46 protein-coding genes (1 of these 46 running past the window's edge) are annotated in these 57,671 nt (G+C 63.4%); 28 read left to right on the top strand and 18 right to left on the bottom strand.

Features of this window, described 5'->3' with window-relative positions:
* The 5 genes from KO490_RS14755 to KO490_RS14775 all read left to right on the top strand — a co-directional run.
* Positions 1-184: ATP-binding protein (locus KO490_RS14755; protein ID WP_216020193.1), on the top strand; the 184-nt coding region annotated here is incomplete at its 5' end.
* Positions 185-1,518: 1,334 nt separating this feature from the next.
* Positions 1,519-2,619 carry a polysaccharide pyruvyl transferase family protein gene (locus tag KO490_RS14760; RefSeq protein WP_216020194.1) on the top strand — a complete coding sequence of 367 codons (1,101 nt, stop codon included), beginning with the start codon at positions 1,519-1,521 and terminating at the stop codon, positions 2,617-2,619.
* Positions 2,620-2,858: 239 nt separating this feature from the next.
* Positions 2,859-3,848 (top strand): hypothetical protein, encoded by a 990-nt coding sequence (locus KO490_RS14765; RefSeq protein ID WP_216020195.1) that lies wholly within the window; start codon positions 2,859-2,861, stop codon positions 3,846-3,848.
* An 85-nt stretch (positions 3,849-3,933) separates the two neighbouring features.
* Complete coding sequence (locus KO490_RS14770) at positions 3,934-4,929, top strand: hypothetical protein (RefSeq protein ID WP_216020196.1); 996 nt, start codon at positions 3,934-3,936, stop codon at positions 4,927-4,929.
* Between the two features lie 1,383 nt (positions 4,930-6,312).
* The gene (locus tag KO490_RS14775; protein ID WP_216020197.1) at positions 6,313-6,498 is read left to right on the top strand and encodes a hypothetical protein; all 186 of its coding nucleotides are present in this window, start codon (positions 6,313-6,315) and stop codon (positions 6,496-6,498) included.
* Positions 6,499-6,698: 200 nt separating this feature from the next.
* Here the strand turns inward: KO490_RS14775 and KO490_RS14780 are convergent, their stop codons facing one another.
* Positions 6,699-7,766 (bottom strand): VPLPA-CTERM sorting domain-containing protein, encoded by a 1,068-nt coding sequence (locus KO490_RS14780; RefSeq protein ID WP_216020198.1) that lies wholly within the window; start codon positions 7,764-7,766, stop codon positions 6,699-6,701.
* Between the two features lie 368 nt (positions 7,767-8,134).
* On the opposite strand from KO490_RS14780, the gene KO490_RS14785 reads away from it, so the two are divergent.
* Together KO490_RS14785 and KO490_RS14790 are read left to right on the top strand one after the other, a co-directional pair.
* A complete protein-coding gene (locus KO490_RS14785) occupies positions 8,135-9,664 on the top strand; it encodes a tetratricopeptide repeat protein (RefSeq protein WP_216020199.1) in 1,530 nt (509 codons plus the stop codon).
* A 161-nt stretch (positions 9,665-9,825) separates the two neighbouring features.
* Positions 9,826-10,866, top strand: a complete 1,041-nt coding sequence (locus tag KO490_RS14790; protein ID WP_216020200.1) for an acyltransferase family protein — start codon at positions 9,826-9,828, stop codon at positions 10,864-10,866.
* 9 nt (positions 10,867-10,875) lie between these two features.
* Here KO490_RS14790 and KO490_RS14795 read toward each other — a convergent pair whose 3' ends face one another.
* From KO490_RS14795 to KO490_RS14815, 5 genes are all read right to left on the bottom strand, one after another.
* Entirely contained in the window at positions 10,876-11,703 is an 828-nt protein-coding gene (locus KO490_RS14795) for a sulfotransferase family 2 domain-containing protein (RefSeq protein ID WP_216020201.1), read from the bottom strand.
* Between the two features lie 146 nt (positions 11,704-11,849).
* Positions 11,850-12,497 carry a sulfotransferase family 2 domain-containing protein gene (locus KO490_RS14800; protein ID WP_216020202.1) on the bottom strand — a complete coding sequence of 216 codons (648 nt, stop codon included), beginning with the start codon at positions 12,495-12,497 and terminating at the stop codon, positions 11,850-11,852.
* Positions 12,497-13,621 carry a glycosyltransferase 61 family protein gene (locus KO490_RS14805; RefSeq protein WP_252727222.1) on the bottom strand — a complete coding sequence of 375 codons (1,125 nt, stop codon included), beginning with the start codon at positions 13,619-13,621 and terminating at the stop codon, positions 12,497-12,499. The genes KO490_RS14800 and KO490_RS14805 overlap by 1 nt, the downstream gene beginning before the upstream one ends.
* 120 nt (positions 13,622-13,741) lie before the next feature.
* Complete coding sequence (locus KO490_RS14810; RefSeq protein WP_216020204.1) at positions 13,742-14,722, bottom strand: ParB N-terminal domain-containing protein; 981 nt, start codon at positions 14,720-14,722, stop codon at positions 13,742-13,744.
* Positions 14,723-14,758: 36 nt separating this feature from the next.
* On the bottom strand, positions 14,759-16,135 hold the full coding sequence (locus KO490_RS14815) for an AAA family ATPase (protein ID WP_216020205.1): 1,377 nt from the start codon (positions 16,133-16,135) through the stop codon (positions 14,759-14,761).
* Between the two features lie 483 nt (positions 16,136-16,618).
* On the opposite strand from KO490_RS14815, the gene KO490_RS14820 reads away from it, so the two are divergent.
* From KO490_RS14820 to KO490_RS14835, 4 genes are all read left to right on the top strand, one after another.
* Entirely contained in the window at positions 16,619-17,617 is a 999-nt protein-coding gene (locus tag KO490_RS14820; RefSeq protein ID WP_216020237.1) for a replication initiator protein A, read from the top strand.
* A gap of 74 nt (positions 17,618-17,691) precedes the next feature.
* On the top strand, positions 17,692-18,687 hold the full coding sequence (locus tag KO490_RS14825) for a glycosyltransferase (RefSeq protein ID WP_216020206.1): 996 nt from the start codon (positions 17,692-17,694) through the stop codon (positions 18,685-18,687).
* Positions 18,684-19,268, top strand: coding sequence for a serine O-acetyltransferase (locus KO490_RS16605; RefSeq protein ID WP_303463253.1), 585 nt, complete (start codon positions 18,684-18,686; stop codon positions 19,266-19,268). Before KO490_RS14825 ends, KO490_RS16605 begins: the two co-directional genes overlap by 4 nt.
* Positions 19,269-19,291: 23 nt before the next feature.
* Complete coding sequence (locus KO490_RS14835) at positions 19,292-20,359, top strand: glycosyltransferase family 4 protein (RefSeq protein WP_216020207.1); 1,068 nt, start codon at positions 19,292-19,294, stop codon at positions 20,357-20,359.
* A 10-nt stretch (positions 20,360-20,369) separates the two neighbouring features.
* Here the strand turns inward: KO490_RS14835 and KO490_RS14840 are convergent, their stop codons facing one another.
* Positions 20,370-21,443, bottom strand: a complete 1,074-nt coding sequence (locus KO490_RS14840) for a glycosyltransferase family 2 protein (protein ID WP_216020208.1) — start codon at positions 21,441-21,443, stop codon at positions 20,370-20,372.
* Positions 21,444-21,638: 195 nt separating this feature from the next.
* On the opposite strand from KO490_RS14840, the gene KO490_RS14845 reads away from it, so the two are divergent.
* The 3 genes from KO490_RS14845 to KO490_RS14855 are packed head-to-tail and all read left to right on the top strand — an operon-like array spanning position 21,639 to position 25,335.
* Positions 21,639-22,844, top strand: coding sequence for a glycosyltransferase (locus KO490_RS14845; RefSeq protein ID WP_216020209.1), 1,206 nt, complete (start codon positions 21,639-21,641; stop codon positions 22,842-22,844).
* On the top strand, positions 22,844-24,028 hold the full coding sequence (locus tag KO490_RS14850; protein ID WP_216020210.1) for a glycosyltransferase: 1,185 nt from the start codon (positions 22,844-22,846) through the stop codon (positions 24,026-24,028). The genes KO490_RS14845 and KO490_RS14850 overlap by 1 nt, the downstream gene beginning before the upstream one ends.
* A gap of 23 nt (positions 24,029-24,051) precedes the next feature.
* Positions 24,052-25,335, top strand: a complete 1,284-nt coding sequence (locus KO490_RS14855; RefSeq protein WP_216020211.1) for a glycosyltransferase — start codon at positions 24,052-24,054, stop codon at positions 25,333-25,335.
* A gap of 12 nt (positions 25,336-25,347) precedes the next feature.
* Here the strand turns inward: KO490_RS14855 and xrtD are convergent, their stop codons facing one another.
* Both xrtD and KO490_RS14865 read right to left on the bottom strand, forming a co-directional pair.
* Positions 25,348-26,949: a VPLPA-CTERM-specific exosortase XrtD gene (xrtD, locus tag KO490_RS14860; protein WP_216020212.1), complete on the bottom strand. Its 1,602-nt coding sequence runs from the start codon at positions 26,947-26,949 to the stop codon at positions 25,348-25,350.
* Positions 26,950-27,128: 179 nt separating this feature from the next.
* Positions 27,129-27,719 (bottom strand): VPLPA-CTERM sorting domain-containing protein, encoded by a 591-nt coding sequence (locus KO490_RS14865; RefSeq protein ID WP_216020213.1) that lies wholly within the window; start codon positions 27,717-27,719, stop codon positions 27,129-27,131.
* Positions 27,720-28,045: 326 nt separating this feature from the next.
* Between KO490_RS14865 and KO490_RS14870 the strand changes: the two genes are divergently transcribed.
* The 4 genes from KO490_RS14870 (at position 28,046) to KO490_RS14885 (ending at position 36,286) form a co-directional block, all read left to right on the top strand.
* Complete coding sequence (locus tag KO490_RS14870; RefSeq protein WP_216020214.1) at positions 28,046-28,993, top strand: glycosyltransferase family 2 protein; 948 nt, start codon at positions 28,046-28,048, stop codon at positions 28,991-28,993.
* Between the two features lie 329 nt (positions 28,994-29,322).
* Positions 29,323-31,944, top strand: a complete 2,622-nt coding sequence (locus KO490_RS14875; RefSeq protein ID WP_216020215.1) for an AMP-binding protein — start codon at positions 29,323-29,325, stop codon at positions 31,942-31,944.
* A gap of 383 nt (positions 31,945-32,327) precedes the next feature.
* Positions 32,328-33,500 carry a hypothetical protein gene (locus tag KO490_RS14880; protein ID WP_216020216.1) on the top strand — a complete coding sequence of 391 codons (1,173 nt, stop codon included), beginning with the start codon at positions 32,328-32,330 and terminating at the stop codon, positions 33,498-33,500.
* A complete protein-coding gene (locus KO490_RS14885) occupies positions 33,500-36,286 on the top strand; it encodes a hypothetical protein (protein WP_216020217.1) in 2,787 nt (928 codons plus the stop codon). The genes KO490_RS14880 and KO490_RS14885 overlap by 1 nt, the downstream gene beginning before the upstream one ends.
* Here KO490_RS14885 and KO490_RS14890 read toward each other — a convergent pair.
* Positions 36,279-36,944, bottom strand: a complete 666-nt coding sequence (locus tag KO490_RS14890; RefSeq protein ID WP_216020218.1) for a hypothetical protein — start codon at positions 36,942-36,944, stop codon at positions 36,279-36,281. The genes KO490_RS14885 and KO490_RS14890 overlap by 8 nt on opposite strands.
* Before the next feature lie 238 nt (positions 36,945-37,182).
* Between KO490_RS14890 and KO490_RS14895 the strand changes: the two genes are divergently transcribed.
* The 5 genes from KO490_RS14895 (at position 37,183) to KO490_RS14915 (ending at position 42,531) form a co-directional block, all read left to right on the top strand.
* Positions 37,183-38,664 (top strand): hypothetical protein, encoded by a 1,482-nt coding sequence (locus KO490_RS14895; RefSeq protein WP_216020219.1) that lies wholly within the window; start codon positions 37,183-37,185, stop codon positions 38,662-38,664.
* On the top strand, positions 38,661-39,620 hold the full coding sequence (locus tag KO490_RS14900; protein ID WP_216020220.1) for a glycosyltransferase family 2 protein: 960 nt from the start codon (positions 38,661-38,663) through the stop codon (positions 39,618-39,620). The genes KO490_RS14895 and KO490_RS14900 overlap by 4 nt, the downstream gene beginning before the upstream one ends.
* A 137-nt stretch (positions 39,621-39,757) precedes the next feature.
* Entirely contained in the window at positions 39,758-40,387 is a 630-nt protein-coding gene (locus KO490_RS14905; RefSeq protein WP_216020221.1) for a VPLPA-CTERM sorting domain-containing protein, read from the top strand.
* Positions 40,388-40,465: 78 nt separating this feature from the next.
* A complete protein-coding gene (locus KO490_RS14910; RefSeq protein WP_216020222.1) occupies positions 40,466-41,626 on the top strand; it encodes a glycosyltransferase family 1 protein in 1,161 nt (386 codons plus the stop codon).
* Positions 41,623-42,531, top strand: a complete 909-nt coding sequence (locus KO490_RS14915; RefSeq protein ID WP_216020223.1) for a glycosyltransferase family 8 protein — start codon at positions 41,623-41,625, stop codon at positions 42,529-42,531. Before KO490_RS14910 ends, KO490_RS14915 begins: the two co-directional genes overlap by 4 nt.
* Before the next feature lie 6 nt (positions 42,532-42,537).
* Here KO490_RS14915 and KO490_RS14920 read toward each other — a convergent pair whose 3' ends face one another.
* From KO490_RS14920 to KO490_RS14930, 3 genes are read right to left on the bottom strand one after another with little or no spacing between them, the layout of a single operon-like run.
* Positions 42,538-43,548 (bottom strand): DUF563 domain-containing protein, encoded by a 1,011-nt coding sequence (locus KO490_RS14920; protein WP_216020224.1) that lies wholly within the window; start codon positions 43,546-43,548, stop codon positions 42,538-42,540.
* On the bottom strand, positions 43,545-44,387 hold the full coding sequence (locus tag KO490_RS14925) for a CpsD/CapB family tyrosine-protein kinase (protein WP_216020225.1): 843 nt from the start codon (positions 44,385-44,387) through the stop codon (positions 43,545-43,547). Before KO490_RS14925 ends, KO490_RS14920 begins: the two co-directional genes overlap by 4 nt.
* A gap of 20 nt (positions 44,388-44,407) precedes the next feature.
* A complete protein-coding gene (locus KO490_RS14930; RefSeq protein ID WP_216020226.1) occupies positions 44,408-45,925 on the bottom strand; it encodes a lipopolysaccharide biosynthesis in 1,518 nt (505 codons plus the stop codon).
* Between the two features lie 379 nt (positions 45,926-46,304).
* Here KO490_RS14930 and KO490_RS14935 point away from each other — a divergent pair, with 379 nt between their 5' ends.
* Complete coding sequence (locus KO490_RS14935) at positions 46,305-47,102, top strand: WecB/TagA/CpsF family glycosyltransferase (RefSeq protein WP_216020227.1); 798 nt, start codon at positions 46,305-46,307, stop codon at positions 47,100-47,102.
* 12 nt (positions 47,103-47,114) lie between these two features.
* Here the strand turns inward: KO490_RS14935 and KO490_RS14940 are convergent, their stop codons facing one another.
* A complete protein-coding gene (locus KO490_RS14940; RefSeq protein ID WP_303463238.1) occupies positions 47,115-48,014 on the bottom strand; it encodes an ExeA family protein in 900 nt (299 codons plus the stop codon).
* Between the two features lie 429 nt (positions 48,015-48,443).
* Here KO490_RS14940 and KO490_RS14945 point away from each other — a divergent pair, with 429 nt between their 5' ends.
* The 4 genes from KO490_RS14945 to KO490_RS14960 all read left to right on the top strand — a co-directional run bounded on the left by KO490_RS14945 (position 48,444) and on the right by KO490_RS14960 (position 53,859).
* Positions 48,444-49,148 (top strand): sugar transferase, encoded by a 705-nt coding sequence (locus KO490_RS14945; protein WP_252727221.1) that lies wholly within the window; start codon positions 48,444-48,446, stop codon positions 49,146-49,148.
* A gap of 72 nt (positions 49,149-49,220) precedes the next feature.
* On the top strand, positions 49,221-51,731 hold the full coding sequence (locus KO490_RS14950; RefSeq protein WP_216020228.1) for a tetratricopeptide repeat protein: 2,511 nt from the start codon (positions 49,221-49,223) through the stop codon (positions 51,729-51,731).
* A 161-nt stretch (positions 51,732-51,892) separates the two neighbouring features.
* A complete protein-coding gene (locus KO490_RS14955; RefSeq protein WP_216020229.1) occupies positions 51,893-52,501 on the top strand; it encodes a polysaccharide biosynthesis/export family protein in 609 nt (202 codons plus the stop codon).
* Positions 52,498-53,859 carry a hypothetical protein gene (locus KO490_RS14960; protein WP_216020230.1) on the top strand — a complete coding sequence of 454 codons (1,362 nt, stop codon included), beginning with the start codon at positions 52,498-52,500 and terminating at the stop codon, positions 53,857-53,859. The genes KO490_RS14955 and KO490_RS14960 overlap by 4 nt, the downstream gene beginning before the upstream one ends.
* Positions 53,860-53,864: 5 nt before the next feature.
* On the opposite strand, the gene KO490_RS14965 is transcribed toward KO490_RS14960, so the two are convergent.
* From KO490_RS14965 to KO490_RS14980, 4 genes are all read right to left on the bottom strand, one after another.
* Positions 53,865-54,506 (bottom strand): hypothetical protein, encoded by a 642-nt coding sequence (locus KO490_RS14965; RefSeq protein ID WP_216020231.1) that lies wholly within the window; start codon positions 54,504-54,506, stop codon positions 53,865-53,867.
* A 159-nt stretch (positions 54,507-54,665) separates the two neighbouring features.
* Positions 54,666-56,303, bottom strand: a complete 1,638-nt coding sequence (xrtE, locus tag KO490_RS14970) for an exosortase E/protease, VPEID-CTERM system (protein WP_216020232.1) — start codon at positions 56,301-56,303, stop codon at positions 54,666-54,668.
* A gap of 67 nt (positions 56,304-56,370) precedes the next feature.
* Positions 56,371-56,577 carry a hypothetical protein gene (locus KO490_RS14975; protein WP_216020233.1) on the bottom strand — a complete coding sequence of 69 codons (207 nt, stop codon included), beginning with the start codon at positions 56,575-56,577 and terminating at the stop codon, positions 56,371-56,373.
* 145 nt (positions 56,578-56,722) lie between these two features.
* Positions 56,723-57,671, bottom strand: partial view of an SdrD B-like domain-containing protein gene (locus KO490_RS14980; RefSeq protein ID WP_216020234.1) — the final stretch only. The gene runs 2,207 nt beyond the window's last position; 949 of the gene's 3,156 nt are visible here — the last part of the coding sequence; its start codon lies off the right edge, out of view; its stop codon occupies positions 56,723-56,725.

Genomic DNA, 57,671 nt, shown 5'->3' on the forward strand with positions numbered 1-57,671 from the left:
CAAACCCGGAGCGGTTCACTACGAGCGCACCACGATCATCGTGACGACCAATCTCGACTTCGGCGAATGGCCTTCCGTCTTCGGAGACGCGAAGATAACCACAGCGCTGCTCGACCGCCTCACACATCACTGCGATATCGTCGAAACCGACAACGAGAGCTGGCGCTTCAAGACCCGAGAATGACCGACACCCACGCTGGCCCGATACGGCTGCGCTGTATGGGGGCTACACCGCATCGGGCCAGCTACCCGTGCGCTTCAAGGGTGTCATTTTTGGACGCCGATAGAGGGTCAAGATTGCGTGCTGATCGACACTCTTCGGCGCTCGACAGAACCTGGCACACGCGCAACGACGGCCACCTGCTGAACGAGAGGCGCATCCGGTGACTGATACGCCTCGTGGGATTGATGCCGATTCACTAAAAGCCCAGCACCACCAGGCCAGCGAAGGACCACAATACCTATCGCTACCTGCCAAGAGGTCTGTAAGTGGAACGCCCGGTACCCATGTCTGTTGTTCGGACATCACCTATCTTCCCATGCGGCGCGGACTTCTCTGCCTCGTGGCGATCATGGACTAGCATACCCGCAAGGTTCTGTCCTGGCGGCTCTCGAACACGCTGGAATGAGACCGTGTTTGCCACCGGTTCAAGAACAGGGTCGAATGACTTCTGCGTCGCGGCGCTGAACGAGCGCCATCCACAGGTTCGGACGCCCTGAAATAGTAAATACCGATAAGGATCCCGGTTCACGTCCTTTGTCTTGGCCCGGTCGGCTCCGCCGATCGCGCGTGCGGATATCAATGGATAGGAAAGGCCGGCTCCTCGACAACATCTTCCTCACGAGGCTGTGGCGCACCCTGAAATACGAGCGTGTCGACATCAACGCCGAGTAAAACAGATCAGAGACGCAGTCGGGCATCCGGAAATGGGTAACCTTCCCCCCTTCAGTGCCCGCACTCAGCCCTCGACGGCAAGCCACCGGCGCGGGGCTGTTGGCAGAGGAATGATATCAGGTGGCAACCCAATCAGCAGGTGCAACGAGTAGCTCGAATTCCGCAAGATCCCGCCCAAGAGATGTGGAGTAGCTCAGAAGGAGCTGGCATAGGCTCTACACGGAGGGCAAGCCTAATAGCATGGCTTGTACCTAACAATATGACCGTGCTGCATTATTCTGGAGATACGGCCAGCCTGACGCCATGACCAAGCCGGAAAACTCTAGTATCCGTCGATCCATGATTGGTGAACAGCGCCAGCTGGTACAAACACTGCATTGCGGTGAAGGATTTCGTAAGCGGTCGACCTTGCCCTGACATGCCTCGGCCAAAGCATGGCTTCAGCCTCTGCTTGCATTCAATGCACACCGCCATGGAGTAGGAGAAGGCTCGACTGGTCGCAAACTTTGGCCTGAAAACAGCTAGTCCGTATGTTGACGGCTTCGACGTAAAGTTGTCCAACGAGACTCGACTACCTCCTAGGAGGTGCGCGCAGCTTGCCGAGAAGACGAAAGACCTGACTTATGACAAATGTTGTACCCCCTAGCGATGCAAGAAGACCGAAAATCGGTATTGCGGGATCATTCGGCCGCGGAAACTATGGCGACGAGCTGTATGTAAAGAACTATGAGTACTGGTTCTCGCCTTGGGCCAAGCTTTTCTTGATGTCCGGCTTGCCTAAGCAAACCTATCTATCCAAGTTGAAGAATGAATACGTGGATATGATGGATACCATTGTTCTCGGGGGGGGCGATCTTCTCTGTCCATACCGAGAGAAGATCGATCATGATTTCATCAACAAATCCTATCTAAGACGACCTGTTCATGTTGCAGGTATTGGCGTCGAGCGCAATCGCCAAGACATTTTGCCAAGTGTATTGGAGCGTTGGGCTCGGTTTCTGACAGATGAAAACATTCGCTCGATTTCGAACCGCGACCCTGGTTCCGCCTCGTGGATACGAGAACATATCCAGCCTAAAGTAGAAGTTTCTCATCACCCTGATATGGTTCTTGCACTACCTCTGCCAAAAGCGGTTAAGCCAGAAGGAGCACCTATTGTCGGCTTAACCACGCGCCACATTAAGCATGAGAAAGAGTACCGTATTATGGAGCGTGCTGCAGCTTACCTAGCTAAAAAAGGCTGGAAAGTTCGGCATATTATCGGAGGTGTTGGCGGACATGGAGCTAAAGATTTTGAAAACTCGAAACTATTGCGCCATGAAGGAAAGGAAGTCATCTATACAGAAAATCTAAATGAGATCAGCAGAGCATTGGGAGAATGCTCACTCGTTCTAAGTATGAAACTTCATACTACTATCGTCTCAGCGATGTACGGTGTTCCCACGATTAGTGTCAACCCGGTGGTCAAAGCCAAGGAATTCATGAAATCGATTGGGTGCGAAGATCTTACCGTTTCCCCAATGAACGATGATCTAATGAATATTCTAGAAAGAGGAATTCCGGAGTCCCCTTGGAATAACGTTAAGCCCATCAAAGAAAATGCTGCAAACTACATGAAGAAGCTTAGCCAAAACATCTGGAATGAATACCTGACAAAAAACCCGGGTATAGCAGGCAATTTACCCAAAGAGGTTCCGTCACCTAAACGGCGAGATTTTTTCTAGTCTGACGTGGAGGAGGTAACGCATAGCTTATCCACGTTACCTCCAAAATAAGCACCACGAAAACAAATATTTTTTAAGAAAATCTCAAAAACGCAACGGTTCAAGAGCTAAATTCTGGAGCCACCTGATAAACGCATTGCACCCAGAATCACTTTTTCTTCCAAAATAAATAAAATTTATGTTTGGGAAAGTGAACAAGCGAAGAAAACTACCCCTCATTAGAATGTCATAGGGCGCAGATGAAAATACTTATATTAGGAACCTCCAATTCTAGAATTCGAGGAGGATGGGTGGATGGCCTCAAGAACGCAATGCCACAGGCGACATTCGAAAATTGGTCAGTTGGCGCATCACCAGGAATTCAGTTTTCTGCATATTTGTATAAGGATTTTTCTTTCTTCGATTATGTTTTCTTTGATAGCGTGCCTAATGACGAAGTATTTGCTCGGAAAACTCTTAAATCTGGGGAGCGTTTTTTCTCGGAGGACTACTTCAACGGGATTATTGGTGATATAATGTCGCTAATTGCTACCCAAACAAACCTTGTGGTTGTAGCAATTCCCAGGAGAGATGAATATGGCCCATATTCCAACACACTCCTGGAAAGAAAAAAAGCGTCAGGTCAAGTTGGAGCTCATTTCGTAAACTTCGGGGATAAAATAGAAGAAATATGTAGAATAAAAAATTTGGATATAGAATCATGCTATGAGGACCACCCAGCTCACCCCCTAAGGATGATCAGCTTCGATATTGGCCATGAATTAGGTCAGGCAATTACGAAAGGAGAAATAGAAAAAACATCCTGCAATATCATTAATAAAAATGAGTATCTAGTTTATGAATCTAAAGATTGGGAACTCTTTCCTAAGGATTGCAGAAAAAACAGCGTGATGGAAGAAGTATTTTCACTTGTGAAGGACGGTCAACACATCGAATTTCCAGAAGGAAGATGTATAGGCTATTTCGTTAACGTTAAAAATACATATTGCTCCGTATCACTGGAAGATGTCAGAGGTAATAGCGTATTCAAAACAGGACTTTACTATTCTAAATCAGTCGATGGTTTGCAAAAAATGTTCATTGCAATTCCGAATGGCCTTCGTGGCAGTAGGCTAGTTTGCGGACACGATGTGAATACTGACAGCATTGGAACAAAATCGGGACGTTATAATAGCATGGAAGATGATATCATTTTATCAATCTCAAGCGTGTGCGTTATGAAGGAATAAAATTAAATTTAGCCTCTTTTATAGCTTGTGATGACAAGCTGACATAAAAAATATGCAGCCGCGGCGATCATGGATTGTAGGATTTATGCGAAAGATAAAAATACATATTGGCCAAGCCAAAACGGGGACTACCACTTTACAAAAGTTCCTACTTAAGAATAGAGAGAACCTTAAAAGTCAGGGGGTTTTTTATCCGAAACCTAATTTTGGCAACAACCACGGTGAGCTTACTATACCATTTTCAAAAACCGTGCAGCGCTCCATGGTGAGATTTATTGGAAGCGATTATGAAGTAGCCAGAAGGAATTCCGTCGAGCTTTGGAAAAAAACTCTTAATGATCCGGCTTTGAATGACTGCAAAACATTGCTATTGTCAAGTGAGTTCTTTTTCTCCGCACCCGGACTTAAACGTATCCCAGAATTCATAGAAAATATCTCTAATTTCAAATTTGAAATAGAACTAATTGCATATATAAGAACGCCGTCAGAACATTTTGTTTCGATGGCTCAACAACATTTGAAAGCTAGTGATAAAATCTGCCGCCCCCCAAAGCTGAAACTAGAACGCCTTCAATCTCTGTCGTCCACAGCAACCCTTAAGATAAGAAAATTCTCCAAAGAATCCCTTGTTGATGGGGACATACTATCAGATTTTTGCTTGTATAATGGAATTGATAAATCCAAGTTTAAAAAATTGCCTCACGAATCAAATAGAAGCATTTGTGCAGAGGGAATGATTTTGCTTCAAGAATACCGGAGGAAGTATCACCCCGGAAAGAATAACATATTTACAAACGACACGAAGGATTTTGTCGAAAAAATCGTTTCTGAGCAGTTAAAGAATCCCGATTCTTACACAAAGCCAATGTTGCGTCCGGAGTTTTCTGAGAGCATCGATGGTCCGACGCCTGCTAACGAATGGCTTAAGGAATTTTATGGAATTGATCTTACGAGAAAGAATTCATTCGTTCAACCTTACATCGGGGATATCGAGGATGTTCAGGATGTTCGTGATTTAATTTTTTACGATGAAAATTTACTTAACAAACTGAGAGGAGTCTTGTATGCTAAGATGTCATGATTAGTTAGAGCCCGGAGATTTTTTATAAAACTCACCTGCGCAGATGTGTTCATCAAAGCCAGATGAATGTATATAGGAAAAATAGCTACTTAAGGCGCAGGCCCGAAGATATGAGAAAAGCAGGACGCTTTAGTCTGCAAAGCACATGGCTAAACTAGTCTGGCTCACATCGCATCTGCGAGCTGGTTGGTGTCAGTGCAATCTCGTTGCCCTGGACACCACACCCACTCTGAAAACCGGATCGGAATTACTTAATCCGTGTTCCTTCACGCCGGATCTGTTTTTCGCTTTTTTCAGAGCCCCTAATCCATTCACTGCGCTCCCCCCTCTCGACCTACCGTGGATCGTTTACCGAGACCCAATGCTGAAACCCTTAAGCGATGCCTGATTGGCAGGGTAGAAGGAAATATCTCCTGCTCATCGAGACGGGCCGCCCCTCGGACCGGAAAAGCCGCCATGATGATTTTTGCTTATGCCGCCGGTGTTGTCGATTTTGCCCGGGCTAGCAGCAAGGCGCCGATCGGTACCAAGGCCCGCAGCGCTTAGCCGGTTGCCACGATCGAGACTACTGCGAGCAGGGTGCTGACCAGCCACGAGCTGGGGCAGGCCGGCCTCATGTTACCGACCTATTTATCATCACGAAAATCAGCGCCTCCGGCAGGCGAGGTGGACAATTCGAGCTACGGCTATTTCTCAACCAGTCTCTCCTAAGAGAGCCGGCAAGACCTAGTCCGCCGTTCTGTCTTGGTGCGACCGGACAGGCTGGAGTGCCTCTCTCATGCGGCATGGACCGGAGCCTGTGCTCCGTCGACAAGGCCCCGGTGCAGTCGTTCCTGTAGCGTAGCGACATCCTGCAGAAGAAGGACCTCGAGCGCGCCGATCTGTCGGCCCGGGGCATAACTCCGCCAACGAAGTTCCCGCGAACAGCGATCCGGTCGATTTCTCGAGCGCCAATAAGGGCTGAGACGCCTAGCGCCTTCCGCTTCATGCCCCGCAGACCCCCGCCATTCTGGCGGGGGTTTCGCGTTTCAGGCCGGAGGAAACGCAATTTCAGCCCCGGCGCGCGGCAAACTGCAGCAGGAAATGCCCCTCGTCTTCTGGAAGCGAGAAATCGCGGAATAAGTACACGCGATGGGAGATCAAAAGCCTCTAAACCAAGGTGCGGACGAAATACGGTCCTCGACTACACCGCTAATAGGGCCGGACGCATGTGTTGCAAAACGCCACTAAGGACGGACGAGTGTGTTGTAGCTCCGCCCCTCCGTAGGGGTCGTTCGCATTGCTGGTGCAGCCGAAACCAAGCCCTTTTCGGTCCACGCAGGCCTGCGGCATTCTGTGCCAGCTTCGTCGCTGGCCCTGCCCGAAGGGATGCTATAGCTCGCCATGGAGGTACAGCTGCAAGGACAGGCGGAACGAATGGAGCACTGGTCGGATTTCTTCCCGCTGATTTTCCTGCCCTTCAAGCTGATCGTGCTGGGCATCGGGATGTTTTTCGCCATCAAGTGGCATGTCGACAGGGACAACCAGGAACGAGAGAAGAGGCGGCAGCGCGAGCGCCCAAAGCTCTAAGTTTCTGAACTTCTCCCAAGCGACACCTGGACGGGAGTTGCGGTCTTGGCGCTTCCCGGCACACAACGCCCTGCAGGCCATCCAGAAACACCGCCAAGGGCCTTGCTCGACCCATTCCCGCGTCGGAACCATATCGCATGGTGCCCGGGCAACTTCGGCCCGGACATCTCACAATTTTCAAAACGCGCCGTCATGCGAACTCAACTGTTCCGGCGGCGGCGGCGACCGATCGCCCCCATTCCTCCGAGACCCGCGATCAGCATCCAGCCTGCGGCCGGCAGCGGCACAGGAGCCACATCGACGCCGGGGAAGTAGTCGGCCTCGGTGCCGATGACGCCGCCATCCACCAGGGCGAAGGTGTCGAAAGCGGCATCTCCGTCGGCAAGGCGTGTGAAGGTCACGTCGAAGGTGAATTCGCGATCGACCGACCGGTCGTAATCCCCCATCGCCGAGCTGCCCGAACACGCGCCTGTATTGGCACCGGTGCAGACCGTGGACACGTCGATCAGGGGATCGCCGCCGCCAAGGTCACCGACCGTCACGCTGCTGTATTCGGCAAAGCCCGCGATGATGCCCGCGGTGACGTCATCCACGATCGCCCCCGGGGTGGCGCTGCTTGCGAAGGCGATCGCGCCAAGTTCCTCCATGTCGGTGGTGAAGGACTCACCCCCGAAATCGAGCGAGATCAGGTCGATATTGTTGGCCGCCAATGCCGCGATTACATCGGCATCGGGAGACCCCTTCGAAGATGCGTCCGAGAAGGCGAAGATGAAGCGGTTCGAACCCTCGCGCCAGGATGCATTCTCGGCCACGAGCTCGATGGCGGTATTCGCGGATTCGGGGAAATCCCCTCCTCCATCCGGCGAGCCGAGGGTCACGTCGTCGATGGCATCGACCACGGTGGCCGTATTGGTCGTGATGTCCTGGTTGAGAACGCTGCCCGGCGGCGCGATGATCGTCGGAAGCTCTGCCGCTTCGGCAAAGACCCCCACCCCGCCTGCCACACCGGTGCCGAACTCGCTTGCGATGGTCGAGAAGATATCCTCGGCTGCGGATTTGGCCGCGTTGATTGCGCCCCCCATCGACCCGGACGTGTCGATCAGGAAATACGCGTCGATCAGCGCATCCGATGGTTTCCCGGCGGATACCGTCACGGTCTTGGAAATCGTGACGCTTTCCCCCACGGCCAGATCGGCCGAGTAGCTGTCGGGCGAGATGCTGTCGGCCAGCGCCCCCCCCGCAAAGAATCCGAGCGTCAAGACGCTCAAGATGCCAATTCTGAAAGACATTCTTACTCTCCTGAAATGCAGTTTCCATTTCGATGACAGGCACCGCCTGATCGCTGCTCGCACTTCCAAGAATTGCGCATCATTTAGATCGTACATTTAGGCCGCCAAGCGTCATATCCTCGTAGAAAAAAATGCACATAAGATACGCGAGGAATCACGATAAGGAATATTAACACATAAACAGAAAAATTTGCGATAATTAAGTCGGTAATTAATATCGCGATTTTAGCGCGATATATTCAACCTGCGGTAATGTGTCTTGGTATTTGGAAAATCATTCAGGATTAATATATTGACGCAAAATTGGATCGGATATAAATTTATCGAACCAGATAGGAGTGGCCCGTATGAAACGTCGCTTCCCCGGATATGGAACCATCCTGATGGTTCTGGTCGTGACAGGTGGCCATCCATCCTTGGCCCGCACCTTCGAACTCGAAGATCTTGTGGCGCCCCGGATGATCACGGGCCCCGCCGACATGACCCCACCAGATGCGGGACCCGGTTTGCAGGGCGCGGACAGGCAAGCCTTTCTGGGGGCGATGCAATCCTTTCTGGCGGATGATTTCACGGCATCCGAACGGCAGGCCCGTGCCCTGACGCAGACCGCCGGGGATGCCCCCGAAGGCTGGTACCTGCTGGGCATGTCCCTGGCCAATCTCGACCGGCGGGAGGAAGCGGTCGAGGCCATGGACCGCGCGGCCGCGCTCTATCGCAGGAATGCCGCCCCCCTCGTGGTCAAGGGCGATCTGCTGTTGTCGCTTGACCGCCACGATGAGGCCGGCAAAGCTTGGGAACAGGCGATCAGGGTCGATCCGACGAACCACGATGCCCATGAAAGGCTGGCAGCCCTTCTGGAAAGCCGCGGCGATCGTGCTGGCGCCCTGGAACATTACGAACGGGCCATCGCGGAAACGGATGTCGATCACCTTGCCCCCCGGCTTCAGGCTGCGCGGCTGCATCTTCTGATGAAGGAACCCGCCCGGGTCGAAACCCTTCTGGAAGATATCGCCAACCCCGAGGATGCCCCCTCGCGTGTGCTGGACTATCTTGCCCGGGCCAAGGTCGGGCTGGGCAAGACGGATGAGGGGGCGGCGCTGTTCGACAGGCTGATCGCACGCGCGGAAAGCACCCGCCCGTTCCTGGCGCGGGCCAGGCTTGCCGTGGCCGATCAGGACCCGGCCAAGGCCGATGCCACGCTGTCCGAGGCCCGGCAGCATTTCCCCGACGATCCCGCGCTGCTTCTGGAACATGGCCGCCTGCTCGGGGCCATGGGTCGATATGACCGCGCCCTTGCGGCCTTCGACGAAGGTCTGGCATTGGCCCCCGGGAACCCTGCCCTTCTGCGCGCGGCAAGCCTTGCGGCATCGCGTCTGGGGCATCTTGCCCCCGCATTGGAACATGCCCGCATCATTGCCGAACTGCCCGACGCCACGACCGAGGACCGGATCCGCCTTGCCTCTCTGCTTGAACGAACGGGTGATCCCGCCAAGGCCGTGTCGATCTATCGCAAAATCTTGGAAGAGGATGCGCGGAACTGGCTGGTGCTGAACAACCTGGCCAGCCTTCTGGCCGAGGACGCCCCGGAAGAGGCATTGGCCCTGTCCGAGCGCGCCGTCGCCCTCGCGCCGGACGTGCCGACCTTGCAGGATACCCTGGGCCTTGCGCAGTTGCATGCGGGACAGACGGACCGCGCCGCCCGCACCTTCGAGACGTTGCGCGACAGGGAACCGTCAGCCGCCCTGCCCGCCTATCGCCTGGGCGTCGTCAGGCTGGCACAGGGCATGCCCGAAGAAGGCCGGTCCCTGCTGCAAGAGGCCCTGATGCTGGAACCCGACTTCACCTATGCCGGGGACGCGCGCGCCCGTCTGCAGTAGGGGCGTCTGCAGTAAGGGGGCCCGTAGGTCATATCCCGCCGCCCCGATGATCTGACGGAATTTCACGATACGCATTCATCGCCTTGTCATGCTAGGCTATGACGGACGGTCATGTGGATCTCGTTTTCAGTCGGTTTCAGTTTCAGCGGTGGATTTCGACCATGCTTCCAGATCGCGGCAGAAGCGACCGGATAGACACGCTTCGTGCAATTGCCTGCATCGGGCTTGTCGCGTTCCACGTCGTGGGCAGCAGCCCCGGCACGGGACTGGAACTGCCGGGCACGCATTGGCTCTCTCGGATCAACCTGGGGCTTGTCGATCTGCGGATGCCTCTTTTCAGCTTCCTGTCGGGCCTGGTCTTTCACCTGCAGGCCGGGGCCGCGCTGCCGCGCATCATGTCGAAGGCGCGCAGGCTGCTTCTGCCCATGGCAAGCGTCGGAACGCTGTTCTGGCTGGCACGGGATGCCATGGGTTATGCTCAACCGTCCCTGCCCCAGATCCTGATCCTGCCATTCGCCCATTTCTGGTTCCTGCAGTCCACCTTCCTGATCATGTCGCTGTTCATACTGGGATCGGTGATCACGGGGGGGCGGAACAGACTGGTGGCGACGATCATCGGGCTGGCGGGGGCGGGGCTCTATGTCTCGACCTTCCGGTTTGAACACAACATCATGTCGGCGAACAACGCCTTCAGGCTTGCACCCTTCTTCGCGACGGGATTCCTGGTCTCCTTCATGCCCGCATGGAAACCCTCGCCCCGGCAGCGGGGCATGATATGTGCCGTGCTTCTGGCGACCATCGCGACCGGGCTCATGATCGGATGGGAACAGATATCCTTCGCACCCCAGGCCCGGCGGATGGTCTCGATCATCCTGGGGCTGGTGTTCTGCGTCATGATCTTTCTAGCCGCACCCCGACATGCCGGAATGGCGTGGCTGGGACGCCAGTCATACGCGATCTATCTCCTCCACGTCTTCTTCACTGCGGGAACGATCACGGCCATGCATCTCGTCCTGCCGGGAATGCCGATCGTCATCCTGTTCTGCCTGGCCCTGGCCGCGGGCCTTCTGGGCCCCGCAGCCTTGGGACGCATGCTGAAGAAGCACCCCCTGACTGCATTCCTGTTCCTGGGGCTGCGCCACAAGAAGCGCGTGACCGCCGCGTCCCCGCAGGGGATGACACGTGGATACGGCACCCCCTGAACCCCCGGGCTATGCGGTCAGGCTGTCCGCCTGCAGCGCGGCGCGCAATCTGTCCGTGTCGGCCTTCACCTCGTGATGGATGCGCGCATCCTCGGCGTAATGGGTGCGGACGAAGTCGCGGACCTCGTCCATCTCCAGAATGCCGCTGGCTTCGGCGGCGCTCTTCTTGGCCGAAAGCAGGCGCAGGGCGCCGTCCTTGATCTTCGCATGCATGTCCAGGGGCAAGGACCGTCGAAGCACGTCGTTCACACGGTAAGCCATTCCCCCGAACCGCTTGAAGCGCAGTTCGACATTCTGGTTGCTGCGGGTGGCGGCCTCCATCGGCGTATCCGTGATGCGGCTGACATGCGCGATGAAATCGGGGACCAATTCCATTGGGATCAGGTGGTCCACCATGCGGCGATCGCCGTCATAGATGAAGTCCCGCTGCCTTGCGAAGAAGATGAACTGGTTCGAGGGATCGTCCAGCTCGGCCGCGATGTCGTCCAGCATCTTCAGCGTCAGTTCGCGCAGCTCCTCGGGCGGGATCAGCGTCATCGGCCGGTTGCTGTAGCGCCAGAGCATCTGACGCAGCGACGAACCGAAACGCGCAAGCGGATCGCGCACCACCGCATAAGAGGTGAATCTTTCGAGCGCATCGTAATTTTCGGGGAAATGCGCGCGCAGCTTCGACAGCGGGACATGCCCGAAATCGATCTTGCCAAGTACGGGATGCTCGCCCACCTCGGCCATCGCGACATGGTCGGGATCGCATTTGACAAGCTGTGTCCGAACCGAGGTGCCTGCGCATTTCGGGATATGGACGAAGACGAATTCGTGCCGCTGGCTGATGATCATCGAAAGGTCCTGCCTTGTTCGTTGAAATGCACGAGCCGCGATCCGGCGATCTCCATGCCTACATATCCGTTTCAGGGATTGCGGCATCCGGCACAAGTGTCCTGCAGGGCGGCCCTGCTTCACATGTGCCGCAGACCGGCGTCCGCTCAGCCCCATGATGCCTTGTCATAGGCCAGCATCCCGTAATCGCTGGCATAGAAATCGTGGATGCGCGACAATGTGGCCGTCGATGGCAAGACCGCGCGCTTCGTGGACACCTGCTTGCGGATTGCAGGGGCAATCACGGTCTGCCCCAGAACCGCGCTCAGCCGCGCGAAGACCTTCTCCATGCCGTCTTCGAGCCGAAAGATCTCCGTGTCTTCCGTCACGAATTCGGACTGCGGGCGCACATGGTTGTCGAATATGTAGCGAGATCGCGCATAACCCTCGAAGGCGAATGTCACCCAATCGTCGAAATCCTCGGGCTCCTCGCCTTCGATCCCGGCCATCGTCCGGGCACGTGATCGCGGCCGGATATCCATGCGGTGACGAAATTCGCTGATCATCCGTGCCACGGGGTCGCGAACGACAGCGAAACGGTACGAGAAGAAGGCCCGATCGCACAGCCGGTCCACCAATGCGGCATGGAAATGCTGCGCGGAACAGGATGTCGGGTGATGGTCTTCGGCCAGGAACCTCCGGTCGTTGAGGATCTCGGGGCCTGCGGCCCGCAATGCCGTTTCCACGCTGGTCCCCCCGCATTTGGGGATATGGCTGAAATAGACCACCTGCCCCTCTATCAGATAAGCCGGCATTACCCGTTCCTCGACTGTTTCCGGGCCCGCCTTGCACGGATCCGGGACAACATGGCCTTGTATTCGTCGCGGGTCAGAAGCCGTTCCCCTTCGGCAAGCCCGCTTTGTCTGGACGCGGTCAATCGCGCATCGTCGGGTCCTTCCCACGATGCCGTGGAACCTATGAAACCCTCGTCCAGCAATCTGCGTCCAAGACGCTCGAAATCCAGAACGGACAGGGCAAGATGCGCCCCCCGACGCGGCGGATAGAGGATGTCGTCTATGACATCGATCGCCACCAGCGCCCCTCCTCGGCGATCCGCAAGTTGGCGAAGCATCAGGTCCGGCAGCGCAGCGCGCCTCTGGATGGTCGCGAACATCTGGCCCGGGCGCTTCACCAGGCCGAAAAGATGCAATGCGGAACCTTCGGAGAAGATCAGCCTGCCCGCGCGCTGATAACGTGCGACCTGTTCGGAAATGGAATACTTCTCGGGGGCGAAGATCTCGTAGCCCTGTTCGCTCAGCAGTTCCTCCAGGTGATCCTCGCAGGCGAAACGCCCGTAGATCCCCTCCATCCCGGACCGGGTCACATAGAGCCTGTCATCCGGATCGACGGCCCCGCTCGGCTGCCAGCGTTCATCGAGCCAATCGTAGAACTCGGGCCGCCCCGTGCCGCCCCAACGCTCTCCGAAGATCTCGGACGCGGTATGAAGCATGTCGAACCGCAAGGGGCGATCCGAAAGAACAACCTCGTTCCGGATGCCCAGGGATGAAAGAACCTGCGGGATGAAGCCGTATCCGGGCTGCTGCTTCTGCGGGCGCGTGGCGTAGAACAGCTTCGTTTCGGCCGGCAGATGATCAAGTGCCCATAACCGCCCCAGGCCCGATGTCAGAAAGAACCCGAACTGCTTGTCCGCACCGCCGGCAAACAGCACGGGCCCTTCGATCCTTTCTGCCGAAGGTGCCGGCTGCAGCGGTCCTTCGTGAATACGAGAGACGAAGGTATCGCCGACGACATCCCCATGGGGGATGGGAACACCGTTTCCGTCATAGAGCCCGAACCGGCACAGGCGACGATCCACACGATCCACCGCAAGCGAGAATGCATCCGGCGTGCTTACCACCTGTTTCGGATCTATGGGCATGGACACGCGCCAACTCGCTCATTTCTGGTTCGTAGGGCCTAGGATATCACGCTGCGATGACGCGGGATCTTCGGGCAAGGGAACCGGCGGCAGCCCCCGGCCTTGAGGTCGCCCCCGGGCCTACTGCCTTTCCAGCCATTCGCGAAGCGCATCGACAAGTTCCTCGGTCACACGATCGCCGGACAGCGTGATCGCGCCGACCTTGCCGCTGAGGCGCAGCCCCTGCCCCAGCTGATGGTCGATCCTGGCCGTTGCAGGCTTGGCCTTGCCCTTGGGCCGGTCGAGATCCCGCAAGGCGCCGTCCAGCAGCTCTCGTTCGCGGGCGGCGGTTTCGGGGGCGGCGTCCTGCAGGATTGCCACCACCCGCCCGGCGAAATCCGGCGAGGCGTTCAGCGCCTTGACCAAGGGCAGGCCCAGCTTCTCGGGGATCGCTTCGGGGAAACGCAGCACATGCCCGAGCGCCTCGTGGAGCATGACGAAGTTCAGGATCTTGGACCGCTTCGAAGCCGAGACATGAACGAAGAGCGATCTGACCGCGGCCTGCGGGTTTTCGAACACCCCCAGTCGGGCCGCCTCATGTGCCAGGCGCGCGCGTTCATAGAAGGACAGATCCGAACGGATCTCGTTTTCCTCGACCATGGCCAGATAGGTGTCGGCCGCGGTCGCCGCCGGCCGCAGCAGCGCCTTGATCGACGCGAAGCGGTCATCCCCCGTTTCCTCATGGATGCGCCGCATGGCCGTCAGGCGGCGGGCACCCGAGATCAGGCCATGGCGCCCGCCCTCCAGGGCCACGACCTCGATGGGGGTCTGCTGTCCGCGATCGCGGATGCTGGCCATCAGGGCGGCCATGTCCTCGGGGTCGAAATCCATCCGGTCGCGGGTCAGGTGCTGGGCATCGACACGGTCCAGCGGAAGCTCGACCACCATGCGCCCCCCTTCCCGCGCCTGCCGCAATTCCTGCGCCAGATCCTCGAGCGCGGATTGCGTGGCGGCATCCGCCGCGATCCGCGCCACCGGCGGCACGCCCGTCGCGGCATTGGGAAGCGTCGCGCCCGGTTCATCCGCCAGGCCGAAGGTCGTCAGCCGTTTGCGCTTGGCCATCTCAGCGCCCTCCCCTCATTTTCGCATGCGAAACATTCATGGCTTCTTCGCCTCCAGCTCGTCGCGCCGCCATATGCCCAGAAGCAGCGACTTGAATGCGGCATAGGTCCGGTCGAAGGTCTCGCGACCCCGGACATAGGTCTCTCGGTTGAAGTCGCGGTAATCCGCCTCGTAGATGCCATGGACCTGTTCACCCGCCTGCCCGATCAGCGCGGTGAAATCCTGCCGGTGCGGCGACAGGGTATTGCCCAGATAGGACTGGATCAGTGCGGCCATCTCGGCCTGCTGGCTGGCATCGTATCTGGTGACGACGGCGCGGATCGCGTCCCATTCGAAATGCAGCTCTTCTCGGCCCAGGGCGCGCGCGGCGATGTTCTCGCTTTCCTCGATCGATGAGAAGGTGGAGTGAAGCATGTCGAAGAAGCGCCCGGTCGAGTCGAATTCGAGGAAGCTTGCCCCGAACGGCACCAGCACGATATCGGCAGCCGCCAGCCCGTTGATGGTCAGATAGCCGAGCGCGGGGGGCGTATCGAGGAAGATCAGGTCGTACTGGTCCAGGATGCCGTCATCGGCCAGGGTCTCGGTCAGGGCATCCCACAACTTCCATCCGCGCGATGCCATGCGCCAGACCGGGATCTGGAACTCGGCCCAGTAGAGGTTCAGCTGCGCCCCGATGATGTCGATATTGGGCCAATGGGTCTTCTTGATCAGTTCGGGCGCCTTGATCTTCAACGCCTCGGACAGGCTGTCGTCCAGCGCGACCGGCGCCTCGCCCCGGTCGATCCGGCGCTGATTGTCCTGGCGCAGGGTCTCGGCATAGTGGCGGGCCAGCAGCGGGAAGACCGTCTCCCATTCATCCTCGACCTGGGCCCCGAAGATCGAGGTCAGCGACCCCTGGCTGTCGAGGTCGATCATCAGGACCCGGTATCCGTCCAGGGCGGCCGACATGGCCAGATGGGCGCAGGTGCTCGTCTTGCCGACACCGCCCTTGAAGTTCGCGACGGCCACGATCTTGGCCGGCACGTCCTTGGGGCGATAGGGAAGATATTCCTTCGTCTTGGATCCTTCGGCCGCGAAGAAGGCACGCAGGCGAAGCACCTCGTCCAGCGAGAACCATTTCGCACCGCTTTCGGTCTCGGACCGCCCCTGGGGAAGGTCCGGGTTCTGACGCAGGACCCGGCGGAAATGCTGGGGCGCGACGGGGATCAGGTATTTCGTGATCTCCCAGGTCGAGAAGGGGCGCAGCTGTCTCTGGCCGCCTTCCTCGAGGCCCCGCCCCACCAGATCCTGCCTGCCGCGGCGATAGTTTTCCGAGATTTGCGCCAGCCCCTGCGTGCCCGTCGGGTCGCCCAGCTGCCCCAGGGCACGGTCGGGGGATATGTTGAAATAGGGGGGAAGTTCCGCGCTGCTCATGCTCTCGCCATGCCCATGTACTCTGTTTTCTGCATCATATCGCTAATTTGCGAACATGCGAGATATTTCGATGCTTGGCACTGGTTTTCTTAGCAAAAGCAAGGGCTGGTTCATGCGCATTGTGGCAATCCTGCCGCAGCAATCCAGTTATATCTTGTTATTAGTCAGTTAGGCACAGCCCCTTCACGGTTTCATGCCCTTCAAGCGATTGGAATGAATGAGTTTTCGCGGTTTGGCCGCATGGCCTGCTGAATCCGATCCCACGATAATCCGAATCCGATCCCACGCCAAAGCGATTCCGAACCCCCGAACTTGTCCTTGCCCCCTGTCCTCCTTTCTGGACTTCCCCTGCCCTGCCTTCTTAGGATGGCGTCAATGAAACGACGAATCCGGCCGCCCCCGCGGAAAAGAGCCGGACGCGATCTTCGAGCAGGCCGCCATGGCGGAGACAGGACGGAACAGATGGCCGCATCTCGTACCGGGATGGGTGGCGGAACGGATGATGAGACGCCGACGCTTGTCATGCAGGATTTCTTCGTCTGCGATTTCTTCGCGGCGGTTCCCAAGCATGACCTGGCCTCGATGGAGCATCCGATCTTCTCGCTTTCGACGCGGCCGGACCGGCGCGTCATCACCTACGAACATAACGGCACGACCCTGACCGTGACCCCGAGCGTGAAGGGTCGCGCGACGATCTTCGACGCCGACATCCTGATCTTCTGCATCAGCCAGCTGATGGCGGCGCTGAATGTCGGCCGCCCCGTGTCGCGGCGCCTGACACTGACGGCGCATGATCTTCTGCAGGCCACCAACCGCGAAACATCGGGCGATGGCTACAAGCGCCTGCGCGAGGCGTTCGAACGCCTCGCCGGAACGCGCATCACCACCAATATCGTGACGGGCGACGACGAGATCACCTCCGGCTTCGGTCTGATCGAAAGCTGGGAGATCGTCCGCAAGGTCCGTGGCGGGCGGATGGCATCGGTCACCGTCACCCTGTCCGAGTGGCTGTTCCAGGCCGTGCTGTCGCGATCGGTCCTGACCCTCAGCCGCGATTATTTTCGCATGCGAAAACCGCTCGAGCGGCGGATCTACGAATTGGCGCGCAAGCATTGCGGACGCCAGGCGGAATGGAACGTCTCGGTCGCGACCCTGGCCAAGAAGACCGGGTCCTGCAGTCCGATCCGCGTCTTCAGATCCATGCTGCGCGAGATGATCCGCGAGAACCGCTTGCCGGATTATCTCATGTCCGAGGAACCGGGCGACATCCTGCGCATCACCTCGCGCGCGGCGATCGTCGAGCCGGGCGACGGGCCGCATCTGCGCCCCGAGACCCTGGACGAGGCACGCGTCCTGCGCCCCGGCGACGATGTCCACGTGCTCGAGGCGGAATGGCGCAGCTGGTGGGCGCTTAGCGGACGCAAGCAGCTGCGCAGTCCCGACCGGGCCTTTCTTGGATGGGTGCGGACGCGTCGCGATTAAAACTTATGTATTTCATCCGTGCCAGCCTGCCCCATTCGCGATAAGAAGCGGCGAAACCGGAATTTGAATCGCACATGACCCAGCCAAGCACATCCCCGGACACGCGCATCGCGGTCGTCATCGTCAATTACGGCACTGCCGAGCTGACCATGAACGGTGTCGAAAGCGTCCTGTCGCACGATCATGCGGGCCGGGGGATCGAGGTCCATGTCGTGGACAATGCCTCGCCCGGGGATGATGCGGCCCGCCTGGCCGCGCGGCACGCCGAGGCGGGCTGGGGCGACCGGGTGCGTCTGTGGCCCGAGACCGTCAATCACGGCTTCGGTCGCGGCAACAACGTCGTCATCGACGCGCTGCTGGCACGGGTCGACGCGCCGGACTATGTCTTTCTGCTGAACCCGGACGCGGCCCTCCAGAACGAGGCGATCGCCATCCTGGCGGATCGGCTGGACGCCCTGCCCCATGTGGCAGCGGCAGGTGCGGGCATCGCCCTGCCCTCGGGTCAGCCGGTGACGGCCGCGTTCCGCTTCCCCTCGGCGGGCAGCGAATTCGCGCAGGCCATGAATTTCGGCCCCGTGTCCCGGATCTTCCGCGACCGCATGGTGCCCCTGCCGCCCGACCAGCCCGAAGGCCCGGTCGATTGGGTCGCGGGGGCTGCGGTGATGTTCCGCCTGTCGGTCCTTCGCGACCTGGGGGGCTTCGATCCGGACTTCTTCCTCTATTACGAAGAGGTCGAACTGATGTCGCGCATCCGGGCGGCGGGTCACCAGATCCTCTATGTGCCTGGGGCGCGGGTGCTGCATGCCGAAGGCGCGGCCACCGACGTGAAAAGCAACCAGGCGGTCCGCAAGCCCAAGCCTGCCTACTGGTACGATTCCTGGCGGCATTACCACCTGAAGACCTCGGGGCGTCGCGGGGCGATCCTGGCGGGCCTGGGCTGGATGGCGGGTGCCGCGCTGAACGTTCCCATCGCGAAGCTGCGGGGGCAGGACCTGCGCGCGCCCAAGGGGTTCTTTCGCGATTTTCCCCGGCAGGTGATGTCGCCCCTGCTGTTCGGGCCGCGCAGATGAACATGGTGGACTGGCAGGTCCGCGCGGCCGATGATCCGCGCTTCGCGCCCGGACGCGGCGATCGCAATGCCAACCCCGAAGGGCTGAGCCTGCGCGCCCTCATAGCCGAGGATTACCGCACCCATGGGCGCGACTGGTTCTCGGAAGGGTTCTGGGTGCTTTTCTGGCACCGGTTCGGAAACTGGCGGATCGGACTGCCCAAGCCGGCGCGGATGCCGATGACGCTGCTGTACCGGATCATGTTCCGGTGGGCATCGCGTTCGACGGGGATCTACCTGCCCTATACCGTGCGGGTCGGCCGTCGCGTCCGGCTGGAACATTTCGGGGGCATGATCCTGGTCGCGCAATGGATCGGCGACGATGTCACGATCCGGCAGAACACGACCTTCGGCATCGCGCGGCTGGATGCCCTGCAGGATCGCCCGGTGATCGGCGACCGGGTCGAGATCGGGGCAGGGGCCGTCATTCTGGGTTCCGTGCTGATCGGCGAGGATGCCGTCATCGGCGCCAATGCGGTCGTGCGCCGCGATGTCGAACCAGGGGCCGTCATGGGCGGCGTTCCCGCGCGGCGTATCGGATAACCGGAAATGAAACTGCCTCGGATATGAAGATCAGCTTTGCACTTCCCGAACTGGGCAATCGGTCCGGGGGTCTGCGCGTGGTTGCGCAATATGCCCGCCACCTGCTGGATCAGGGGCACGAGGTTCGCCTTGTCGTCCGCAGGCCCCGCCACATGCCCGGGCCGCGACGTCGCCTGCTGGGGCGGCTGGGGCTGGGGCCGCTGGCACCTCCGCTTGCCGCGTCGCGCGGGCATTTCTCGGATCTGGACGTGCCGATCCACCACCTGGAGGAAACCCGCCCTTTGCGCGTGGGCGATGTCCCGGATGCCGATATCATCGTCTCGACCTGGTGGACGACGGCGGAATGGGCGAACACGTTGCCGCCCGCGAAGGGGCGTCACGTGCATTTCGTTCAGGATTACGAAGATTTCTATCCGGAATTCAGCCGGCGCGTCAGGGCGGTCTATGGGCTGGACATCCCGAAGATCGTGGTGGCCCCCTGGTTGCAGCGCAGGCTTGTGCAGGAATTCGGACGCGACAGCCGGGTGGTGATGAACGGGGTGGATCTGGATCACTTCGCGACCCCCAGCCGTGCGAAAAGCAGCCCGCCAAAGGTGGGCTTCATGTATGCCGAACACCCGCGCAAGAACAGCGGCATGGCCCTGGATGTCGTGCGCCGCATTCAGGCGCGACGCCCCGATATCGAATGCCTCTGCTTCGGGGCCGAAGCGCGTCCCGCAGCGGCATCCGCGGCGATCCGTTACGAACGCAAACCGTCCCAGGACCGCATTCCCCAGATCTATCGCAGCTGCGATCTGTGGCTGTTCGTGTCGCGCAGCGAAGGTTACGGCCTGCCGCTGCTCGAGGCTGCGGCCAGCCGCACGCCGATCCTTGCCACGCCTGCCGGTGCCGCGCCGGATCTGATCGACGGCAGGAATGGTGAAATCGCAAGCTTCGTTCCACAGGAATTTGCGCAGGCCGCATTGCGCATCCTGGACGAGCCGGACGCGGCCTGGGCCGATCGTTCAGCCGCCGCATTCGAAACGGCGCAGTCGCATTCGCTCGGCATTGCGGCGCGGGCATTCGAGGCCGAGCTGACGCAGCTGGCCTGAAGGCCCGCCCTCAGATCTCGTCCAGCAGGCGGCGCTGGAATTCCGGATACCAGTCGTCCAGCTGATCGGTCGGCACGCGCCATAATTCACGCCAGTGACGCATCGCCAGAAGAACGCCGCAAGCCTGGGGAAAGTCCCATCTGCGCGACAGGCCGTCCTTGATCGTCTCGCCCAGAAGGCGGCGGCGCAGCATCCGGCGATAGGTGGGCAGCATCGCCTTCGGGTCCGCCGCGTGGCGCTTGATGAAGACGAGCGTGTTCAGCAGCTGGAACAGGGTCGCGGTCTTGCGCTTGATGCGCCCGCCCGCGACCTCGAAATGGTGCAGCCGTGCGGTGTTGGCGCGCAGCAGTTTCCCGTGGCGTCCGTATCTGTAGGTCGCATCCAGATCTTCCAGCGCGGCATAGTAGCGAAGCGATGTATCCAGCGGTTCGGCCAGCGCGATCTCTCGGCGAACGCTGAGACCGTGTCCCGACATGAAGGTCATGCCCGCCAGGTCCAACCCGGCCATTTCGGGGGGGACCGCGGTATCGCGCGGACCCTCGTATTTCAGGAACAGCGAATGCATGTCCTGGAACAGGATCTCGCGGCTGAACCAGCGGCCCACCCGCCAGCGCATCACCCGCTGGCGCAGATTGCCGACGCCTCTGGACGGGGGCGCCTTGCGGGCCAGGCCCGTAGCGGCCTTCGTCCCGGTATCGGGCATGATGGGAACGTTGATCCCGTTCACGCCCACGACCTGCCCGGTCCTGTCGGCCGCATAAACCTCGAGCAGGCGTTCGACGTAATCGGGATAGAGGAAGCTGTCATCGTCGATCATGACCACGATGTCGCCGGTGGCATGTCTGCAGGCCAGGTTGCGCTGCGTGGCCGAGGAACGTTCGGTCGCGTGCAGATAATCGATGCGGATATCGGGCCAGCCCGTCGCCAGATCCATCACCGCCGCGCGGGTGTCCTGCCAATCGTCCGAGGAATCCGCGATGACGACCTGTCGGGGCGGGGTGGTCTGACCGAATGCCAGGGGCAGCACCCGCAGCAGCACGTCGCGCCGGTTGTAGGTGGGCACGATCAGCGACCAGGTGGTCATGTGAGCTCCGTGATATCAAGGGCCTGCGTGCCCTGGATCGGGGCACCTCTCTGACGCTTAGCAGAAAAGCCGGAGGTGGCGAACCTGCAAATATGGTACTGCCCCCGCCATGGGCAGGTGCCGGACATGTGCGGCCAAGCGTCATGGTCTTGAGGGCGCAGATCGGGTTAAATGGTTAAAATTCTGTTCTAACCGGTGGCCTCGTTGCGCATTGCTTATCTTGTCGGTGAATATCCGGCCGTATCCCATACCTTCATTCTGCGGGAAATCGCCGCCTTGCGGGCGCGCGGTCTGGAAATCCTTACCTGCTCCATCCGTCGCACCGGTCCCGAACATCACCGTGGCCCGGCCGAACGGTCCGAGGCCGAAACCACCTTCAACGTGCTGCCCGAGGCCATGCGCCCTGCCGGTATGCTGAGGGCCCAGCTGCAGGCATTGCGCGATCCGCGCCGCTATTTCGGGGTGCTGCGCAAGGCATGGGGGATGCGGGGGCCGGGGCTGCGGGCCGCGCTCTATCAGCTGTTCTATTTCCTCGAGGCGGTGGTTCTGGCGCGGCATCTGCAGGACAGGGGCGTGACCCATCTGCACGCCCATTTCGCCCAGGCCAGCTGCACGGTGGCCCTTCTGGCCGCGCGGCTTGCGGATATTCCCTTCAGCTTCACGCTGCACGGGCCGGCCGATTTCACCGATCCGAAGACATGGCGCTTGTCCGACAAGATCGCGGATGCGCGCTTCGTGGCCTGCATCTCTCATTACTGCCGGTCGCAGGCGATGCTGGTCAGCCCGCACGAACATTGGTCCAGGTTGCATATCGTCCATTGCGGGGTCGAACCCGACCGATATCTTGCAGGGCCGCCGGAAGGGCAGGGGATGCTGTTCGTCGGCCGCCTTGCCGCGGCCAAGGGCGTGCCCATCCTGATCGAGGCGATGACCCGCATTCGCGAAAGCTGCCCCGACGCACATCTGACACTGGTGGGCGATGGACCCGACCGTGCCCGCCTCGAGGCGATGACCCGGCAGCTCGGGCTGTCCGACCGCATCCGGTTCACCGGATATCGCAGCCAGGACGAGGTGGCCGAGATCCTTGCCGGGTCGGCGCTGTTCGTCCTGCCATCCTTTGCCGAAGGGGTGCCCGTCGTCCTGATGGAGGCGATGGCCGCCGGGCGTCCCGTCGTGACGACGCGGATCGCGGGCATTCCCGAACTGGTCGAGGACGGCGTTTCGGGACGCATCGTTCCGCCGGGCGATGTCGATGCATTCGCACAGGCGGTTCTGGATGTCCTGACCGCGCCCGACAGCATCCCTGCCATGGGGCAGGAGGGACGTATCAAGGTCCAGGCCGAGTTCGACATCGAAACCGAAGCTGCAAGACTGGCCCTTCTTTTTTCCGGAGCAACCTGATGCCTCAGAAGCTCGGCTACCTCGTCCCCGAGTTCCCGGGACAGACACATGCCTTCTTCTGGCGCGAATTGCGCGCCATCGAGGAGATGGGGCATTCGGTCCGCATCTACTCGACACGTCGTCCCGGGTCGGGTTCCTGCCCGCATGCCTTTGCAGGGGAAGCCGTTTCGCGGACGCGCTATCTCTTTCCGCCCAGCCTCGGGGCGGTCGGGGATCTGTCGATCAGTCCCCGCCGCCTGGGCAGGGCACTGGCCTATATCCGGCAGCTGTCCGGAATCGGCATTCGCGATCGTGCAAGGATCGTTGCGCTTCTGCCATCCGCCTGCGAACTGGCAAGGGATGCCCGACGAAACGGGGTCGATCATGTGCATATTCATTCCTGCGCGGATGCAGCCCATCTGGGGGCATTGGCGTTCATTCTGGGCGATCTGTCATTCAGCCTCACCCTGCATGGCGATCTTTCAGTCTATGGGAAGAACCATGCCTCCAAGATGCGACATGCAACATTCGTCTCGGCCGTGACGGTGCCCTTGGCCGAACAGATCCGCCAGATCAGCCCCATGACGGATGCCCCCGTCATCATGATGGGGGTCGATTGCGGCCGCTTCGACGCCGCCGATCCCGCGCCCCCTGAAAACGAGGTTTTCACCGTCGCGACGGTCGCGCGGCTGAACCACAACAAGGGGCACCGTTTCTTCCTGCGTGCCATGGCGCAATTGCGGGATCGGGGCATCGCCCTGCATTACCGCATCGCCGGCGATGGCCCCGAAAAGGCCAGCATCCTGCAAGAGATCGCGGATCTTGGCCTGCAGGACCAGGTCGAGATGATGGGCAGCCTGGACGAGGGCAGGGTGCTCGAGCTGATGCAGGGCAGCGACGCGCTTGCCCTGACCTCTGTCCGCCAGGGCGAAGCCGCCCCCGTCACCGTGATGGAGGGCATGGCCTGCGGGTTGCCGGTCATCTGTTCGCGCATCGGGGGCACGCCCGACATGATCACCGACGGGGTGGACGGTTTCCTCGTGGACCAGGAGGATGTGACCGCGATCGCGGATCGCCTGGCCCTTCTGATCGCGGATCGCGATGCCGCGGCCGATATGGGGCGGGCCGCCCGACACACCGCCCTGCGCCTGTTCGATCATCGGGCAAATGCCCAGAAACTGGTTAAACGCATCTTTCAACGGTGACAGTTTATATGTGAAGGAAGCTGATGAGAACGTATTCGCCCCGCGTCCTGGTCATCGCCGAAGCGGCCAACCCCGAATGGGTCTCGGTTCCGCTGGTCGGCTGGTCGCTGGCCTCGGCCCTGCGCGACCATGCCGATGTGCATATCGTCACCCAGCAGCGAAACCGCGAGGCATTCCTGCGCGCGGGCCTGGTGGAGGATGAGGATTTCACCGTCATCGACAGCGAGAAGATCGCAGGCCCGATGTACCGGCTGGCCAGCATCCTGCGGATGGGCAAGGGCAAGGGATGGACGATGAACACGGCCATCGCGGCCCTCAGCTATCCCTATTTCGAGCGGCTGGTCTGGAAGCGCTTCGGTGACGACATCAAGGCGGGCAGGTTCGACTTGGTCCATCGCGTGACGCCATTGTCGCCCACCGTCGCATCGCCCATCGCCCCCAAGGTGGCGGCGGCAGGCATTCCCTTCGTCCTTGGACCGCTGAATGGCGGGGTGCCCTGGCCCAAGGGGTTCGATGCGGAACGTCGGCAGGAACGGGAATGGCTGTCCTATGTCCGGGGGGCCTACAAGCTGAACCCGCTGCGGGGTCGTTCGCTGAAGGCCAGCGCGATGATCCTGGCGGGATCCCGGCATACCGCATCCGAGATCCCGCAGCCATATCGGGACAAGGTCGTCTGGCTGCCCGAGAACGCGATCGATCCGGCGCGGTTCAACCTGGTATCGGAACAGGATCTGACCCTGCCGCTGCGGGCCTGCTTCGTCGGGCGCCTGGTGCCCTACAAGGGGCCCGACATGCTGCTGGATGCCGTGGCCCCGCTGATTGCGGCAGGGCAGCTGGTTCTGGACATCGTGGGCGACGGACCCATGATGCCCGGCCTGAAGGAACAGGCCGAAAGCCTGGGAATATCCGGCGGCGTCACCTTCCACGGCCAGTTGCCGCATGAACAGGTGCAGGAAGTGATGGCCGGGGCAAACCTTCTGACCTTCCCCTCGATCCGGGAATTCGGCGGCGGGGTGGTCCTCGAGGCGATGGCCCTGGGTGTCGTGCCGATGGTGGTGGATTACGCGGGCCCGGGCGAACTGGTCTCGCCTGAAACAGGTTTCGCCATACCGCTTGGCAGCCGAGAGGAAATCACCGCCCGTTTCCGTGCGGCGCTGACCGAACTGGTCCAGGATCCGTCCGGTCTGCCGCAGAAGGCGCGGGATGCACGGGCCCAGGCGTTGACGGATTACACCTGGGACGCCAAGGCCGCGCGGATCGTGGGTCTTTATCGCGGACTTCTGTCGGAGGGGCAGGGCGGGGGCTGACCCCCGCCGCCTTCAGCTTTCGGGAATGAAGCGCGGCAGGACGCCCACCACGTTGCGCGTCATCTCCATCAGGCGGGCCTCGGCGGATTCCTCGGATTCGCCACGCTCCATCGGGGTGGTCAGCCGGATGATCCCGCCATCCGTCTGGCCGCGACGGATCCCGTCCAGCAGCAGGTTGAATTTGGCCGCGATGTCCCATGCCACGCGACGTTCGCCCTGCTGGAACCAGTAATAGACCATCATCCGGGTTTCACCGCGCTGGATGATCGCGCGGTTCAGCGGGAAGGGACGGTCCGATCCCAGCTCGGCGCCGATATCCACGCGGTCCAGCTTGGCGATTTCCCACCCGGCCGAGGGCAGGCAGATCTCGGGGGAATGCACGCCGCCCTTGGTCTGGTCGTTGTAGAAGGCGCTGAAGAAACCGATTGCGGGCGTCTGGTCGTCGCGGGTGAAGGTCGCCTGGCGGTAATCGTCGGCCTTGAGGACGCGCTCCACATCGACGGTCAGGCGTTCCTCGGGGCCGCGCTGCTCCCACTCGCCCAGCTCTCGCGGGAAGAGGGCGAAGCTGGCGCGCTGGATCACCGGGTCGCGTTCGGGAACGGCGACCTGCCACATCATCAGCGCACCGGCACCCAGAAGCGCCGCGGCGATCAGCGATTTCGACGCCTGGATACCGCGCAACCGTCCCAGCTGCGACAGCATGTTCGAGGTGTCCAGATCCAGCGCATCCGCCAGGCTGGGGCGGCCCGGATGGAACAGCAGCATCAGGCGGGCAAGGCCGAACAGCAGCAGGATGCAGATGAGGAAGATCACCCAGCCTTCGAAGAAATGGGTGAAGCCTTCCAGCCATTCGACCCCGTACTGGTTCGCGATGATCCCCGCCACCGCGATGCGGACCGAGTTCATCAGGACCGTGATCGGAACCGCCGCCAGCAGCAGCACGGCCTTGTGCCAGACCGGCCCACGATAGAGCACGGCGAAGATGTAGGAGAAGGACATGATCGGGAACAGGTAGCGCAGGCCCGAACAGGCCTCGGCCACGTGCAGGCGCATCACGCCCAGATCGATGATGTTGCCCTCCAAAAAGACGGGCACCGACAGGACCTTGAGGATGCCCACGCCCAGCTCGGACGAGATCATCTGAAGCGAGATCGAGACCTTGTAGTAGATCGTGGCCGGCAGCGGCAGCATGTAGACGAGATGCAGGACCGAGGGCCAGAACTTCCACCCCTGCGACCAGCCGAAGCTGACCAGGATGATGCCGCCCACCCAGATGATCGTGGCATAGGCCACGATGTCGTCGATCCGCGCCAGCTTGCCCAGGGCGCCGATGGCGAAGGCCAGGACGATCACCAGCACGCCCGGCCAGCGATCGGGCACGGGCCCTTCGCGCGGGGGATAGATCTTGAGTTCGCGCAGGAACATCATCGCCGACAGAAGTGGGATCAGCGGACCGTGGCTGTATTCCGGCGTCTGCCAGGCCAGCAGAAGCGCATCCAGCCCGTCGATGAAGAACCAGCCCGCCATGATGGTGGCCACGGCCAGCCAGAACAGTCCGAACCCGTTGAACGAAACCTGATCGCGGAAGAAGGAGCCGTCTTCGCTCGAGGCCATAACATGTCACCCTTTAACGAGCCGCCAACCAGAAGGCGGCTTCTTGCCTATCCTAGCCTATCTTGCAGGGGTTGTTGACCGCGTCAAAGCACAGTCGCATCAACTTTTCCGCTGATGGGCGGCAGACATGAAGAAAGCCCGCCTCCAGGGCGGGCTTTCCAAAACCGATATCGAAAGGCTCAGGCGGCTTTCTTGCGGCGACGCAGGGCAGCCAGACCACCCAGGCCGCCCAGCAGCAGCAGGCCGCCAGCGGGCAGCGGAACCGGAGCGATCGCGATTTTCGCGACGTCATAGCCGTCGAAGCTGGTGGTTTCGGGGAATTCGACTTCCGAAACGTCGACCAGTTTCAGGTACTGGAAGGCGCTGCTTGCGAAGACCGAGCTTTCACCGATGCGGTTGGTGATGCGGCCCAGCAGGCTCTCGCTGCCGGATTCGTCGATGGCATAGACATCGGCTGCTTCGGCGTGCGAGGTGCCACGGTTGAAGGTGACTTCGAAGACCGAAACGGTCGAAGGCAGGATGTTGCCCACGATTTCCGAGAAGCCGACGACCAGCGAACCGCCCAGGCCGAGCGAGTAGAAGGTCGAGCTGTCGCCGTCGACGGCGTTGTTGGCGTTCAGACGGTCGTTGGCGGCGCAGTCCGAAGCAGAGCCTTCGCAGGCGCCGGCCGATGCGCTGACCAGCGTGTCGGCGGTATAGGTTGCGGCATTTGCACCTGCAGCGGAGGCGGCAAGCACGGCGCTGGCAAGGAGGGTCTTCAGAATATTCATGGTTACACCTTTTCACTCGTTATCGGCCCGTGCCGACGATCACTAAAATCTTAACTTCTTCGCGCTATTGCAACAAGCTTTCCTCGCGAAAACACGGGAAAAAAAGCAAGATCATTGTAGTAAAACGAAGAAATGAACCCGCCACGGCAACCCAAAGTTGAAACCTATTTGGTTCACTTTTTCATAGCGGGCATCGGCGGCTTTCCGCCTCTTCTGAAGGTCAGCCGGATGGCCCTTCGATATCCTGTTGTGACCCGATGATCGGGTTGTGATTCGCGTCGCGCGCGCGCAAGATCGGCGCGACCCGAATTCTGCGAAAAGATCCCATGACGCCCGTCCAAGAACCCTCGCGCGATTATCTGCTCATTTCCCCCTGCCGCAACGAAGCCGATTACATGCGCCGCACGCTGGACAGCGTCCTGGGGCAGAGCGTGCCGCCGGCCAGATGGGTGATCGTCGATGACGGATCGACCGACGAGACGCCGCAAATCCTGGCGGAATACGCCGCATCGCATCCCTGCATCCAGGTGGTGACCAAGCCCGATCGCGGCCATCGCGCGGTGGGGCCGGGCGTGATCGAAGCCTTCTATTACGGGCTGGATCAGGTCCGGATGGAGGATTACCCCTACATCTGCAAGCTGGACCTGGATCTGGATCTGCCCGAACGGTATTTCGAGACGCTCATGGCGCGGATGGAGGAGAACCCCCGCATCGGCAGCTGCTCCGGCAAACCCTGGTTCCGGTCTGCCTCGGGGGCCTGGATTTCCGAGAAATGCGGCGACGAGATGTCGGTGGGAATGACCAAGTTCTATCGGCGCAGCTGCTTCGAACAGATCGGCGGCTTCGTCCGCGAGGTGATGTGGGACGCGATCGACTGCCACAAGGCCCGCCAGATGGGCTGGATCGTTGCCAGCTGGAACGACGATGCGCTGCGCTTCGAACATCTGCGGCCCATGGGGTCCAGCCAGAAAAGCGTCTTCACCGGGCGCCGCCGGCACGGTTTCGGCCAGTATTACATGGGGTCCGACCCGTTCTACTTCATGGCGACGGGGCTCTACCGGATGGCGCATCCGCCCTATGTTCTGGGCGGTCTGGCCACGATCCAGGGCTATCTGGGGGCGTGGTTGCGCGGGGCCGATCGGCACGAGGATGACGAGCTGCGCCGCTTCATCCGCGATTATCAGCGCCGCGCGCTGCGCGTGGGGAAATCCCGCGCCGTGGCCGAGCTGGAGGAGAATGCGGCAGGGAAATGGTCTGCACCGCAGGCGTCCTGAAGTTTCCACCGATCGCCTTGCGGATATATTCGAACCAAACGGTTTGATTTAAATGTCGCGCGGAAATATCCGCTTTCAAATCGGCAATCCGCATCGGGCACCGGCATTATCCGGTGCCCGATTTTCCATGCGATATTAGCATCATATGGCCATTGCGCCTTGCGATATGCCCAGGAGCCATGAAATCCCTTGGCCGATCGGTCATCTTGCAATCGCAGCATCCGCAAGGCCGGATGCCTGCGACAGGACAGACTTATTCTGCCCCCTGCGGGATTGATGCCGGAGGGCGCTCCGGGGCAGGATGCGTGCAATGGCAGACAAGAGGGTTCATGCACATCATCACTCGTCCGGTTCTGGCCCTGCCTGCCCGCAACGATCTGCACTTCCTGCGCCGGGTCTTCGCCGCTTGGGAAGAACGGCGCGTCTTCGCCATCACGCGCGACCCTTCGATCCTGCCGGATCTTGGCATCGCGACCGAGGATGCGATCCTTGCCGATACCGAGGAACGCGGCTGGGCACGTTTCGATCACCAGCCGGACCTGTCGGACGACCCTGCCCAGATCACCTTCAGTTCGGGGACCGAGGGGCGGCCCAAGGCCATCGTCCTCAGCCATCGCAACCTGGCCGATGTCGTCGGGCGCCTGAACGAGGCGATGCAGGTCACCGACGAGATCCGCGAGTATATCGGCGTCCCGGTGACCTATTCCTTCGGCTTGGGGCGTGCGCGGGCGGTGGCCGCGGCAGGCGGGGCCTTCTTTCTGCCCGAACGTTTCGACCCTTCGCAGATCCGGCAGATGCTGGACGCGGACGAGATCAATGCCGTGTCGGCCGTGCCCAGCCTGTGGCGGCTGGTGCTGGCGAACCCGCAGGTCATCGGGGCGGCGGGGGCCAAGCTGCGCTGGATCGAGATCGGCAGCCAGTTCATGTCGGCCGAGGACAAGCTGGCCCTGCGCAAGCTGTTTCCGAATGCCCGGATCGTCCAGCATTACGGCCTGACCGAAGCCTCGCGCAGCACCTTTCTGGACCTGGCATCGACCCCCGAGACGCATCTGGGATCAGTCGGCAGGGCGCAGGGGAATGTCGAGATCCGCATCGCGGAGGACGGCGCCATTGCCATTCGCGGCCCGCATGTCGCGCTTGGTCTGCTGGAACAGGGCGGTCGGATCGCGCCGCTGACCGATGACGACGGCTGGCTGGTCACCCGCGACCGAGGAGAGATCGCCGAGGGATATCTGCACTTTCTCGGGCGGTTGGACGACCAGATCAACATCGCGGGCGTCAAGCTGGGGGCCGAGGCGCTGGAGGCCGATATCAGGTCCATGCTGCCCGACGCGGGCGAGGGGTTCGCCATCGCGCCCATCGAGGATGCCATGCGCGGCGAGGCCGTGCTTCTGGCGATCGAGGCGCGCATCCGCGACCTGGCCCCGCTGATCGAGGAAACGGCCCGGCTGTGCCTGGCACGTCGCGGCGTGCAGGTGGGGCAGGGGGCAGGTGCCGCGCTGAAGGTCATGCAGCTGGACAATCTGCCGCGAACGGGAACCGGCAAGGTCCAGCGGCGCCTGCTGCCATCGCTGCGCGACGGGGCTGCGACGCCTGCGGGCATGATGCTGGGGGCCGCCGATCCGCTGCCCGTGGACCTGTCCGAAGACGAGGCCCGCGTGGCCCGCATCTGGGCACGCGTGGTCGGCGATGCGGATATCTCTCCGTCCTCCAGCTTCTACGACATGGGGGGCGACTCGCTCAGTTCGGTCCAGATCGGGATCGTCATGGAGGCCGCGGACATGCCCCGTGCCCCCATCCGCGCCACGATGGAGGGGCGCTGCCTGTCCGAGGTGGCCGCCACCCTGACCGACGCCCCGCCGTCAGGGGCTGCCCCCGCCGCCCTGCCCGATGTCGCAAGGCGCAGCTGGTCGATCACCATGATGCGGGCCATCATGGCCCTGTCGGTGGTGCTGTCCCATTGGGGGCCGGGGTTCTTCGGCAGGCTTGGCCTGGCCCAGCAGGCCGAGACGGCGTTCTCGTTCCTCTATCGGATGGGCACGCCGGGCTTTGCGGCGGTGTTCGGGATCGGCATCGGGTATTTCATGCTGCCCGACCTGGCCGAGAAGCGATCATCGGTCCTGCGCAGGCTGGGTAGCGCCTTCCGCCTGGTGCTGCTGGGCATGGTGCTGCTGGCGGCCATCCGGCTGGCCAACCTGCTGGTCCGGGGCGAACCCGTGACCGGGCTCGCGGTCGCGCATGCCTTCTACGGGGTGCTTGGGTATTACGCGCTGATGCTGGGCACGGCGCGCTGGTGGTTGCCCCCCCTGGGACGCCTGCAACGGCCCATTCCCTGGCTTCTTGCAGGGCTGCCGGTCCTGTGGCTGCTGTGGAAGCTGCTGTTCGATCTGCTGCCGAACCAGCAGCTTCAGTCGGCCCTGGAATGGCCGCGCCTGATGCTGATCGCCGGGGGCTACAACGTCTTCAAGATGAACGCGGTTGCCGCGGCGGGCACGGTCGTGGGCATCTGGCTGTCGCAGCAGAAGGACAGCGCCGAGGCGTCGCGGCTGATGATGACCGGCGGGCTTCTGGCCATGGTCCTGGCCGTGTTCAGCCTGATCGAGGCCCATGGCATCCACGCCTTCGACAGTCGCGACAGCGTGGTCTTCACCTCGCTTCCGGGGCTGATCTTCTACGTGGCCTTCGCATCCTTCGGCACGGGGGTCTTCCTGCGGCTGCTGATGTCGTGGCAAGGGCTGTCTCTTGGTGTGCGGCTGCCGCTGCAGGTGCTTCTGGTGACGGGCGGGCTGGCGCTGCCGATCTATGTCTTCCACGGGCTGGTGATTCCGGCGCGGAACCTGATGGGCGGGTTGGGCCTTGGCGGGGGCGTTGCGCTGCTGATCTCGGTTGGGATGTTCGTTGCCGCGATGGCATATGGTGGCAAGCGGTTGTGGCGCATGTATTTTTCCTGACGGAAACCACCGCCTGCAGGGTGTTGCGCCACGGGTGCCCGCGCATGGTTAAGTAATTCTTTACGGCCTCGGACAAGGATCGTCCCTCCAGACACCGGTGCCCCGCATTGCGGGAAACCTGCAGCAGGAGCTTGCGATGCCCGATCCCATTTCAAAGCGCATCGTCCTGTCCCAAGGGGCCGCCAAGCGCGGCCGAACCCCTTCCCGAAACGACCCGTAGACAAGCCCCGAGCCTTTCTCCGCCCCCCTGGGGCGGACCGGCCGGGGCGCTGCACGACCCTGAATTTCAGTCGTCCTCTCTGCCGCGGGTGCAAGCCCCGTGGCCCGATCCGGGCCGTGCTCCGCCCTCAGGAAATCCGAAATCGAAACTGGACGTGATGGACATGACATTGAACGTTGCACTTTCCGATTACGACGAGGTCCATATCCTGGATCCCGAACAGCTGGAGCAGGGGCCGATCTGCCTTGCCCCCGCCACGGCCGACCAGCCCGAGACCGGCCAGCCGATCGCCGTCAGGTCCGGCCTCTGGGTCTTTGACGCGGGGCTTGGCGACATCAGGATCGATCGCCACTGGCTGGTGGATGGCGAAACCCTGCCCGACCAGGCCGGGACCGGGCTGGATTACGATGCCGCGCTGGCCGGGGCGGAGATCGTCCATGTCGAAACCGTGCAGCAGGGGCAGGGCCAGATCCGGGTGCAGGCCATCCCGACCGCCTGGCCGCCGATCCGCGGGGAATGGCTTGTCACCCCCGAGCGCCGCGTGATGCTGGACGGGATCACCCCCCGATCGGGGACCTTCGATTTCCGGATCGAGACGCCCGGACCCTATGCGGGCGATCACCAGGTCGACGCCGCCGATCTGGGGCAGGGGCCTGCCTGCATCGTGCCCCCCGCAATCACGGGCGAGGCGGCCCAGGACGCGACCCTGCAGATCGTGCCGGGCCTGTGGGTCAGCATGTCGGATGACGTCACCCGCAGCGGCGAATGGTTCCGCGACGCCCAGCCGACGGGCGTGACGGGGGACGAATACCCGGTCGACATGGCACGCGATGGCGGCTGCACGCTGACCTATCGCGAAACGGTGCATGATGCGGCCGGTCAGCGTGTCGCGACCTCGGGCGGCATTTCCGCATCGCTGCCCGTGGACGAAGGCTGGGCGATGCCCGTGCTGAAGGATGCCGATCGCCCTTATGCGGGTCTTGCCACGGCGAATGCCGACGGTTCGGTGACGGTCACCACCAAGACCGGCAATTCCCGCGGCTATCCTCGTGTCTGTTTCGATGTCGAACCGGGCCAGTCCTACCAGCTGGAGACCGAGCTCGAATTCGGGGATGCAAGCCGGGTGATCGGCAGGTTGTCGGATGCCAGCGGCTACAACGATGCGCTGGATGTGAACGTCTTCGACGTCACCCGCGCCGCGGATCAGACGCGCCTTGTGCGCAGCGACGTCTTTACCCCGACGGCCGGACGGATCGCCATGCATTACGCCTTCGTCATGGGCCCCGCCGGAACGGCCCGGATCCTGTCCTCCACCCGCGTCAAGAAGGTGAACTGATGTCGATGCATTTCCACAGCCCGCTTCTTCAGGCAAACCCCTTCGCGCTGACGGCAGAGGGCCGGACATTCACGGTCGCGCAATGGGGCCTGCCCGCCCAGGTCGTCAGCCTGACGGCATATGCGGGCCGCATGAACGCATTGCCCGCCCTGCAATCGGTCGAAGGGCTGGAGATCATTCGGCGTGCCGACGGCCTGACCGGCCTGGACCTGCTGTCGCTGACCGAGGGCGGCACCCATACCGCGCGCCTGGCCGACGGGACCGAGGTCGAACTGACCGTCGAGCCGCGCACCCAGAAACGCGGTTTCGCCTCGGGCATCCATTACTGCCTGCCGGTGGACGACCGCAACCGCCTGCAGCCCGAACCCGGCCAGCGCCATCGCAAGATCTATGTCTCGGGTTCGGCCGACGCCCTGACGCGCGCCGCGATCGCCGCAGCGGCCGGGGTGGCGGAAAGCGCCGTCACCGGCAGCTGGTTGATGGAGCGCCCCGAATATGGCGGATCGCCCGAAATGGCCGTGGCCATGGAGATCTTCGAGACGCTGTTCGGCACGCTTTACGGTCAGAACAAGGACAGCCGGTCGGACTGGTTCCTGTTCGAGCGGGGCTACAGCTACGACCGTTCGCAATATTGGGGCGCGTATCTGCGGGGCGAGGACGAGCTGCACCCCTTCGTGCTGGGCGCCTGGGGCGAGGGCGATCGCCCCTTCTTCCCCCAGGGCTTCGAATGGATCGGCCTCGGCCCGCGATACATGATGCTGCGGGATCTGGCCTGCCCTATATTCAACCCGCGCCACGGCTACGGCATCATCATGGAAGGCTGCCGCATCTCGGGCGATACCGAGAGCCAGTTCCGCGATCTTTACATGTCGTCGTGGAAGGATGTCGTGCTGCGCGGCATCGCCAAGACGGTGCCCGGCGGGAACCCCGTGCGGACCTATTGGGACGGCAGTTCGGACCGCATCAGCGGGGCCTATGGCGGCAGCGCCAAGAACCTCATGATCGAGGGCACCATCGTCGACATGTGCGGTTGGGCCAAGGGCTATGATTACGACCGCAGCGCGGCCTTCCCCATGCCGCCCTCCGACCGGAACCACGGGCTGTACCTGACCTTCAGCTGTTCCGACCTGACACTGCGTGACAACCTGCTGTCGCAGAACGCCTCTTGTGCGCTGCAGATCCGGTGCGGCGGCCATTACGAGAACCTGCTGTTCCTCGACAACAATATCGGCGGGGCGATCCATTCCGGCACGAATCTGGGGCCCATCAACCAGTTCACGAACTTCCTGGACAGCGTCCTGTTCGGGGCCGCGCACAAGAAGGTCAACGGCTTCCAGGGCGGGATCAACTGGGGGCACGACATCTCGGGGTATCAGACCTCGATGATCGGGAACGTGGTCGCGCATCGCGCCAATCCCGACGACCCGGCCGAGATCGCGGCCCGCACCAATTACGACCGTCCCGAATGGACCGGCGGCAAGCCCTACAGCCTGGCCGGGCGCATGCTTCACAACGATACCCGCGTCTGGGAATGGTGGAACGATGCAGATGGCCTGGCCCGGAACGAGAATGTCGAGGGTCTCGACCCCGAGGTGCTGAACGGCACGTCGATCCAGCGCTATGCCGGGCAGCAGCTTGGCCGGGAAACCGCCACGATCGACGAATATGTCGACTGGCTGGAGGCCCGGGACAGCATCGGCACGGCCGTCCGCGATACGGTCCAATGGGCCAAGACCCGTTTCGGCGATCCGCTGCCCCTGCGCCACGAACCGGCCAGGGCGACCTTCCTGCCCGATCCCCGGACGGAAGGCTTCCGGTGGGACAACCGCCGCAACTGGACGGGCGCGACCCTGCCCGGCACGCATCCGGACGACAGCGCCGATCTGGGGGGCAATTTCGTCCGCTTCGGGACGCGGACCCTCGGTCTGGCCGCGCTGACCTTCGACGGCGGGACCCTGGACGTCACCTCGGGGCGCCTGGAGGTCGGGCTGCTGGAGGATGCGGCCGATATCCGCATCGGCTATTGCGGCCAGTTCGTCTGCGGGGCCGCGTCACATCCGCTGAAGGTCGATGCGGGGGCGGGGCGCCTTTGCCTGACCGGTGGGGTGGCGGATCTGGATCTGCAGGCCCATGGCAAGGCGCAGGTGCTGCTGGGTCCGGACACGACCGTTCCCGAAGGGCGCAGCCTGTCGCTGCAGGGCGGTCGGGTGATGGCGGGTTGGGATGGCGCCGGCCATGGCCGCCTGACCGTTCGGGGGCGGCTGGAATTCGGCGCGGGCATCGTGCTCGAAATCGGGGACGCGCTCTACAAGCAGCGGCTGGTTCATCCGGGCACGGCGCTGCTGGCATCGGAAAGCGGCCTGAGCGCGATGATGTCCGATTTCGAGGAACGCGATCGCGGCACGAAGAACCGGCTGCATCTCTATGCGCTGTCGGCCCTGCCGCAGACGGGCGAGCGGCTGACCATCGGCCATACCGAATATGTCGCCGATGACGGGGATTACACGACGCCCAGCACCGTGACTGTCACGGGCATCCTGTCGCGATCCATGCCGTGCCTGCGACGCTTCCGTTCGGGGATGATCGGCGACGGCCTGCAGCAACCCACCGCCACGGGCGAGGTGATCCTGGCACCGGGCGCCCAGGTCGCGATCACCGGCCGCGAATTCCTGCAGCCCGGCACCCACGATCTGACCGGCGACGGGGTGACGGTGGTGGACCAGGGGGCCCTGCTGCCTGCGGGCGTGTCGGTGACGGGGGGCCGCCTGGTCCTGACGATCAGCTGATCCTGCTTCGGCGCCTGCGCAGGGATGCAAGGGCGCCGAACGCGACGGGCAGGAAGGCTGCCGACATCGGCACGGGCACGGGCGCGGGCTGCAGCACCTCCAGCACGGTGAATTCGGCGAAGCGGTCGTCGAAATACAACCATCCCCAATCGAAATACAGGCTGCTTGCGCTGAATTCGGGGGTGTATTGATAACTCAGCTTGCCGCCTGCCAGCAGGTCGAAGCTCAGGCCTTCCTGGTCGTCCCAGAAGACATGCCAGCGATCCCCGGAATTGTAGACCTCGGTGACGTCGCCGCATGTCAGATATCCCAGCTGACAGCTGGGCGCGCGGCCGCCATTGTCGGTGCGGTAACCGATGGAGGCCGGTTCGGTCCCCGGTTCGGGCAGCACCAGCTGCGCCTTGAAGAAGGTCTCCTCGCCGATCTCCATGTCCCAATGCGGCAACCCGAGCACGCCGCCATCGGCCCGGAGCTTCGTGAATTCCACCACGTTCAGGGGCATGCCCGCGTCATCGTCATTGGGAATGATCACGCCGTCATGATAGAAGGTGCCGTCATAGCGCAGCTTCAGGTCGATATCGACGACCGTTGCGGCGGATGCGGCGCCGGCCATGCCGCAGGACATGGCAAATGCCATGGTAAGGTTCTGAAGACCCATGAAGACCTCTTGAAAACGGGTTGCTGGTGAAACGTGCATTGTATTCTAGACAATGCGCCCATCATGTCTTGGTGAAAGCGTTCTTCGGGCTGCAACTTCAGGCGGATATGTCATTTCAATCAAAGCGCTGCGAATTTTCATGCCCCGTTCCGCCGGCTTGCGGAGGCCGGGGGCCAAGTGATCGCGCGAATGCAGAACGACATGGCGCAGGCGCGGCGGTTATGGCAAGGGAACTGCCATGATTTCTATGGTTGCGGTTTTGATCTGGCCTCTGGTGGTGTTCTGGCTTTTCGCCAAGAGAACGCCTGCCGAGGCCGTGACCGCAGCGATCCTGGGCGGCTATCTTCTTCTGCCGCGCAACTACTCGATCGAGATGCCGGCCGTTCCCAGCCTGAACAAGGATTCCATTCCGGCCATCGCGGCGGTCCTGGCGGCCTCCATGATGCTGTCGCGGGACAGGCTGCGGCAGCTGGCCCCCGGATCGGTCCAGCCCGGCTGGTTCCCCCGCAGCAGGGCCGTGCAGCTTCTGCTGATCCTGATGGGTCTGGCCGCGGTGCTGACGGTGCTGACCAATGGCGACCGGCTGGTCTATGGGGGCTGGCGCGCATTGCCCGCGCTGCGGCCCTACGACATCGCCTCGACCTTGGGGAACACGCTGTTCGCGGTGCTGCCCTTCCTGCTGGCCCGGCGATACCTGGCCCATCCCGAAGGGCAGCGCACGCTGGTCATCGGCATGGTCGTCGCGGGCATCGCCTATTCCTTCCTCGCGCTCTACGAGGTGCGGATGTCGCCGCAGCTCAGCCGCATGATCTACGGCTACTTTCCCCATGACTGGCGTCAGCACCTGCGGGGCGGCGGGTATCGCCCGGTGGTGTTCCTGCATCACGGGCTGTGGCTGGCCATCTTCTTCTGCGGGTCCTTCCTGGCCGCGCTCAGCCTGTGGCGGTCCAGCACCGACAAGATGCGGACCCGCTGGCTGATCGCCGCGATCTGGATGCTGATGGTCCTGGTCCTGTCCAAGGGGATCGGCGCCCTGGGGATCGGCCTGCTTCTGGGCGCGGTCATCGCCTTCCTGCCGATCCGGCTGCAGATCATCTGCGCGGCGGGGCTGGCGGTCACGATCCTGACCTATCCGATGCTGCGGGGGGCGTCTCTGGCCCCGACCGAATTCGCGCTGTCCATCGCCGAGGACGTGGACCCCGACCGCGCGGCCTCGTTGCGCTTCCGCCTGGACAACGAGGATATCCTGCTGGATCACGCCAACCGCCGTCCGCTGTTCGGATGGGGCGGCTGGGGCCGCAACCGGGTGATCGACGACAGGGGGCGCGACATCAGCGTCACCGACGGATACTGGATCATCAGCATCGGCATCAACGGATGGCTGGGTTACCTGGCGCAGTTCGGGCTGCTGCTGATCCCCATGATCTTCATGGGCCTGCGCTGGAAGGCCCTGGGCCTGACATCCGCGACGGCGGGGATCGCCATGGCATTGACCGCGAACATGATCGACCTGATCCCCAACGCGACGCTGACACCGGTCACCTGGCTGCTGGCGGGCGCGCTGGCCGGCCGGTTGGAACTGGGCCGCGTCGATCGCGATGCCAGCGTCCAGGCGGTGTCCGACCTGCCGCTGCGGCGCAACGCCTATACCCGTCAGACCCGGCGCCACGGGGGCCACGCGCCCCCGCAGGGCGCCACGCCCGAAGGGACCGCGACATGACATCCCTCCCCCATATCGATGCGGTCGCCATCGGCCGGAACGAGGGCGACCGCCTGCTGCGCTGTCTCGACAGCCTTCTGGCAGCGGGGCTGCGCCATGTCGTCTATGTCGACAGCGGATCGACGGATGGCAGCATCGCCGCGGCCGAGGCGAGGGGCGTCACGGTGGTCCGGCTGGACATGAACCTGCCCTTCACCGCAGCCCGCGCCCGCAATGCCGGGGTCGAGGCCCTGCCTGCGGATGGAGAGTTCGTCCAGTTCGTGGATGGCGACTGCAGCCTCGATCCGGGGTGGATCGGCAAGGCATCGGCCTTCCTGAAGGACAATCCCGCCGTGGCCGCCGTCTGCGGACGCAGACGAGAGATCGCGCCCGAGGCCTCGATCTACAACCGGCTGATCGACCGCGAATGGGACACGCCTCCGGGCCGCGCCCGGTCCTGCGGCGGCGACGTGCTGATGCGCCGGGACGCCCTTGCCGCCGCGGGCGGCTTCGATCCGCGCCTGATCGCCGGAGAGGAGCCCGAGCTTTGCGTGCGCCTGCGCCAGGGCGGCTGGCAGATCTGGCGGCTGGATGCCGAGATGACGCGCCACGACGCGGATATCCACCGCTTCGGCCAATGGTGGAAACGCTGCAGGCGCGCCGGTCATGCCTATGCCGAAGGCGCGGCCCTGCATGGCGCGCCCCCCGAACGCCACAACATCGCCCCCATGCGCCGCGCCCTGCTGTGGGGCCTGTTCATTCCGCTGGCTGCCCTGGCAGGGGCGCTTCTGCACCCGGCGATGCTGCTGATCCTGCTGGCCTGGCCCCTTCAGATCCTGCGGCTGGCCTGGCGCGACGACGATCCGGCGCGTGCCGTTTTCCTGACCATGGGCAAGATCCCCGAGGCGGTCGGCATTATGGAGTATCATTTCAAGCGCTTGACGGGTCGTCGGGGCCGCATCATCGAGTATAAGTAATAACTTGAAGTTGAATTAATATTAAAATTTCTATTAAAAGTTGAATTACATTCAATTCACGAAACATTTCTTTATTTTCCACGCGATCACGCTATCCTTGGCGCAAATTCCTTCCGGTCCTTCGGAGATATGTCATCATGCGTCTTGCCCGTTTCATCGTTACCCTTTTCACCCTGTCCACCGGCTCGATCGCCTCGGCTGCATCGGTCCAGAACATCGACGTGCAGCTGAACTTCGATGGGCGCAGTTACTTCGATTTCGAGTTGGTCGAGACCGCGACGGGCGTGGTGCTGGATCATTCCGACGAACTGACCAATCCCCCCGTCGAACTGGGTCTGCCCCAGCTGTTTCCGTTCACCCTGAACGAGAAAATCGGCTTTACCGCCACGATCGAGGAGACGGGCGGCCTGACCAGCTGCAATCTGGGCGGCATCGATTGCACGCTGAACGCCAAGACCGCATCCGTCATCGGAAACGAGATCGACATCGCTTACGGGCCGGATGACGACACCGACAACGGGCGCCTGTTCGGGGGGCTTCTGACCGGCGACCTGCTGTATTTCGATTTCCTGCAGCAGCCGCTGCCGTTCCTCGAATTCGGCCCCGACTACTTCGCGCGCTGGACGGTCCAGCGTGCGTTCTTCACGGTCGCGGAAGGCATGCCCCAGCCCGCGCCCGTGCCGCTGCCCGCCTCGGCGCTTCTGCTGGGGGCTGCATGTGCGGCGATGGGCATGATGCGCCGCCGGCAAAACGGCATCGCGGCCTGATCCCACTTCGGGTTTGGCTGGGCTTGGCAGGTGAACCTGCTATGGTCCGGCCAAGTGACGAAGACGAGGGCATGAGCTGTGCAGGGTATCGGACATCGCCTGCGGGCGCACGCGTCGCGGCGGCGGCTGGACAGGCGTGTCGCCCCGGCCGCGCGTGCGCTTCTGGGCGCGGGATTTGGCCGCCATGACGGCCCGCGGGTCCTGATCCTGCACCATCCCAACCGGATCTGCTGGGCCAGCATCCACCCCTATTTCCATCACGGCGCGGGGATCGCGGCCATCCATGGCGCGGATATCCGGGCACGCCCCATCGCCGATCTGCTGGAAGATCGCGCCCCTGCCGCCGATATCGTGCTGGTCCAACCCTGGTTCACCGAGGATATCGACCGGCTTGCCGCGTCGATCGAACGTTACCGGGACCGCCATGCGCCGGCCCGCGTGGTCTTCCTGGACAGCTTCGCCCATGTGGATCTGCGCTTCGGACGCATCCTGGAACCGCTGATCGACCTGTATCTGCGCAAGGCGCTGTTCAGGGATCGCCGCGATTTCCTGCGGCCCCGGCTGGGCGATACGAACCTGACCGAATATTACATGCAGCTGCACGACATCCCGGGCCAGGTCGTGGACTGGCAGGTGCCGCCCGCGCTGTTGGACCGGCTGGGGCTGATCCCGAACTTCCTGACCGCGCCGCATCTGATGCCGCATTTCACGGGCAGCCCGCCCGCATGGTCGGACTGGCACGACCGGCCCATCGACCTGCATGCCCGCATCGCGACCAAGGGCACCCCCTGGTACCAGGCCATGCGCGAGGATGCGGCCCGCATCACCCGCGATCTGCCGGGCATCGCCACCACGCCGCAGGCCCGCATCGACCAGCACCTGTTCCTGGACGAGATGCGGCAGTCGCGACTGTGCTGGAGCCCCTTCGGCTATGGCGAGCTGTGCTGGCGCGACATCGAGGCCTTCATGACCGGCGCCGTGCTGATCAAGCCCGACATGTCGCATCTGGACAGCCTGCCCGACCTCTATCGCCCGCACGAGACCTATCTGCCGGTGCGGTGGGACTTCTCGGATTTCGAGGAGGTGGCCCGGAACGCGCTGGCCGACCCGGCCGCCATGCGCCACATGGCCGAAACCGCATTCGCCGCCTGCCGCGAATATCTTGAACAAGGCCGTTTCGTCGATGATTTCGCGATCCTGCTGGACGACCACGCCCGACCGGAAAGGATGACCGGATGACGACCATGCATGTGATGATGTGCGCCAACGATGCCTATGCGATGCCGCTGACGGTCGCCGCCCATTCGCTGCTGCGCCACGCGGATCGGGACGCGACCATCGAGCTGCATGTCGTATCGGACGGCATATCCGAACAGAACCGTCTGCATGCCGAGAAATGCTGGGCTGCCGCGCATCCGAAGGTCCGGGCGATCTGGCGGCAGGTCGATCCCGCACAGTTCGACAGCATCAACTTTCGCCACTATTCGATCGTGACCTTGTTCCGCCTTCTGTTGCCGCAACTGTTTCCCGAAGACGTGGAACGCGTCCTGTACATGGATTGCGATATCGTCGTTCAGCGCGACATAGCCGAGCTGTGGCGGCTCGACCTGGAGGACAAGGCGGTCTGGGCCGTGCAGAATGGCACGGATGACGATCTGGAAAACTATGTCCTGAGCAAGTTCCCCGAGATCGAGGCCGTTCCGGACGGTCGATACTTCAATGCCGGCGTCCTGCTTGTGAACATGGCCGAATGGCGCAGGCAGCAGATATCGGACCGCACGCGCGATTTCCTGCAGAAGCACAGCGATCTGCTGGGCTTTCCCGACCAGGACGCGTTGAACGCGGTGCTGGCTGGGCGGTGGGGCCGTCTGCATCCGCGCTGGAACAAGCAGATCCTGCGCATGGGCCAACCCGAGGCCGCGCGCCCGGACGATCCGGGCATCCTGCATTACACCACCCGCAAGCCATGGACGCCCGAATACATGCAGAAGGCCAAATGGGCATGGCACCGGGCCTATCTGCGCAGCGGATGGGACGGGGGGCTTTCGGGCTATGGCCGGACGGCGCGGTTGCTGGGCGGCCAGTTGTGGCGGCACAACCGCAACCGGGTGCAGGGACGCGTCCGCAGGCTGCTGGGGTCCTGAGACCCCTCAGCCCGCCCCGAGCGCACGTTCCAGGGCAACCGGATCGACCTCGAACCCGTCCAGCGAATGTTCCCGGTAGATGCGGGCATCCAGCCGATAGGCCGGGCGGACATATTCGGGCTTCAGCCGCCCGCGCACACCGGTCCAGCGGCAGCCCACCTGCTGGGCCATCAGCCGATAGAAATCGGTCATGTGCCCGCAGGGCAGGATCTCGACCAGGTGGCGCAGCGGCGCATCCGGATGACGATAGAGCAGCGGCGCCAGGCCCGCGCCATGCACCGCCACGATGGTCTCGGCCGTGTTGAACAGCCGGAACTGGTCGGCGGGCGACAGATCCTCGGGGAAGATGGTCACATGCCCGGTCCGGGCCAGCAGGGCCTCGATCTCGGGCTGGTTGGTGACGTGGCGGGTGCCCCGGCGGGCCAGGAAGACATGGCGCGGCAGGTGATCGGCGGGGCCGTCCCACAGGCGGTCGATGGTGCCCGCATCCTCCAGCCAGCGGCGGCGGTCGGGAATGGTGATGTTCAGCCCCAGCCGGAAGGCCACGCCCGGCCCGATGACGGCGCCCGCCGCGCATTGCGTGCGCAGGCCCAGATGCGCCGCGGCCTTCAGCACGAAACCCGGCGTCGCGGCGGGCAGGATCAGCGTCAGCCCCCCCGGCTGCAGGTCAAGGCGCCGCATCAGCGCGATGGCCAGCGGCGCGTGGATGTTGAGGAAATGCGACCAGTTCTCGGGGCTGGTGATGCGGCAATCCATGCCCAGATCGCCATCCAGCGGCACGGGCCCGGGGGCCTTGCGCAATCGCGCGCGCCATCCGCGTCGGGCAGGGGGAGGCGGCATGCGATCGACCAGCCCGAAGGGGATGGCACCGCCCGGCGCGTCGCGGCCGGGCAGGGTGATCTCCTCGCAGTCGGGCACCGCGCGATCCACCAGGAAGGACCGGGCGGTGATCAGCCGCGACGGCGCAAGGGCATAGCTGTCGACAACGATCTGCCGATCGAGTGGCGTTTCCGTCATCCGTCGCCTTCGATCGCGTCGAACTTGCCGTCGCTGCGGCGATACCCGTTCAACACCACGCCCAGCACGTTCGTGTATTCGCCGACCTCGCGTTCGCAGCTGTCGAAATCGCCATAGCGGGTCTGATCGGCCCGAGCCAGGATCAGCGCACAATCCACATGCTGCAGGAAGGCGCGCGCATCGTCCCCGATCAGGATCGAGGGCAGGTCGAAGATCATGATGTCGGGATCGTAGGTCGTCTGGACGCGAGCCAGCGCCTCGCGCGTGCTGTCGGACATCAGCAGGCGGGTGGGGTCGGAATCGGGCACGCCCGACAGGGCCAGCGCCAGGTTCGGTCCGACGCGGACGGCCTGGTCCGCGAATTCGGTTTCCCCCCGCAGCAGCGGCGTGATCGACGGTGCGTCCTTCAGGCCCAGCTTCTGCGCCACGGTGGGCGAACGCAGGTCGAAATCGAACAGGATCGTGCGCAGTTCGGGCTGACGGCTCAGCGCCAGCGCCAGGTTCACCGAGGTCGTGCTCTTGCCGCATTGGGGCATGGGCGATGTGATGGCCAGGCGACGCCAGCCGTTCTGGCGCATCTGGTACAGGATCTTGGTACGCAGCACGTCGAAGGGCGTCGATTCCATCGAGGCGTTCTGCGACAGGATGCGCGACCGGATCAGCGCGCCACGGTCCAGTTCGACCTCGGCCAGGTCGGGCCAGGGATCGGCGGCGGGCGCGCGCTGGTCGGGGTCGGGCGTTTCCACATGCGCAGACGCGGCAGGGCGCAGATCCGCGGCCCCGTCCTGCGATGCGCGCTTGCGGCGGGCGATCTCGATGGCGGCTTGCAGTTTTTCCATGGGGAACCTTTCCGGGCGCTCTAGCCGAGGCCCAGACGCGTGACGACCTTCTGCGTCAGCACGTCCAACGGCATGTATTGCGTATGCAGGGCCGCCAGCCCCAGGGGGATCAGGATCAGCACCGCCGCGATCGCGGTCAGCGTGACCCTGCGACGCTTGCGCCCTTCCTCGCGCGTCTCGATATAGGGGATCACGGCCAGCGGCGTGATCTGGAAGCGCGCGCTCAGTTCGCCCGGACGGCGGATCGTGTTGTTCAGGATCTCCATCAGGACGAAGAACCCGCCCGCCAGCGCCAGCCCCAGGCCGATGCCCATCGCGGCGATCTTCTTGCGGTTGGGCCCCGAGGGCTGGTTGGGCACGTTCGCCGCCTCGAGCACGCTGATGCGCTGCCCCCGCGACGAGGTCTCGATCCGTTCGGCGGTCCGCGCCTGGCTGAGATCGGCCACGGCGGCGTTGTAGCGGGCCTGGATGTTGGCCTGGTCGCGTTCCAGCGCGCCGAGCGCGATCGAATTGGTCGCGGTGGCCGAAACGGCGGCCTGCACGACATCCAGTTCGCTGTTGGCCTGGCGCAGTTCGGATTCCAGCGCCGTCAGGCGGGTGTCGATCTGGGACAGGTTCACGTTCAGAAGGGTGTTGCCCGTTTCCTGCGCGGGGTCGTTGCCGGTCTGGGCCTGCACCAGGCTCTCGGTGGTCGCGATCCGGTTGCGCAGCGCCCTCACGCGGGGGCTGTCCTCGGCATAGATGCTCAGGACGCCGTTCAGTTCGGCGCGCAGCTGGGCCAGCTGCTGTTCCTCGGGGGTCTGCGGCTGGCCGGTCTGGCGGATGCTGCCGGTTTCCTCGAACAGGCGGACCATGTCCTGGCGCTGCGTCTGCAGGCTGGCGATCTCGCTCTCGATCCGCGAGATGCGTTCCTGCAGCAGCGACTGGCGGTTCTGGTTGTAGGTCAGGTTCTCGGGCAGGGCGTTCGCGTTCTCGCGCTTGAAGCCCAGGATCTGGGCGTTCTGCTGGTCCAGATCCGCGCTGAGCCGTTCGACCTCCTGCTGGAAGAAGGCCAGGCGTTCCTCGGCCAGGCCCACGCGGTTCTTCGTGTTGGCGCTGAGGATCAGGGTCGTGAATTCGTTGACCACGGCCGCCGCGGTGCGCGGGTTGGGCGAGGTGAAGCTGACCTCCATCAGCGTCGCCTGGTTCGCCCCGCTGCTGCGGCGGATCGAACTGGACGACCGCATCCGGCTGACGCGTTCATCCACGGACATGTCGGGCGCGCCGCTGAAGACGTTCAGCTTGTTGGCGATGTCGATCAGGTTGGCGCGGGTCATCAGCTGCTGTTCGATCACGTCCAGCGCCTGGCCGCTGGACCCGTCGCGACTGTCTTCCTGGACGATCTGCGGATCCTCGACCAGCAGACGCGCCGCGGTGGTATAGGTCGCGGGCGCGCGGATCGCCGAAACGGCCCCGAAGGACGCGCAGATGATGAACAGCGCCAGCATGACCGGCAGGCGGCGGATCAGAAGCGACCAGTAGAAGCGGAGATCGAACATCAGCACGCATCCCGCATGATGGCAGCACGGGCCTGCGGACGGGCGTGCGGATGGGACATGCGGCAGGCCCCGGCCCGGATCGGTCCGACTGGCATGCGCCCGTTCGGCAGGGAACGGTTTTGGGGCAGGGATCTCACGTCGTCACTCTTTCCACTTGAACAAGGCCACTTCGACTAGGGGGGTGTATAGTCCCTGAAGACGCGACTTGACCAGCAGGACGCGACTGCATGAAGGCCAAGTTTGAACAAAATCCGTCTTCTTCGCGAATGTCGCGCGGTCATGTCGCCCGGCTGGGCAGGTTCGGCCATCCGCGCGGCAGGGGGTCTTTCGACGGTCGGGGCGGTGGGCTAAGAACGGGGCATATCATCCGGAGACCAGCATGATCGATTGGGCCGCCCGCGGGGCCGACACCCCCCAGGACCGGGATCCCCGGCAGACCGCGCCTCGGGCGTTGCGGATCACGGCGGACAGGTTGCCCGACCTGCTGGCCGATCTGGACGCGCGGCTGCGCGAGGGGCGGGGCTTCTCGCTTGCCACGATGAATCTCGACCATCTGGTGAAGCTGCGCGAGAACCGCGCCTTTCTGGACGCCTATCGCGCGCACAGCCATGTGACGGCGGATGGCAATCCGATCGTGTGGCTGTCCAGGCTGGCCGGACGCCCCGTGGATCTGGTGCCGGGATCGGACCTGATCGGCCCGGTGACGCGCCTGGCGGCCGAGGCCGGGACCCCCGTCGCGCTGTTCGGCGCCACCGCCGAGGCCCTTGCCGCCGCCGAGGTCGCGCTTTGCCGCGATGCGCCGGGGCTGCGGGTGGTCGCGCGGATCGCGCCGCCGATGGGCTTCGACCCCACCGGACCCGCCGCCGATGCCGCCATCGAGGAGATCGGCGCATCCGGCGCGCGCCTGTGCCTGCTGGCCCTGGGCGCCCCCAAGCAGGAGATCTTCGCGGCCCATGCATCCGCGCGGCTGCCGCAGACGGGCTTCATGTCCATCGGGGCGGGGCTGGATTTCCTGGCGGGCACGCAGACCCGCGCGCCCGCCTGGGTGCGCCGGATGGCGGGCGAATGGCTGTGGCGCCTGGCAGGCAGCCCGCGCCGCATGGCGGGCCGCTATGCCCGCTGCTTCGCGATCCTGCCGGGGCAGGCGGTCAGCGCCCTGCGCGCGCGGCGGGGCTGAGGACCGGAGCCTTCAGGAAAAGTCGCGCTTGGGGCCCGGCTCGTGGGCCAGGACCAGCCGCGCCTGGGGCTGGTCCGGCGCGGGTGCCGATTGCGGCACCAGGATCAGCCCGTCGGCGATCAGTTCGTCGATCAGTTCGGCCTTGACGACCTTCTGGTCCGCCGCCGCGCCATAGACCAGCGCCAGATCCGCGATCTTGTTGATCATGCGGGGAATTCCGCCCGATTCCGCGTGGATCCGGTCGGCGGCCTCGACGTCGATCTCGGTGCCCGTGCCGCCGGCCTCGGTCAGGCGATGGGCGATGTAGTCCCGCGTTCCCTGCAGGTCGAACCCGTCCAGATGGAAGGTCGCGCTGACGCGCTGCGCGAACTGGCGCAGCTCGGGGCGGGTGATGATCTCGCGCAGCTCGGGCTGGCCCAGAAGGATCAGCTGCAGCAGCTCGTCCGTGCCGGAATTGATGTTGGTCAGCATCCGCAGCTCCTCGAGGGTCTCGGCCCCCAGGTTCTGCGCCTCGTCGAAGATCAGGATGACCAGGTTGCCCGCGGCGTATTCGGACAGGACGAAATCCTGGAAGGCCTGGAACAGGCTGACGTAATCGGCATCGCGCGGCGTGTCGATGTCGAAGGCGTTCAGGATCCAGCGCAGCAGGTCGCCCCGATCGCCCCGCGCGTTCGAGATCAGGCCCACCCGGACCTCCTGTTCGGTCCGCGCCAGCAGGGCCTGGATCAGCGTGGTCTTGCCGGTGCCGACCTCGCCCGTGACCACGGTCAGCGGCGCACGGGTCATCAGCCCGTATTCCAGCACCGAGAACGCCTTGCGATGGCTTTTGGACCAGAAGAGCATCCCCGGGTCGGGCAGGATCGAGAAGGGGCGCATCCGGAAGCCGTAATGCTCGAGATAGAATTGGCTCACGTCGGGCTCCGATTGGAATTGTGCCGTGTATAGATCGCGCGGCGGCCTGCGGCCAGACGCGCGGGGTCATAGATCTCGTCGAAGCACCCTGCGCGCAACACCCGAAGATGAAGGATTTTCCGAATCAGTTCCGAGGGCCCGCCGACCGCCGCAGGGACCATCGTCTTCGGGCCGCTGGCGTCCACGCTATCCCTTATCGCATCAACCTGTCCTTTAGGACAGATGGACGGCCCATTTTCTGTACCGAATTGTTCGATCATACAAAGTTTTAATCAATTTTTAAACTTTCAATTCAGGTCCGTTTTGGAGCATGATAGCCTGCATCATCCGGGAAGATCCGAGGCGTGTGTTTGCTTCGCCGCGGACCGCCCGGGCAGTTTCGTTTTGTTTCCAAGTTGTGTTCCCCACATTTGGGGAGGGAGTTTAAAGATGACGATACGTGCGACGGACTTCGAACCGGCCTTTCCCGCCCGCGACATCATCATCATGCAACAATCAGAACGCGCGATGGCCCGACCGGGCCGGACAGGCATCTATCGCCAGGGCGTCAAGCGCGGTCTCGAATCCTTCCTGATCCTTGCGGCCGCGCCGGTCGTCCTGCCTTTCATCCTGCTGATGGCCCTGTTGATCCTGATGGACGGGGCCAACCCGTTCTTCGCGCAGAAGCGCGTCGGCCAGAACGGCCGCATCTTCCGCATCTGGAAGCTGCGCACCATGGTCGCCGATGCCGAGGACCGGCTGGAGAGCCACCTGGAGCAGAACCCCGAAGCCCGCGCCGAATGGGACCGCACCCAGAAGCTGAAGACCGATCCGCGCGTCACCATGGTCGGCCGCATCCTGCGCAAGACCTCGATGGACGAGCTGCCGCAGCTGTTCAACGTGCTCAACGGCACCATGTCGCTGGTCGGCCCGCGCCCGATGATGGTCGATCAGGCACCGCTCTATCACGGTACCGCCTATTACCGCCTGCGCCCGGGCATCACCGGCCTGTGGCAGATCTCGGCCCGCAACGAGGCCGAATTCAGCGCCCGCGTGCGCTACGACGAAGCCTATGATCGCAGCCTGTCCTGCCGGAATGACCTTGGAATTCTGCTGCGGACGTTTAAGGTCGTGCTGCGCGGCACCGGATACTGAAAGCCGTGGCCATTACCGCGACACGCCCGCCAGAACAGGCGGCGGTCGCGTTCCAGCAATGAGATCGCCCCCATGACTGCCCATAACGCCCCCCGTCTTGCCCGCCGCAAAGCGCGGCATACCGGGCTTCGCCTGTCCGCAGCCCTGGTGGTTGCCCTGTCGCTGACCGCCTGCAAATCCTCCGAGGAGCAGGCCGAGGAATATTACGAATCCGCCGTCGCGCTTGCGGCCGAGGGCGATACCGATCGGGCCATGGTCCAGCTGCGCAACGTCTTCAACGAGGACGGCACCCATTACGAGGCCCGCAGGATGCTGGCCGACATCCACCTGGAGGCCGGTCGCCCGCGCGACGCCTACAGCCAGTATCTGCGCCTGGCCGAACAATATCCCGACGACCTGCCCACCCGCATCGCCCTGGCGCGGCTTGCGACCGAGACCGGGCAGAAGGACGAATTCGAACGTCACGCCAACCGCGCGCAGGAACTGGCGCCCGACGATCCCGACGTGCAGGCGATCGCCCTGTCGCAGCGCTATGTGAACCTGACCGACGACAGCCCCGCCGAGGAACGCGCGGCCCTTGCCGACCAGGCCGAGGCCATGGTCGAGGATCGCCCCGACGACGTGCTGCTGCTGACGATCCTTCTGGACCGGGCGGCGCGCGACCGCGATCTGGACCGTGCAGGTCAGCTGATCGACCGGTTGATGGAACTGCAGCCCGACAATCCGCAGCGATATGCCCAACGCCTGGCATGGCTGTCCGAACGGGGCGACATGGCCGGCATCGAGACGCATCTGCGCGCCACGCTGGACCGTTTCCCCGACAGCACCGATGCCAAGGGCAACCTGCTGGCATTCTATGTCAGCGAGAACCGCACCGAGGATGCCGAGGCCTTCCTGCGCGAGATGGCCGATGCCGCGGCCGAGGGCGACGCGACCCCGCAGCTGGACCTGATCCGCTATATCGAGATGACGCGCGGTTCCGATGCCGCGCGGCAGGAGATGCGGACCATGCTGGAGCAGGGCGGCGACCCGCTGATCTTCGGCGCGCTGCTGGCCGGGGCCGATTACGTCGACGGCAATCGCGACGAGGCCATCGCCCAGGTGCAGGGCCTTCTGGCCGATCGCGAACCCGCCCCCGAGACGCGCAACCTGCGCATCCAGCTGGCGCGCATGCTGGCGGGCGCCGGACGCGAGGACGAGGCACGCCCCCTGGTGGCCGAGGTCCTGGCCGAGGAACCCGGCCATGTGGGCGCGCTGAAGATGCAGGCCGGCTGGAACATCGAGGCCGACCAGCTGGACGACGCCATCCTGGCCCTGCGCGCGGCCCTGGACAGCGATGCCGAGGATGTCGAGGCGCTGAGCCTGATGGCCGATGCCTATTACCGTGCGGGCGAACCCGACCTGATGCGCGACTTCCTGGCCCGCGCGGCCGAGGCGTCGGACCATGCCCCGACCGAGACGCTGCGCTTTGCGCAGAGCCTTCTGGCCGAGGGTCGCACCCGTCCCGCCGAGGATGCGCTGCTGCCCGCCCTGCAGGCCGATTCCGAAAACGTGGCCCTGCTGGCCATGCTGGGTCGCACCTATCTGGCCATGCCGGACCTGCCCCGTGCGCAGGGTGTCGTGGCACGGCTGAAAAATCTGGACACGCCGCAATCCAACCGCGCGGCGCAGGAACTGGAACTGGCGCAGCTGAGCCGCGAGGAAGGCCGCGATGCGGCGATCGACTATCTCCGCGACCGGGCGGATGCGGGCGACGCCACGATCGAGGCCCAGGTCGAGCTGCTTTATTCGCGCATCGCTGCGGGCGATCTGGAAGGCGCGCGCATCCAGCTGGAAACCCTGCGCGAAAGCGCCCCCGACAACCGCATGGTGCGCCAGGCCGACGCCCAGCTTGCCGCGGCCACGGGGCAGCCCGACGCCGCGCGTCAGATCCTGGACCGCCTGATCGAGGACGACCCCTCGGACCCGGCACCGCATCTGATGCGCCTGCGCCTGATCGCGCAGAGCGGCGACAATGCCGAAGCGCTGGAGGCCGTCGATGCCAGCCTGGAACAGCTGCCCGAGGATCCGGACCTGCTGTGGACCAAGGCGGGGCTTCTGGAACGCGCGGGCCGCATCGACGAGGCCATCGCCATCTTCGAGACGCTCTATGACCGGTCCTCGGATGCGGTGATCGTGGCGAACAACCTGGCCAGCCTGCTTGCGACCTATCATGCCGACGATCCCGAACGCCTGGCGCAGGCGACCTCGGTCGCGCGGCGGCTTGCGGGCACCACGGTCCCGGCCTTCATGGACACCTATGGCTGGCTGCTGCATCTGAACGGCGACAGCGAAGGGGCGCTGCCCTATCTGGAAGGCGCGGCCGAGGCGCTGGAAAACGACCCTGCGGTGCAGCTGCATCTGGGCATCGTCCGGGCATCCCTGGGCCAGACCGAAGAAGCCCGGGACCTGCTGACCCGCGGGCTCGAGATGGCCGACGATCTGCAGGGCAGCACCGCCGCCACGGCCCGCGCCACCCTGGAGGGGCTGCAATCCCCCGCGGATGCGCAGGCTGCCGGGGCGAACGATACGGAAACGAACTGACCGGGGGGACCGCCGCCGTTGCCCCCGGGCTGTGACCCGAAGGCGACAGCGGCGCAACTTTCCGTCCCCTGGGCCGGCCCGATCTTAACGATACAAACGAAAAAGTTGCGCCAACAGGGCATGATCGTCCTATGTTCGGGCAAAAGAGAAGGACATCCGCGATGAAAATCATGATGCGCATGTTGATGGGCCTGGCCTTGTGCCTGCCGATACTGTGGTCCGCCACGGCCCATGCACAGGAATACCGCGTCCGTTCGGGCGATCGCCTGACGATCGAGGTGCTCGAGGACGAGAGCCTCAACCGCACCATCCCGGTCCTGCCCGGCGGATCGATCAACTTCCCCTATGCCGGCAGCCTGCAGGTCGCGGGCCAGTCGCCCACCGCCATCGGCAACCGCATCTCGCAGTCGCTGTCGGGCGTGCTGGCATCGCCCCCCACGGTCTTCGTGTCGGTCGCGCCGCTGGAACCCGTCCCGACGCTGGAACAGCCCGAGGAGATGCTGATCAACATCTACGTCATGGGCGAGGCATCGTCGCCCGGCGCCAAGAACGTTCCCCCCGGCACCACCTTCCTGCAGGCGCTGTCGCAGGCCGGCGGCCTGACGCCCTTTGCCGCGACCAAGCGCATCCAGCTGCGCCGTCCCAGCATGCCGGGCCGCGTGGCCACCATCAATTACGACGCGATCATGCGCGGCGCCGCCATGAGCCAGGACCCGATCCTTGCCGAAGGCGACGTCATCATCATCCCTGAAAGGCGGCTGTTCGAATGAAGCTGAACCGTCCCGCATTTCCGGCCCTGGCGCGTTGCGGTGCCTCGTTGCTGATCGGGACGGCGATGCTGCCTGGGGCGGCGCTGGCGCAGGACGATGCCGAGCTGGCGCCCAAGGCGCAGCTGACCGTGACCCAGCAGCTGGCCGTGGACGATGGCTATGTCATCGGCTCGACGCCCCTGGACCTGCAATTGCAGACCGGCACCCGGTCGCAGGTTCTCAGATTCGATGCCTCGGTCCCGCTGCGTCTGAACGATCCCGACGACGAGGATTTCTTCGGCGTCGGGGACCGGCAGGCACAGCTTCTCTATCGTCGCTTCGTCCGCAATTCCTCGATCGAGGTTCAGGGCCGCTACCGCGAAGCGGATCTGGACAACCTGATCTTCTATGACGACGCGGTCGACGACATCGTGACGCTGGACAACGGAAGGCGGGCGGATGGCGCGCTGCGCATGGGCTATGCCTTCGGCAGCCAGTCCAAGCTGGGCGGGGAATTCAGCCTCGGCTATCTCGACCGCCGCTATATCGACACCACCGACGACGATCTGAACGACAGCGTGACCTATGACGGGTCGGCCACGATCTTCCTGGAACCGACCCCGCTGATCCGGGCGCGGGTCTTCGCATCCGGCCGCGCCACCGACAGCGAGGATGACGGCACCGACACGCGCAGCCACCGCGTGGGGGCGGGCGCGTCCATGCAGGTGAACCGGCAGGTCAATGTCGATGTCGAACTGGCACAGGCCCGCGTCTGGCGCGAGGAGCTGGATACCGGCACGATCGAGGAAAGCCGCGGCCTGGCCTTTGCCGGGACGCTGACCTATCTGCAGCCCGATGGCGAATACACGCTGTCGCTCAGCAGCGATCCGGGCACCGAAGGGCGCCGCGAACGGCTCAGCTTCGGGCGCAGCTTCGAGCGTCCCGGCTATGACCTGACTTTGCGGGGCGGTCTGACCCGGCTCGAGGATGACGATCCCGATCCGACCTTCGAGGTCGCCTATTCCAGCGATCTATCACGCCTGTCTTCGGTCAAGCTGGGTCTGAGGCAGGAGGCCGTATCGGATCTGGACGGGAACGAGGCGATCAATACCAGCCTGACCAGCAGCTACAGCCGCCAGCTGGACGACCGTTCCTCGGTCGGGATCACGCTGCTCTATCGTCAGAGCGAGGTGCAGCGTGGCGATGACGAGGATGCCCGCAGCGCGGCGCTGGATGTCAGCTACTCGCACCAGTTCTCGGAAGATATCGCGCTGTCGGCGGGGGTGAACATCCTGCGCTCGCGCGAGGATGACGGTGAACGCGACGACAACGAACGCATCTATCTGGGCTTGGGCAAGAGCTTCAACTTCCTGCCCTGAACCCCCTATGCGCGGGCCATCGCGCGATGGCCCGCGGTCGCCATCATGGCGACCAATGCCATCAGCATGAACATGCCCGATCCCGACAGCGGGACGGCGGGCAGATTGGGGATCTCCGTCTCGCCGCCGGGGCCGGGGATCACCGTGCTCGGGTCGACCCGGTCGCGATCGATCGGGACATCGGGCTTGATCACGACGATATCCGTGCCGGGCTCTGTCGTCGTATCCGTACCGCCATCCGAATTGCTGCTTCCGCCTGAAAATCCAGGAAACCCGAAAGAGGGCGTACCGCCGAAGCTGCCGCCCCAGGGGGAACCGCCGGGCGTGGCAAGCGCGGTCTGCGTTGCGACACCCGCCTCGGGCAGGAAGGGCAGACCGGAAGAGACCGGCAGGAAGGCCATGCTGTCGGCGGGCAGGTCGTATTTCGCCAGATAGGCATCGTCGCCGGAAACGATCAGGATGGCATGATCGCCATATTGATCACGCTGCATGGCCCATGCGGCCGGCCGGAACCCCATGCCGTCGAAGAAATGAAGGCAGGGATCCTCGGCCGAGCAGAGCGGCGGAAGCATCTGTTCGGGGGCGGAGGACAAGCAGTAGAGATCCCCCCCGGCCGTGCAGAACTCTTGATCATAGGACAGGGTCATGTCGCATCGCACTGTTTAAAAAAAGACAACGTCCGCTGTGTACATATATATGCACATGTCACGAAAAAAATACCTGTCCCTCGGTATAGGTTGAGGTTCAACAGGATCGTTCATCCCCGACACGAAGACCGGGGACGAACCCGTCAGGCGGCAGCGCGATCAGATGATCGCCAGGTTTCCCGTTGCCGCAGCGACCGCGAAGACCACCAGGTTCGCCGCCGCATGGGCCGCGATCGCATCGGATATCCGCCCGTTGCGACGGGCCACGATGGAAAAGACCAGCCCCGCCACGAAGGCCTCGGCCCAACGGTCATGCAGGGCCGCGAACAGGGTGGCCGTCACCAGCGCCGCGACCACGATCCGCAGCCAGGGCGCAGGGCCATCGACCGCGCTGCCGCGCAGGCGGCCTTCCAGGTAATCGCGGAAGAACAGCTCCTCGACCAGGGGGACCAGCAGCACGGTACCGATCCCCCGGAACAGGAACCACAGGACCAGAAGCCCGCCCGTCAGCCCGCCATAGGGCGGCGGACCGTCCAGCGGGGCCACGGGGATCGCCACCCACATGATGCCGATCGCGATCCCCGCCATCCAGGACATTCCCGAGACACGGCGCAGGATGCCGCGCAGTTCGGGCCAGACCAGCGCCACCGCGGCGGCCAGCAGAACCACGCGGATCGGATAGAACATCGCAGGGTTCTGGCTGATCGCGGGGGCCAGCACCGCCGTCAGCATGAAGACCGCGAAGGGCAGGATCCGGGCCGCGACCGGGTCGCGCCACAGGGGCGGCAGGGTGTCGCGATCCGCCACCTGCCGCACCTGCCGGTGGTGCAGGGCGGGCACCCGCCGCGCGATCATGATCAGGCCAAGCGCCACGATGGTGAACATCACCCAGCCCGCATGGCTGTGGAACCCGCCGACCGCCAGTTCGGGATGCCCCTCGATTCCGATCAGCAGCAACACGGCGATGCGCAGGATGTTCAGCGCGACGCTGGCGGCGATCCCGACGGGATAGAGCAGCAGCGCCCGGGGAAAGCGCAGTTCGGACCGAAAGAGCCAGAGATAGAGGCTGACGAAGATCGTGACCAGCGCGATCCCCTCGATCCCCGAACAGGCCGGCGCGACCGAGATGATGAAGTCCCCCTCGCCGATATGCTTGCGGACGGGATCGACATAGAGATCGTGCCCCAGACCCTGCACAAGGAAGCCGACCGCCCGGAAGGTCGCATCCGAGATCGTGTCGATCTGCCAGATGGGCCGCAGCTGCACCGCCAGCGCGGGGGCAAGCCCGCCCGCGATCAGGACGATCGGCAGGGACGGCCCGGCATCGCGCAGGAAATCGCGCCAGCGGCCAAGAGGGGCCAGGAACCCCAGCAGCCCCCCCACGATCAGCGTCATTCCGACAGCCCAGCAGGCGAAGGCCGGCCACAGCATCGCGCGGCCGTCGCCTTCGCGCAGCAGCAGCGCGGGCAGAAGCCCGATGACCAGCCCCGCGAAATTCACCCAGAGCGGACGCATGTCCCGGCCGGGATCGGACAGCAGGCTGCGGAACAGCCCCGGCCGCAGCACGGCGAACAGCCCGCCCGCCGCGATCATGCAGTAGAATGCGGCCAGGCTCTTGCTGGCGCCGCCGCAGGCCGCGTTGCCCCAGTTGGCGCGGCAGTCGAAATCGATGCCATGCTTGAAGATCATGCCGATGATCAGGAATTCCGTGATCAGGACAAGGCCCGCAAGGGCCAGGGGGGCCATGCGCAGGCGCGGGGCAGGGCTGGAAAAATCGCTCATGGTCAGGATCGCCACCGGGTCTGTTCAGACGAACAGGCCCGCCGGTGGCGGGCCTGTCAAGAACGGGATGTCTTGAACTTGATCAGACCGCGCGGCGGCGGCGTTCCCAGGTCAGCAGCACGATGGCGGCCAGGGCCGCGATGGCGGCGGTGCCTTCGAGGGCGCTGATTTCCGGGACCGCGGTCACGACGGGACGGGTGGGGCCGTCACCGGCGACGGTCGCATGGGCAATGCCCGTGGCGAATGCGGAAATGCCGGCTGCGGCAGCTGCGATCGAAAACGTCTTCATGGTTCGAACTCCGAAAAAGCAGGCGGATATCCAAGTCTCCGCCCTTGTACATGACAGGGCCGTCAACGCGACGACCCAGACCCCGGTCCTTGGATGACCGGAATTCCGGACAGCGCCCCCGGCATGGGGGCGCTGCGGGCGCGGATCAGGCGAAGCAGAAGCAGTCCTGCTCCAGCGCGTCCCATTCGACGCCGATGATCAGCGGCTGGCTGTTGCCGGCGGCCTCGGCGGCTGCGGTCGGGTCCAGAAGCAGGCCGACGACATCGCCTTCACCCGCGACGAAACCTTCGCCGCTGGCCAGCGCCATGTCATAGATCTCCTGCGCGTTGGCATTGGTCCCGAGGCTGCTGCTGACGAAGACGATATCGTCGGTCAGGCCCCAGATCGCGCCCTGGATCTCGGCTTCGGTATAGGTCTGGCCGGTGCCGTCGCCATTGTCCATTTCCTGGAAGTCCTGGTTCAGGATCCAGTTGACCACGTCCAGGTTCTGCGGGTTCGCCACGATGCCGGTCGGGACCGAGGCCGCATCCGCCAGGTACATGTTGTAGGGCACGGCCACGTTCGGGTTGATCGGCTCGTATGCGGAAACGCAGTAGGTGATGTCGAAGAACTTGCCGTCGAAGCGGTCATCGCCCGTGCCCGACAGGGTCACGCCGTAAAAGTCGCCGCCCAGAGCGCCGTCGCGCGTCAGCACCAGCGAACCGATCGAGGGCAGGCTGTCCTTGATCATCTCCAGCGTGTTCGTCTCGCCGCAGAAGGTCATGTCGACATTCGCGGTGTCGAAGCCGCCATTGCCGTCGCTGACCTCGTAGCCATAGCTGACGGTGGCCTTTTCGCCCAGCAGCAGGTCGCCATAGGCGCCCGAGCCGTCGAAGACCAGCTTGCCGTCCACCAGCGCGATGCTGACGCCGTCCACATCGACCGAACCGCCTTCGACGATGTCCTGACCCGCGACGCTGACGATCGTCAGCGCGTCGCCGTCAAGATCGGTGTCGTTGGCCAGAACGTCCACGGTCACCGCATCCTCGGCACAGGTGCCGGCAATGTCGTTCATCGCATCGGGGGCGCGGTTCTCGATCACGAGGCCCGCATCG

It is taken from the genome of Paracoccus sp. C2R09 (assembly GCF_018860625.1).
Classification (GTDB): domain Bacteria; phylum Pseudomonadota; class Alphaproteobacteria; order Rhodobacterales; family Rhodobacteraceae; genus Paracoccus.

Bases quoted from the DNA above. Each gene is read 5' to 3' on its own strand.
- KO490_RS14825 (WP_216020206.1), top strand. From the start codon at position 17,692: ATGACCCAGCCAAGCACATCCCCGGACACGCGCATCGCGGTCGTCATC.
- KO490_RS14900 (WP_216020220.1), top strand. From the start codon at position 38,661: ATGACATCCCTCCCCCATATCGATGCGGTCGCCATCGGCCGGAACGAG.
- KO490_RS16605 (WP_303463253.1), top strand. From the start codon at position 18,684: ATGAACATGGTGGACTGGCAGGTCCGCGCGGCCGATGATCCGCGCTTC.
- KO490_RS14950 (WP_216020228.1), top strand. From the start codon at position 49,221: ATGACTGCCCATAACGCCCCCCGTCTTGCCCGCCGCAAAGCGCGGCAT.
- KO490_RS14960 (WP_216020230.1), top strand. From the start codon at position 52,498: ATGAAGCTGAACCGTCCCGCATTTCCGGCCCTGGCGCGTTGCGGTGCC.
- KO490_RS14875 (WP_216020215.1), top strand. From the start codon at position 29,323: ATGCACATCATCACTCGTCCGGTTCTGGCCCTGCCTGCCCGCAACGAT.
- KO490_RS14925 (WP_216020225.1), bottom strand. From the start codon at position 44,387: ATGGAAAAACTGCAAGCCGCCATCGAGATCGCCCGCCGCAAGCGCGCA.
- KO490_RS14800 (WP_216020202.1), bottom strand. From the start codon at position 12,497: ATGCCGGCTTATCTGATAGAGGGGCAGGTGGTCTATTTCAGCCATATC.
- KO490_RS14915 (WP_216020223.1), top strand. From the start codon at position 41,623: ATGACGACCATGCATGTGATGATGTGCGCCAACGATGCCTATGCGATG.
- KO490_RS14965 (WP_216020231.1), bottom strand. From the start codon at position 54,506: ATGACCCTGTCCTATGATCAAGAGTTCTGCACGGCCGGGGGGGATCTC.
- KO490_RS14765 (WP_216020195.1), top strand. From the start codon at position 2,859: ATGAAAATACTTATATTAGGAACCTCCAATTCTAGAATTCGAGGAGGA.
- KO490_RS14785 (WP_216020199.1), top strand. From the start codon at position 8,135: ATGAAACGTCGCTTCCCCGGATATGGAACCATCCTGATGGTTCTGGTC.
- KO490_RS14890 (WP_216020218.1), bottom strand. From the start codon at position 36,944: ATGGGTCTTCAGAACCTTACCATGGCATTTGCCATGTCCTGCGGCATG.
- KO490_RS14930 (WP_216020226.1), bottom strand. From the start codon at position 45,925: ATGTTCGATCTCCGCTTCTACTGGTCGCTTCTGATCCGCCGCCTGCCG.
- KO490_RS14795 (WP_216020201.1), bottom strand. From the start codon at position 11,703: ATGATCATCAGCCAGCGGCACGAATTCGTCTTCGTCCATATCCCGAAA.
- KO490_RS14975 (WP_216020233.1), bottom strand. From the start codon at position 56,577: ATGAAGACGTTTTCGATCGCAGCTGCCGCAGCCGGCATTTCCGCATTC.
- KO490_RS14870 (WP_216020214.1), top strand. From the start codon at position 28,046: ATGACGCCCGTCCAAGAACCCTCGCGCGATTATCTGCTCATTTCCCCC.
- KO490_RS14770 (WP_216020196.1), top strand. From the start codon at position 3,934: ATGCGAAAGATAAAAATACATATTGGCCAAGCCAAAACGGGGACTACC.
- KO490_RS14815 (WP_216020205.1), bottom strand. From the start codon at position 16,135: ATGAGCAGCGCGGAACTTCCCCCCTATTTCAACATATCCCCCGACCGT.
- KO490_RS14920 (WP_216020224.1), bottom strand. From the start codon at position 43,548: ATGACGGAAACGCCACTCGATCGGCAGATCGTTGTCGACAGCTATGCC.
- KO490_RS14945 (WP_252727221.1), top strand. From the start codon at position 48,444: ATGACGATACGTGCGACGGACTTCGAACCGGCCTTTCCCGCCCGCGAC.
- KO490_RS14760 (WP_216020194.1), top strand. From the start codon at position 1,519: ATGACAAATGTTGTACCCCCTAGCGATGCAAGAAGACCGAAAATCGGT.
- xrtD (WP_216020212.1), bottom strand. From the start codon at position 26,949: ATGGCCTCGAGCGAAGACGGCTCCTTCTTCCGCGATCAGGTTTCGTTC.
- KO490_RS14775 (WP_216020197.1), top strand. From the start codon at position 6,313: ATGGAGGTACAGCTGCAAGGACAGGCGGAACGAATGGAGCACTGGTCG.
- KO490_RS14850 (WP_216020210.1), top strand. From the start codon at position 22,844: ATGCCTCAGAAGCTCGGCTACCTCGTCCCCGAGTTCCCGGGACAGACA.
- KO490_RS14810 (WP_216020204.1), bottom strand. From the start codon at position 14,722: ATGGCCAAGCGCAAACGGCTGACGACCTTCGGCCTGGCGGATGAACCG.
- KO490_RS14855 (WP_216020211.1), top strand. From the start codon at position 24,052: ATGAGAACGTATTCGCCCCGCGTCCTGGTCATCGCCGAAGCGGCCAAC.
- KO490_RS14835 (WP_216020207.1), top strand. From the start codon at position 19,292: ATGAAGATCAGCTTTGCACTTCCCGAACTGGGCAATCGGTCCGGGGGT.
- KO490_RS14935 (WP_216020227.1), top strand. From the start codon at position 46,305: ATGATCGATTGGGCCGCCCGCGGGGCCGACACCCCCCAGGACCGGGAT.
- KO490_RS14955 (WP_216020229.1), top strand. From the start codon at position 51,893: ATGAAAATCATGATGCGCATGTTGATGGGCCTGGCCTTGTGCCTGCCG.
- KO490_RS14895 (WP_216020219.1), top strand. From the start codon at position 37,183: ATGATTTCTATGGTTGCGGTTTTGATCTGGCCTCTGGTGGTGTTCTGG.
- KO490_RS14865 (WP_216020213.1), bottom strand. From the start codon at position 27,719: ATGAATATTCTGAAGACCCTCCTTGCCAGCGCCGTGCTTGCCGCCTCC.
- KO490_RS14820 (WP_216020237.1), top strand. From the start codon at position 16,619: ATGGGTGGCGGAACGGATGATGAGACGCCGACGCTTGTCATGCAGGAT.
- KO490_RS14880 (WP_216020216.1), top strand. From the start codon at position 32,328: ATGACATTGAACGTTGCACTTTCCGATTACGACGAGGTCCATATCCTG.
- KO490_RS14840 (WP_216020208.1), bottom strand. From the start codon at position 21,443: ATGACCACCTGGTCGCTGATCGTGCCCACCTACAACCGGCGCGACGTG.
- KO490_RS14790 (WP_216020200.1), top strand. From the start codon at position 9,826: ATGCTTCCAGATCGCGGCAGAAGCGACCGGATAGACACGCTTCGTGCA.
- KO490_RS14805 (WP_252727222.1), bottom strand. From the start codon at position 13,621: ATGCCCATAGATCCGAAACAGGTGGTAAGCACGCCGGATGCATTCTCG.
- KO490_RS14905 (WP_216020221.1), top strand. From the start codon at position 39,758: ATGCGTCTTGCCCGTTTCATCGTTACCCTTTTCACCCTGTCCACCGGC.
- KO490_RS14885 (WP_216020217.1), top strand. From the start codon at position 33,500: ATGTCGATGCATTTCCACAGCCCGCTTCTTCAGGCAAACCCCTTCGCG.